The organism is Erythrobacter sp., assembly GCF_023653175.1.
Taxonomy (GTDB): domain Bacteria; phylum Pseudomonadota; class Alphaproteobacteria; order Sphingomonadales; family Sphingomonadaceae; genus Erythrobacter.
The window spans coordinates 1-53,876 of sequence record NZ_JAMNXL010000004.1; the positions used below are offsets into that span (position 1 = coordinate 1).

Genomic DNA, 53,876 nt, shown 5'->3' on the forward strand with positions numbered 1-53,876 from the left:
GATTGCGGCGGGCGGCAAGCGGTCGGGCACGCGGGCAACTTTGGTGTTGACCACGCCTCCCACCAGCCCCGAGCCGTAGAGCAGGGCCGAGGGCCCGCGCAGCACCTCGATCCGCTCGGCCACCAGCGGGTTGATCGCGACCGCGTGATCGGGGCTGGTGTTGGACACGTCGAGGCTCTGGATGCCATCGATCAAGAGCCGGGTGCGCTCGCCCTGAAGCCCGCGCAGCACCGGGCGCGAGACGCCGGGCCCGAAAGCGGTGGAGGAGACCCCGGGCAGGCTCGCCAGCGTCTCGCCCAGCGTGGCGCGGGCGGCGCGGGACAGATCATCACCTGACAGAACCGCGCCCGAGACCGGCGCGGTGACACGCGCGCGGCGGCGGGTGCCGGTGACGATGATCTCGGTGATCATTTCCGCGCCCGGGGCATCGGCGTCCATCCCGTCCTCGCCCTCCAGCATGGACATGAGGTCCATCGCATCGTCCGGCGGGGCCTCGCCGTCATCCATCATGACGGGGGCCGGCACCTCGGGCGCAGCCTGATCCTGGGCATAGGCCGGATCGGCGAGCGCCAGCGCGGCGCAACCGGCCAGAACTGCGAGAAATGCGGATGAAGCGCGCATGGATGCTTCCTGTTGGCTGTGGCCCGAGGTTGCCGCGCTCAGACAGGTTCGTGAGAATGGTTCGTCAGAAAGGGAAGGCACCGGGAAGACGCGCCGGGAAGGAGTGTGCCTTCCTTCCCGGCGCGAGGTGCAGGTCATGCAGGAGGGGGCAGCGCATGACCTGTGGGGACTGAATAGGTCGTCCCCCCTCAGTTGATGCGATAGACCACAGGGCAGTTCACGATGAAGCCCACGGCCCGGAAATCGCCGCCGTCGAGGCTCTTGATGAAGCCGCGGTGCGACATCTCGGCGGCCTGCAGCGCGCTCGTCATGCGGTAGCGGTAGCCCTTCTGGATCGCCTCCTCGGTCCACACAGCCGGGAACAGCCGCCACATCGGCGAATAGTCGAGGTTGATGGTCGGGATCCCGCCGAGGACATTGAGCGGGCCGCCTTCGCCCGACAGCGCGCTGACGAGGCCCTGGCGGTGCGGATTGTCCTTGCCGGTCGGGCCGTTGACCACCACGACGATCCGCTCGGCGCTTTCACCGGGCGAGGCGTCTTCGAGCGCGAAGGGCATGTCCTTCATCGCGGGCGTGAAGGTGGCGTTCTCGAGGCTGGCGACGAGCGGGTCGTTGGCTTCGGTCGAGAGGTACATGATCGGCTTGTCGAAGGTGAAGCCGAGGGTCATCTTGATCGTCACCGTGCCGTCACGCGGGCAGATCGCGGCGACCTTGTCGTGGACCTTGGTGTAATCGACCTTGCCGGCGCACATCGCGTTGAGCTCGGCCTCGCTCGCTTGGCTGATAACGGGCGCGTTGTAGATGATCGACTTGGCCGAGTTCTCGACATAGACCAGCGGGGTGTAATCGGCATCGCCGACCGAGCCGGGCTGGAAGGCCTTGGGCGGGAAAGGCGCATTGGCCGACCCCGGGGTGACGCTCAACGCGGGCTTGAAGTCCACGCTGCCGGCCGCGAAGCTGAAGGTCCCGTCCATCTCGATCCGCGCGCGGCGGGTGGCCTTGCCGGTCAACGCAAAGGCAAGCTTGGGCGAGTAGGCGAGCCCCTGCAGGTCCGAAATGTTCTCGTCGGTGGAATCCGTGAGAATGAACCACACCGGCGTGCCATTGGGCAGCTTGCCCCGGCGTAGCGGCAGGGTGGCAGTGCCCTTTTCAAGATCGATATGCGCCGACTTCATCAGGACCACCGGACCCAGCAGGCGCGGATCGACTTCCGAGGGCGAAGGCTGGGCGACGATGGTCTTGAGATCATTGGCGATCGAGGCGGGTGCCTCGCGGACCTCGTCGAGAGGCTTGCCTTCCTTGCCGCGCACAACAACGTCGGCGTGACCGACCGAAGGCAGAGCAAGGGCCAGCACTGCCCCCGCCGCCATCATCGCGTTTCTGAACTTGCGCATCACTTGCTCCTTGTGGTTCGGCAGAAAATGGCGCCTGCCGATCGCCGCAAGACCAGTGATGCGCTATGGCGCGCCGCGCTTCTTTCGCGATGGCCCGCGTTTTTCGGTTTCTCGCTGTCACGGGCAATTGACAGGCCAGACTGTCGCAAGCACGGGCAACACGGCGCAAGATTTCGAAAGCCGCCCGCACGATGCGGGGGGTAGGCCCGGCCATGAAAGGTATCCTTCGACTATGCCCTGGCTAAGGTGGATCGAGTGGTTTTCCGGGCGGCCCCGAGGGCTGCTTGCGCCGAATATGGCGATCACCCTCGTCACCTTGCGGATTGCGCCTGCGGCAATCACCGACGAGGTCAGCTTCTACCGCAGCGCCGAGTATGACGCCTTGCTGGAATGGGCAAAAATGGGCCGCTTCATCCTCGCCTTGGCCAGCACGGATCGTGACGAGCTGACCCTGCTGTGCATCCAGACGCCCGACGAGATGCGCGCCGCGGTCGCCGAACTGCCGCTGGTCGCGGCGGGTCTGGCAACGGTCGACATCCGGCCGGCCATGTCCTTGAGAATGGACGAGGACGACTACGGCGTCCTGCAATAAGTCACGGAATTTCCGCCATCCGTCTAACCCGTCTAACGGCGCGGCGGCGGTTTCGATATCTTGCGCTTTTGTCACGAGTCCACCCCGACGCCCTGTCAAAGTGTCACATGCAGACGTATGATTGCCGTGTCTCGGGGATCAGACACTTTTGCATCGCTAGAGATTGGAGCACGATGATGGCAATGGGCGAGGGATCGAGCTTTCACATCGGCATGGGTACCAAGGCCGGGTTTTTCCGCCACATCCACTGGTCGGATCAGCCCGATGTCACCCTGTTCGACACCGGCTCGCTCCCCATGGTCGCGATGCGCCACCACCGCACGCTGGTGGATGGCATGGTCGAGATCGTCGCCGATGCGCCCGAAACCGACGATTGGGACGCGCTGATCGTCAATCGCAACGGGTCGGGCAAGATGGGCATCGATTTCTGCGGCGCCTACAAGAGCCTCGCGCTGCACCGCGACCTGTGCCTCTTCCTTCCGGCGGGCGCCGATAGCCGCCTGCAGTTCGACGGACAGGCCGGTTCCTTCGTGCTCTATCTGCGCCCCGGCTTGATCGCCTCGCTGCTGGCAAGCGAGGGCAAGGGTGCCGATGCGCTCGCCCCCATCGTGGGCCGGCACCTGCCGCGCGTGGCGCATCTGCTGGGCCTTATCGAAAGCGAGCTGCGCCGCCCGAGCCTCGGATCGCGGCTGATGATCGACGGGCTGCTGCGCGCGATCGCAGGCCTCCTGGTCAGCAACGATTCGCTGCCCGCGGCCGAACCGGCAGAGCGGATCTACCTCTCTCCGCCCAAGCTCAAGCGGGTGCTCGATTTCATCGAGGCCAACCTGCAAGAGAGCATCGGGCTCGATGATCTCGCCCGCGCGGCGGGGCTGTCGGCGAACCACTTCCTGCGCGTCTTCAAGCTGGCGACGGGCGAGACGCCCTACCATTTCCTGCGCGCGCGGCGGCTTGAACGGGCGCGGCAATTGCTGGCCGACAATGCCATGCCGCTCGCCGAGCTCGCGCTCGAATGCGGCTTTGCCAATCAGGCCCATTTCACCGCCGCCTTCAGCCGCGAGGTCGGCATCTCGCCGGGCCGCTACCGCCGCGCGGTGCGCGCCTGATGACCCCGCGGGCGCCTTGTGTCGCCCGCTATTATCATCTCTAAATCATAGGGTTGAAGCGCTTCATGTGGCGATTGCGTCACAGCATCCCGGCTTCGATTGCGCAGCCTGCAACACGGCGCGCTTTCTGGAAAAAGCCCTCGCCTTTCTGACAAGATGGGCATGGCGGCAGGGCGCATTGATGGCTCCTCGGACAAATCCAAGGAGCCCCGATCAATGTTGCGCAATGTCCTCTCCCCCCGCCTGCTGCTCGCCACCGGAGTGGCCTGCACCTGCCTCGCCACTCCCGCGCTTTCCGCTGAAAGCGAGACGTCCGAGGCCGGCGGCGCGCCGCGTGCGCCGATCACGCTGACCACCACGAGCGTCGCCGCTGCCACCGATGCCGCCGTGCTCGATCCCGCAGCTGCACCGCAGGCGGTCAATCCGGTGGCGGTCGCTGCGGCTGCGGCCGCCGCTGCCGCGCAGGACGGTGATGACCTCGGCGGCTGGACACCGCTCGGCTCGGAAGGCTTCGGGCAGGAGCTGTTCGCCAAGTGGGTTCCCGTCCCCAACGGCGACAGCGGCGCGCCGCGCCAGGGCTGGCTCGGCACCGCCGACGGCTTCTTCACGCGCGAGGCCCACCTCGCCTACACCTATGTCGATGGCGATGGCTTCGACGCCCACCAGGGTCTCGCCCGCTTCCACCTGCCGTTTTCGCGCCGCCTGTGGGCGGGGCTGGAAGTGCCCTTCTACCAGGAGAGCGGCGGGGATTCGGATTTCGGCGACATCACGCTCAACACGCAAGTGATGCTGATCGAAAAGCGCAATATCTCACTGAACGCAGGCATCGGCTGGCGCCTGCCGACCGGCTCGGACAGTTTCGGCAACGGGGTGTTCGCCGCCCAGCCGCAGCTCAACCTGTTCACCGACGTGGGCGGCGGGTTCTCGTTCCGCGGCCGGGTGGCCTATGACTTCCCCGACAGCGGCGCGCCCGAAAGCTTTATCCTCAACGCGGCGATCGGCCAGACCTTCACCGATCACGACAAGGCGCCCCTCGGCGATTTCACCTGGTACGTGGCGAGCACCTGGCGCGAGTTCCAGGACGGCGGCCCGACCTTCATCTCGGTCACGCCCGGGGTGCGCACCCATCTTGGCGGCAACCTGTTCCTGCTGGCCGGGATCGAAATCCCGCTCAACGACACCTCGCAATTCTTCCGCGAGGCCTTCACCGTGCAGCTGGTGCAGGGCTTCTAGCCCCGCTCCCGCGGCGACCCGATTTCCCTCAGCGCATGATCTTGCGATAGGCGCTGGGAGAAATCCCCGTCAGCTGGCGGAAGCGGCTGGCGAATTGCGGGTGCGAGGCAAAGCCCGCTGCATCGCCCACCGCCTGCACCGGCAGGTGCGCCTCGTCGAGCAGCCGGCACGCCAGCGCGATCCGCGCGCGCAGGATATAGGCGTAAGGCGGCAGGCCCGTCGCCGCGCGAAAGCCCCGCGCGAAGTGGAAGCGGCTGTACCCGGCCAGCCCCGCCAGGTCATCAAGCGCGATCGGCTCGCGCAGGTTTTCACCGATATAGTCGCGCACCCGCGCGACGCTGGCGGGCGAGATGATGATCTTGTTGTCCTTCGCCGCACCCGCAGTCTGGCGTTCGAACAACCGATGCAGTGCCGCCTCAAGCTGATATTCCTGCTCCATCAGCCCCAGATCGTCGTATTCCGATGCACGCACCAGCGCGGTCAGCAGGCGACTGAGCAGCGGGTCGAACTTGCCGAAGGTCTCCTGAAGCTGGACCTTGGCAGGATCGCAATCGAACTGCTCGGCGATGGTCTGCGCGTAGTAACCGGGCTCGAGATAGATGTGGCCGAAGGCGATCGGCCCTTCGGTCATCCAGCTGTAGGAGCTGCCCGCCTCGATCGCCGAGAGAGCCCGGTCCTCCACCTCGCGCACCAGCGTCTCGGTGCGGCGGCGGCGGGTGATGCGCTTGGCTCCGCCCATGTGGACAACGAGGTAGTGATGATCGAGCGGCGGCTGCACCATGCGCCGCGCGCTCTTCTCCCAGCGCTGGATGATCGCGCCGTGGATCTGCCGCGGGGCGCTGGAGATGCTGCGCGCAGGCGTTGCCCAGTCACGCCAGGCGAGCGGGTGCAGCTTGCCCGGCTCTGGGAGAGGAGGATCAAAGGGGGCCATGTCGGCCCACGTTAGACATGATGGCGGGCCGCTTGTCCATCTGCGCTGGCGGGCGCAGAGAGCGGCGCATTGTCTGAAATACGCGCGAGGGTGCCGCTTTCCCCCGAAAACGTCGCCCGAACGCCAAGCCGTGCCCTGCGCTAGAACCCCATGGTGACGCCTGCGCCGGAGTAGGTCACCCGTCTGCCCACGCGCGCCGCGAAAACGTGACCTTGTTCGCGACCCTCGTGAACGATGACGGTGATCTCCCGCGTTCCGGCCATGCCGGGGAAGGCCCCCTCGCGGTTCGCAAGGGTCAGGGTGCGCGCGGTGTCGTCCCACGTGATGCCGACCCGGGCAAACGCGCCGCGCACATAGCCCATATCGGTGCCCTCGTCCTCGTAGAGCGTGAAGCGCCCGTCGGCTCCGGCGAAGATGTGGAGCGTGAGCGGGCCTTGCTGATCCTGCGCGGTCGATTGCACATCCGGCCCGGCAGGGATGATCGCGCCGGCGCGCACGAACAGCGGCAGCTCCTCGCGCGGGGCGGCGGCGGTGACGGTCCGGCCGCCCGTAATCCGCGCTCCGCTGTTGGCATCGAACCAGTCGCCCTGCGGCAGGTAGACTTGTCGCGAGCGCGCGCCGAACTGCGTCACCGGCGCCACCATCAGCGACGGGCCGAACAGATATTGGTCGTCGATCCCCCACACCTGCCGCTCACTCTCGAAGTCCATCACCAGCGGGCGCAGGATCGTCGCGTCGCTGAAGTGGGTCTCGGCCGCCAGCGTGTAGATATAGGGCAGCAGGCGGTAGCGCAGGCGGTGGTAGCGGGTGAGCCCCTCCAGCATCGCCGGATCGCCCTCGCTCACGAGGTAGGTCTCGCGGTGCGGGAACTCGCCGTGGCTGCGGAACAGCGGCGAGAATGCGCCGAACTGGAACCAGCGCAGATAGAGCTCCCGCCATTCGGCGAGGTGCGCAGGGTCCTGCTTGCTGAAGCGATCCTCCACGGCGAACCCGCCGATGTCGTGGGTCCAGTTGGGCACGCCCGCAAGGCTGAGGTTCAATCCGGCGCTGATCTGGTCGCGCAGGTCGTCCCACCGCGCGGCGACATCGCCCGACCAGAGCGCGGACGAAGTGCGCTGGATTCCGCCGAAGCCCGAGCGGGTGAGGATGAAGGGGCGGGTGTCCGGCTGTGCTTGCCGGAGCCCCTCGGCCACCCCTTCCGCGTGTACCAGCGGATAGGAATTGAAGATCGCCGCGCCTGGCACCCCGGTGGTGGGTGAGGTCATCTGGTAGGCGCGCTCCTCGACCGAGAGGTTCGAGTGCCAGTCGGGCTCGGTCGCGTCCATCCACCAGGCATCGAAGCCCTGCGGGAACAGCGCGTCCTTCACCTGCTGCCAGTAGAGCGCGCGGGCCTCGGGGTCGTAAGGATCGTAAAAGGTGTTGGCATAGCCTTTCCCCACCCAGTCACGCTGGCCTGCCTCCAAGGGACGTTCGTAGAGGAAGCCCTTCTCGCGCAGAGCTTTGCCATTGGCGGTGTCGGGATAGAACTTGGGCCAGACCGAGATCATCACCCGCCCGTCCATTGCCTTGACCGCATCGACCATCGCCTTGGGATCGGGAAAGCGTGCAGGATCGAAACAATGGCAGCCCCAGCTGTCCTCGGGCCAGTAGAACCAGTCCTGCACGATCGTGTCGATCGGGATCGCCCGCGCGCGGTATTCGCGCATCACGCCGACCACCTCGTCAGAGGTGGTGTAGCGCTGGCGCGATTGCCAGAAGCCATAGGCCCAGCGGGGCATCATCGGGGCCTTGCCGGTGAGGCGGCGGTATCCGGCGATGGCGGCGTCCATGGTGGGCGCAGGCACGACGTAGTAGTCGATCGCCTTGCCTGCCTCGCTGGCGAAGCTCACCGAGTGGCGATCCTCGGGCGGCAGGGGCGCGGCGTGTTCGAGCGCGATGTAGCCCTGATTGGGCTCCCACTCGATGCGCAAGCTGGCCGGCCTGCCCGCCTCCAGATCGAGCGCGAAGTTGTGATACCAGGGGTTCCAGTTCTGCCGCCAGCGCGAGAGCACCTCCTTCCCGTCGGCGAACACCTTCACATAGGACGAGGAGTAGAGCCGGAACTTGTGTTCGCCCGAGGCGGAGGGGGTGTATTGCCCGGTCCACACCACCCGCTGCGTCTCTGTCGCATTGCCCTGCGTGTTCTGCCCGGTGGTTGCCGCGACAGTGGCGGCCTTGGCCTCGGCGGGCCAGCGCGCCTGATCCTTGAGGTACTGGTAGTCGATGGTGCCCTCGCGGCGGTCGAGCACCAGCCGCTCGCCGAGGTAGTATTGCGCCCGCCAGTCGAGCGCCAGCCTCGCATAGGGCGCAGGGTCGCCGACGCGCGTGATCGAGGCATTGTCCCACAGGATGCCGTAGCCGCGGGTCGAGACCAGAAAGGGCACCGCAATCGCCATGTTGTGCTGGGCGAGCTCCACGTCCTCGCCGTTGTAGTCCATCTGGCGGTTCTGGTGCTGGCCGAGGCCGTAGAGCCCCTCGTCCGTGCCGCGGTTGAATTGGACGCGGGTGGCGAGCCACTCCTGGCCCTCGACCTCTACCGGCGTCAGGCGGCGCGCGGGGGCATATTCGTCGAGCATCACGGCTCCGGCAGGGTCGCGGATCGTGAGCCGTCCATCGGCAAGGTTCACTGCCGCCGAGGCCTGAGGCATGGTCAGGCTGGCGACCTCGCCCGCGCGGCGGAAGACGGGGGTGCCATCGGCCTCGGTCACGACCATCGCAGTCGGTCTACCTTCGGGGGGCTCCGCCCCGACCGTCACGCGGAACGTGCCGTCGCGGTGGGCGAGGACGCGCACCTGCTCGCCCGTGTCGGTGGTGACGATCATCCCGTGCGGCACCTCTCGCACTTCGCCTGCGAGGGCGGGAGCGGCGAGAGCCGCCAGCCATGTTACCGCTACCAATTTCCGGCCTGCCATCGCGTCAATCCCTACCGTGCCCCACGCTTTTCGCAGCGGGTGCGGGTGGCAGGCTAGTGCCGCAATGCGTCCAAGGCAACCGCGGGCCATTTCCAGAAAGCCTCGGCGCGCAGGTGCTGCTATGCTTCCCCGACGGTCAACGAGAAGAGGTGCGCAGCATGGTCAAGGCGAAATGGAACGGCGTCGTCATCGCCGAGAGCGACGAGACCGTGGTAGTCGAGGGCAATCACTACTTCCCGCGCGAGGCTGTCGATGCAGCGTATCTCGCCCCCAGCAGCACCCAGACGCGCTGCCCGTGGAAGGGCACGGCCTCCTACCACTCGCTGGTCGTGGACGGCAGCACCAACCCGGACGCAGCGTGGTACTATCCCGAGCCGCTCCCCGCCGCTGCCGAGATCAAGGACCGGATCGCCTTCTGGAAGGGTGTCGAGGTCGGTTAGCGCCCCTGCCTAGTTCGGCCAGTAGATGTATTCGTCGCCTTCGCGGTAGGGCTCGGCCAGCGTCCGATCGATAGATACCGGCGTGTCGAAAGTGCTCGCATAGAGCGGCGGCTTGCGGCCCCGTTCATGCGCGGCGATCAGCGCTTGCAGCTCGGCGCGCTTGGCGGGCTCGCTGGCGGCGAGGTTGCGCTGCTCGGTCGGGTCGGCGGCGAGGTTGTAGAGCCACGCCTTGCCCTGCTTGCCGTTGACCTGCAGCTTCCAGTCCCCGCTGCGCACGGCCTTGTAGTAGCCGCTCGACCAGAACAGCGGGGCATCGGCGCGCGGCTGGGCGCCCTTGCCGGTGAGCGTCGCCAGCAGGCTGCGCCCGTCGATCGCAAGCCCTTGTGGCAACGGCGCGCCCGCGACCGCAGCGAAGGTCGGCATCAGATCGACCTGCCCGACAGGCAGTGCGAGCTTCGATCCCGGTGCGATCGCGGCAGGCCAGCGCGCGAACAGCGGCACGCGAATCCCGCCTTCGAAGAAGCTGCCCTTGCCCCCTCGGAACGGCGCATTGAGCCCATCAAGCCCCACGTAACCCGGCGCGCCGTTGTCCGAGGAGATCACCACCAGCGTGTTCTCGGCCAGCCCCTCGGCCGCGAGCTTCGCCATGATCCGCCCGACGCTGCGATCGAGCGCACGGAGCATCGCGGCATAGACGCGCAAGCGGTGCGGGCCGATATCGCCCACCGCATCGTAATCGGCCTTGGTCGCCTGCAAGGGCGAATGCACACCCCATTGGGCAAGGTAGAGGAAGAACGCCCGGTTGCGGTTCGCCTCGATCACCTTGAGGCTCTCGTCAGTCCAATAGTCGGCGAGATAGCCGCCGGGCGCGAATTTCTCACCGCCATTATAGCTGGTGGCGTAATTCGCCGAGGCCCACAGGAAGCGGTCGATCGGATCGAAATCGATGCGCGCATTGACCGCGTCCGGGTGATCCTCGGGCAGATGTAGCAGCCCGTCCATGTTGAGGCTCTCGTCGAAGCCCTGAGCCTTGGGAAGGAACTCGGGCGCATTGCCGAGGTGCCACTTGCCGATATGCACGGTGTGATAGCCGCGTGCTTTCAGCACCTCGGCCACGGTCACTTCCTCCGGCGGCAGGCCCTGCGCCTCGAAAGGCGGCGCGCTGGCTTCGGCCTGGGCGTTGGTGAGGATCGGCGGGCGGCCCGGGTGCATCTGGTTCCAGACCATCGGCACGATCCGGGGGAAACCGGCAGGCGTCGGAGTGAATTCGAACCCCGTGCGCGTGGCATAGCGCCCCGTCATCAGCTGCGCGCGCGAAGGCGAGCAGGTGGCGTTGCCCGCATAGGCCTGGGTGAAGATCGCACCCTCTGCGGCAAGCTTGTCGATATTGGGGGTCTTGATCCGGCCCCCCGCCACTCCGCCGCCGAAGGTGCTGAGGTCGTTCATGCCGAGATCGTCGAACAGGATGAAGACGATGTTGGGCGGGCGCTCGGCGGGGCTCTGCGACGCCTCGGCGGGGCCTTGCTGCCATGGCACGGGGCGGTTCGCCGCGATCGGCTGCGCGCTCCTCCAGCGCACCAGCGCGAGCGCGAGGTCGGTGCGGAAGGTCCACGCGCTTGCCGTGGCCAACGCCAGGACAGCGAGCGTGCCGAGCGCCGCCTTGTGCCAGCGTTTCATCCAGCGTCCGCGCGCGTGCAGATGTTGAGCTGCCCCGCCAGCCCTGCATCGCGGTGTTTGGTGATCGCTTGGTATTCGGGCGATTGCACCATCGCCAGCATCGCCTTCCTCGACGGGTATTCGGCGATTGCCACCATGTCCCACAGCTCCTCGACCTCGCCGAGCAACAGGCCGGTCACCGTGCCGCTGAAGCGCACCTTGCCGCCGACCGCGGCGAGGCAAGCCTGCACGCCCGCGGCATAGCGGGCATAGGCTTCGCGCCCCGAAAGCTCGGGCTCGGAGCCGTCGGCATAGGCGGCCTTGTCGCGGAACTTGAGCAGATTGACCATGCACATCGCCTCGCCATCATCGGCAGCGAAGAAGACCATCGCCTGTTCGGGCGCGGGGTGGAGTTTGTTGGTGACGATCATTGCGGCGCTCCCTTGGCGGCGACATCGAGAATGGCGGCGACGAAGCCTGCGGGGTCGTCCTCCTGGATGAAGTGCCCGCCCTTGAGGGTCCGGTGCGCCTGGCCCGCGGTGCCGGGGACGCGGCCGACGAAACGGGTCTCGCCGGTGCGGGTAATCGGGTCGCCATCCGAAAAGGCGCAGAGGAACGGCTTGTCCCATGCTTCGAGCACGGCCCAAGCCGCCTTCTGGTCGGGCACCGCCTGATTGCCTTCGAAGGGCACGAAGCTCGGGAAGATCCTCGCGCCGGCCTTGTAGCTGGCATCGGGGAACGGCGCGTCATAGGCGGCGATCTCTTCCGGCGAGAGCGCGCGCTTGGTGCCCTTGGCGATGATCTTGCCGATCGGAAACACCGGACTCCACTTCGAGAACGCCCGCCAGATCGCAAAAGCGCGCGGCGCCGGGCCGCCTTCGGGCAGGCCGCCATTGGACAGCGCCACCGCGCGGAAGCGCTCGGGCGCGGCAGCAACCAATCTCAGGCCGATCAACGAGCCCCAGTCCTGACAGGCGAGCGTAATGTCGGTGAGGTCCAGCCCTTCGAGCCACTGGAGCATCCACGCGACGTGGGCGGCATAGGAATAGTCGGTCTTGGCGGCAGGCTTGTCGGACTTGCCGAAGCCGATGAGGTCGGGTGCGATCACGCGATATCCCGCCGCCACCACGGGGCCGATCATGTGGCGGTAGAGGTAGCACCAGGTCGGCTCGCCATGCATCATCAGCACGATCGGCGCATCGCGCGGGCCTTCGTCTATGTAGTGGACGCGCAAGCGGGCGCCACTCGGGCCGTCCTGCACCTCGGCATAATGGGGCGCGTAGGAGAAGTCCGCAATCGCGCTAAATGCCTGTTCTGGCGTGCGTAGGACTTTCACGGCTGCCTTTTCCCCCTATATATTGGCATACGGCATGCCATTTCCGGTCGCCCGCGTCAATCCTCCGGCCAGCGCGCCAGCGCGTCGTCGAGCATCCGCCGCACCACCGCCGCCGCCTCTTGCGGAGCGAGGTTCTGATCATGGCGCAGCAGTCGCCAGGTGTTGAAGCTGAGGATCACGTTGAGGCCCCGCGCCCCCTCGGCATCGGTGCGCACGGCCTCGGGCAGGTGCGCCGCCAGCGCCTCGGCCTCGAGCCGCAGCTGGCGGCGATAGCCCTCCATCAGGAAAGCGGATTCGAAGCGCCGGATATTGGCCGAGATGCGATAGGGCATGATCGTCTCGAAGATCGTCGCGCGGCGAGCGGCAATGTCGAACAGCCGCTCCTGCCACGTCGCCCCCTCGGGCGGGCGCATCAGGATCGGCAGAAGCTGCCCCTCGATCGCCTCGGCCATCTCGCGGTAGAGCGCGTCCATGTCGCGGAAATGGCGGAACACCGAGCGCAGGCCCACGCCTGCAACCTCGGCGACCTGTGCCGCGCTGGGGGCGACTTCGCCGCGCGCGACCAGATCGAGCATCGCCGCGACGATCCGGGCCCGGCTCGACCGGCTGCGCGCACGCCGCCCGTCGTCAGGGGCGGAAGATGCTTGCGTGATGTCAGGTACGACCATGGCGCGGCTACGGTATTATCTGGCACTAACCGTGTCAATTAAAGGCCATGAAGCCCCGAAACCGCTCAATCGAGGCTGGTACGGGGGAACAACAACTGGCTGACGAGTGGGGGACGAAACGGCGACCACGTGCCTTCGGCCTGCGCCAGCCGGTCGGCAAGCGCCAGCATCACCGATGGATTGACCCCGAGGCCGCAATGGCTGGCATAGACCTCGATATTCTCGGTCGGCGTCGCCGCCGGCTTCTGCACCGATCCGCGCCAGTGGACGATCCCGTCGGTCTTGGTGAAGATCGAGGTGGTCGGCACCGGCGGCGCTTCGGCCAGATCGCGGAAGCGCCCGCCCTGCATCGCCTCGGGCTCCTTGCCGTTCAGCATTTCGAACAGGCGCGCGGCGCTGGTGTGATTGCGGTCTTCCGAGATCGGGCTGCCGAGGCTGATCACCAGACGCACCCGGTCGGGATGCAGCTTGGCCAGCTCGCGCGCCAGCACTCCGCCCAGACTCCAGCCAACCAGCGAAACCTTGCGGCCCGTATCGTCATTGAGGCGCTGGAGCTGGGTTTCAAGACGCGCAATCAGCGCGTTGTCGACCCGGACATTGCGCCCGCTGTTCCAGCCATGCGCGTCGTAACCCAAATCCCGCAGCAAGCGCCGCATCGGACTTGTCGAAGTGTTGCTTGCCATGAAGCCGGGGAGCACCTGGACCGCGTGCCCATCACCCTTGGGCAAAGACGAAAGGAACGGGCGGCTCATGTAGAAGGCGCCGAGTTCGAACATCGCGCGCCCTTCGACGAGCGTCCAGAAGCGGTGCGGCGGGTGCGCTGCCGGCTGGAGCTGGGCGGGCAGAAGCGGGGCGGCGAGGGTTGCCGATGCGGCCATGTCTTTATCCTTGTTCGGTTGGGTCTTGCGGCCGGTCATGCAGGCTTGGCTTTTGCAGCGGCGCGCCTCTGCGCCGGTCTGGACTTGGGTGCCGGCTTTGCTTTGGGCGCGGGTTTCGCTTTGGGAGCAGGCGGCGCTTTGGGCGCAGGCGGCGCTTTGGTTGCAGGCTGCGCCTTGGGGGCGGATTTCACTTTGGGCGCAGGCTTCGGCGCGGCGGTTGCAGCCGCTGTAGCAGCAAGCAACTCCGAGAAACTATCCTCGATGCACTTCACGTAAAAATCGGGATCGGGGAGCAGCTCGCGGTCGGCGGTGAAGGCGATTGTGGCCTCGTCGCAATAGGATTGCACCACGTGGCCGAGGCCGAGGCCGTCGGTAAGGCACAGCAGCCCCATCATGCTCTCGAGCCGCGCGGCCGCAAAGTGGATCGGCACCGGCGGCCCCGGCACATTGGTCACCACCGTGGTAAACGGCGGCGCGACCCCGCGATTGGCGAGGCCCAGCCGCGTGTAGAGCTGCGCGCCCAGCGCCATGAACAGCGCAGGCGAGACCTTGCTCATCTCGGTCATGTTGCGCGCGCCGATGGCGTCGGACATGGCCTTGGAATTGGCGGTCTGCGAGAAAACGAAGGCGAGGCGCTCGGCCGGATCCTCGATATGCGTGCCCAAGGGCGCGATCATCGCGGCGACCTGATTGCCCATGTCGCCTTTCTCGCCGCTCGCGCGCACCGAGATCGGGGCCATGGCGGTCAGCGTCTTCTTGGGCAGATCGTCTTTCGCCAGCAGATACTTGCGCATCGCCCCGCCAATGATCGCGAGGAACACGTCATTGACCTTCGCGCCCTCGGCCAGCGCGCGGATCGCCTTGATCTCGGCCAGCTTGAAGCTGCGCCCCTCGACCACCCGGTGCGGGCTGATCGCGCGGTTGAAGCGCGATTTGGGCGCAATCATGTCGGCGCTGACAGTGAAGTCCTTGACCACCAGGCCCTTGATCGCCTTGGCAAGCCCCGGCGCGGCCTTGGCGGCAACTTCGAGCTGCTTCAAGGGATTGGTAACCGCATTGAAATAGCTTTTGCCGAGCAATTCTATGGGGTTGGGGATGCGCTCGGGCTTCCACGTGTCGGGCTGATTGGGCGGCGGATCGGTGGGGCGCAGGGTGTGCAGCGCCTCCATCAGGTCGATCCCGCTCATCCCGTCGATGGCGGCGTGGTGCACCTTGGTGACCATCGCGAAGCTGCCCGGGGTGACCCAGGGGACGTTATCCAGCCCCTCGACCACGGTGAACTCCCACGGGGGGCGGTCGAGATCGAGCGGGCGGGCAAAGATGCGCGCGGCCTGAATGCACAGCTGCCGCCAATCGCCCGGCTGCGGCAGGGCGACGTGGCGCACGTGGTATTCGAGATCGAAGTCGGGATCCTCTACCCAGTAGGGGTAATCGAGATCGAAGGGCACCCGCACCAGCCGCTGGCGCATCGTGCGGCTCAATTGCGCGCGCGCGCCGATGAATTGCAGGATGTCCTTGAAGCGCACGAAGCTGCCGGGCGCGGTCTCGGGGTTGTAGACGAGGATCGAGCCGATGTGCATCGGCGAACTGCGCGTTTCCAGCGCCACGAAGGACGCATCCATTCCCTGCAATTGGCGCAAGGTTCTCTCCCCATAGGCACCCCTTTGTGGGGTTTTGTTGCGCAAGAGGCTAACAGACGCAGGCGCGCGGTCAACTTGCCGCGTCCGTCAATCAGAGGGCGTCAAGCACCTTCGGGCAGCAGCGCGAGCAGGGCAAAGCTCGCCAGCCAGTGTTCGCCCATGTAGTCGCCCGCGACATGGGGCAGCGCGGCGGCAAGGTGGTCGCGGGCAAGGCATTGCAGCGGGTCGGCAGAGTCGGTGCGGCCGAGCGCGCTGGCAATTTCGCGCAGGCACCATGCGCGGCTGAGGTTGAGGCCGTCGAGATGGGCGATCTTGCCGTCCGAACGGTCGGAGACAGTGACGGGGCGGCATTCGCGCTCCAGCCAGCCATTGTTCTCCACCAGATGCTTGAACCACGCCTCGAAGGCGAGCGGGTGCCAGACCTCCGCCATCAGCAGCGCGGCGGTGAGGACGGGGGAGAGAAATTCGTCGCCCCCCGGCTCCCATCCGTCATAATCGCGGCGGTGCGCGAAGGTGCGGATCGCCCAGTCGTCGATCAGCACCACCAGTTCCGAATCGCGATACAACGCCCAGCGCCGCGCCAGTACCAGCGCGAAGGCGGTGTTGAAGTGGGTGCCGGTGGTGATCGGGTAGGTGAGGATGGCGAGGTAATCCCGCAGCCGCGCGGCAAAGGCCCTTGCCAGCGGCCTCAGCCGCTCCTCCCATGGGTGATCATCGTGATGCATGGCCTCCTCGTGGAGATACAGAAGCCAGGCCCAGCCATAGGGCCGCTCGAACCCGCGTGCCGAGGGGCGTTCGAGGTAGGCGAGTTCCACCGCCAGCTTTTCTTCGGTGAAGGTTGCCTGCGCCAGCGCCGTGATCTCGGCCGCTTCCGGCATGGCGGGGTAGAGCCGCCGCAGCGTCAGCAGCGTCCACCAGCCGTGGACGCAGGAATGCCAGTCGAAGCTGCCGAAGAACACCGGGTGGGCCTCCTGCGGCAGGCGCAGGTCTTCAGGGCCGGTGAAGACGTGGTCGTCCTTGTAGGGGAAGGCCCGCGCCACATGGCCCAGCGCGACGCGGGAGAAGCGGCGGGCGGTGTCCTCGGTCAGTTCCACAGCAGGAAGGCTCCCACGTAGATGATGATGACGTTGCACACCCACAGGGGCACGGCCGTGCCGACCTGCTGGCGGATCACCGCGTTCTGGTCTTTCAGTTCGAGCAGCGCGGCCGGCACGATGTTGAAGTTCGCCGCCATCGGCGTGAGCAGCGTGCCGCAGAAGCCGGCCAGCATGCCGACCGCGCCGATCACCGCCGGATCGCCGCCATAGGTCTCGATCAGCAGCGGAATGCCGATCGCGGTCGCCATAACCGGGAAGGCGGCAAAGGCATTGCCCATGATCATCGTGAACAGCGCCATGCCGGCGGCGAAGACGACCACGGTGAGGAACACGCTGCCCTCGGGGATCACCCCGCGCGCGCCCCCGCCGATGATGTCGCCCACTCCGGCCAATGCGAAAATCGCCCCCAGCGCCGCGAGCATCTGCGGCAGGATCGCCGCCCAGCCGATGGAGTCGATCAGCCGCCGCCCTTCCTCGGCCGGGGCCATCAGCGGGGGGCGGAGCCACGCACAAGCGCCCGCCAGCGCGGCGACGACGCCGATGCCGAACAGGATCAGCGTCTCGCGCCGCGCCTCGAACAGCCCGGTCTCGCCCAGCGGGGTATAATTGTAGAGCAGCGTCCCCGCGACCGCCGTCAGCGGCACGACCAGCGCGGGGAGGAACAGGCGGTTGCCGAGCCGCGCCGCGTGTGCCTCGCGCGCCTGCGGCGAGGTGGTCGGCGGATCGCTGCGCTTGAGGCCGCCCAGCCCTGCAATCGCCACCATCGCCAGCACCAGCCCGCCGTTCGCCAAATCCGAGAGGTGGCTGCCGAGCAGGAAACTCACCGCCAGCAGCGCCCAGAAGGCGGCATTGCCCCAGCGCCCGTCCTTCGCCGACAGCGCCGCCCACACAGCGAAGGCCGCACCTGCAAAAAGATAGAGCCATTCGTAGGTAATCACTTGGCACCCCTCCCCAGCCGCCGGTCGAAGGCGAGCACGCGCCACGAGTGGATCGCGAAAGCGAACAGCGCGGTCGGGATCGCCCAGACCGACAGTTCCAGCGGCGTGAGCGGATAGCCCGCCGCCTCGAACACGCCCTGAATCAGCAGGATCGAGGCGATGGCGAAGAAGATGTCCTCGCCGAAGAACAGCCCGACATTGTCGGTCGCGGCGGCCATCGCCTTGACCTCGTCACGCGCGTCTCCGGACAAGTCGCCGTGGGTCTTCACCGCCGCCGCCTCGGCCATCGGCGCGACCAGCGGGCGGACGGCTTGCGGGTGGCCGCCGATGTCCTTCATTCCCAGCGCCGAGGCGATCTGGCGGAAGGCGAGATAGGCGACCAGCAGCCTGCCCATCGTCGCCCCGCGCATCCCCTCGATAAGGCTGCGGGCGCGTTGCTGGAGGCCGTAACGCTCCAAGAGGCCGATCACCGGCAGGATGATCCAGGTGACCGAGATATAGCGGTTGTCGTTGAAGGCCTTGCCCAGCGCCTCGATCACCGCGACGAGATCGAGCCCGGCCAGCACCCCGGTCGCCAGCGCGGCGCTCACCACCACCAGCAGCGGGTTGAAGCGAAGGGCAAAGCCGAGAACGACGATGGCGATGCCCGCCAGCGGCCAGTAGTTCATGTGTCTCCCTCTCCGAAACCCCCGCCCCCGGGCGTCAGGATCACGATTGTGTCGCCCGGTTGCATTTCGGCCGATCCGGTCGCGCCCAATTCCTCGCGGGTGCCGTCGGCGCGTTCGATCCAATTGCGCCCAGCTAGCGCATCGCGTCCGCCCGCCAGCCCTCGCGGAGCCACCTTGCGGCGGTTCGCCAGCATATTGGCGCGCATCGGTTCGAGGAAAGTGACGCGCCGCACCACCCCGTCGCCGCCGCGCTGCCGCCCCTCGCCCCCGGAGCCGCGGCGGATGCCGAACTCATCCAGCCGCACCGGCAGTCGGGTTTCGAGGATTTCGGGATCGGTGAGGCGGCTGTTGGTCATATGGGTCTGCACCGCGCTGGTGCCGGGATGATCCGGCCCCGCGCCCGAGCCGCCGCAGATCGTCTCGTAATATTGGTGGCACTCGTTGCCGAAGGTGAAGTTGTTCATCGTGCCCTGCGAGGGCGCGAGCCTTCGGCAAGCGGCGAACAGCGCATCGGTGACGACCTGCGAGGTCTCGACATTCCCCGCCACCACCGCCGCGCCGGGACGTGGGTTCAGCATCGAGCCTTCGGGCACGATCAGCGTCACCGGCCTGAGGCACCCGTCATTCATCGGGATGGCATCGTCGATCAGCGTGCGCAGCACATAGAGCGCGGCGGCGCGGGTGATGGAGCGGGGAGCGTTGAAGTTGTCAGGCAATTGGTCGCTGGTTCCGGTGAAGTCGAACACCGCCGAGCGGCTCTCGCGATCAATGCGGATCGCCACCTTCACCGCCGCGCCATTGTCCATCGGATAGGCGAAGCTTCCGCCCTCCAACCCGCCGAGCAGCCGCCGCACGCTTTCCTCGGCATTGGCGAGGACATGGCCCATATAGGCGGCGAGCACCTCGGCCCCGTGCTCGCGCGCTGCGCCCGCAAGCAACTCCGCCCCGCGCGTGCAGGCGGCAAGCTGGGCGCGCAGGTCGGAGAGGTTGCGGTCGGGATTGCGCGCGGGATAATCCGCCGCCGCCAGCACGGCGCGCAACTCGGCCTCCTGAAAGCGGCCTGCGTCGACCATCAGCTGGTTGTCGATCAGCACGCCTTCCTCGGCGATGGTGCGGCTTTCGGGGGGCATGGAGCCGGGCGCGATGCCGCCGATATCCGCATGATGACCGCGCGCGGCGACGAAGGCGTCGGGCTCCCCGCCCTCCACGCCGTAAAAAACCGGCACGATCACCGTGATGTCGGGCAGGTGCGTCCCACCGCGATAGGGATCGTTGAGGACATAGGCATCGCCGCACCGGAACCCGCGTCCGTCGCGGCCTCCGCCTCTGGCCTCAATGACGCGCGCAATGCTGTCGCCCATGCTCCCCAGATGCACCGGAATATGCGGCGCATTGGCGATCAGCGCGCCTTGCCGGTCAAACAGCGCGCAGGAGAAATCGAGCCGCTCCTTGATGTTCACCGAGGTCGCGGTGGATTGCAGCACCACGCCCATTTCCTCGGCGATCGCCATGAAGAGGTTGTTGAAGATCTCGAGCCGCACCGGATCGGCCGCGGTGCCCGCTGCGCGTGTTCGGGCGAGCGGGGCGGTGCGGGTGAGGATCAGGCTGCCCTCGTGCGCCAGCTGCGCCTGCCAGCCTTCCTCGACCACGGTGGTCGAGCCGGGGTCGATGATCAGGTGCGGCCCGGCAACGGCATCGCCTTTCGTCATCGCGGTGCGCGCCATCACCGGCCAATCGCTGGGCAGAAGCGCGGCCGCTTGGGCCGTCGTTTCGGGAATGCCGACCGTCGCCGCAATCCCGCCCGCCTGCCCCAGCGCCTCGACGCTCAGCGCCTCGACGATGATCGCTGCGTCAGGATCGGAATAGCCGAAGCGCTGGCGGTGGAGTGCGCGGAAAGCGGCGTCCATCGTCGCGGGCGCGTCGCAGGGGATCGCCAGCAGGCTGTCGCTCCCGGCAAAGCGCAGGCGGGCGGCAGGTGCGAGGCGGATCGCTTCGGGGGCGATGCCCTGCGCCAGCAGATCGGCCCGCGCCTTCGCTGCCAATGCGGCGAGTTCACCTGCGAAACTCTCGCCCAGCGGGCGCATCAGGGTGACCTCGCGGATCGCCTTTACGGGTGCGAGGCCGATGCCATAGGCCGAGAGCATCCCGGCGAGCGGGTGCACCAGCACCGTCTCCATCCCCAGCGCGTCCGCAACCCGGCAGGCATGTTGCCCGCCCGCCCCGCCGAAGCAGGCCAGCGCATAGGTCGTCACATCATGCCCGCGCGCCACCGAAATTTTTCGAATGGCCGCTGCCATGTTGTGGACCGCGATGGCGAGGAAGCCCTCGGCGATTTCCTCCAGCGGGCGCGGTTCGGGCAAGGCTGCCGCGACCTCCTCGAGCCGCGCGCGGGCCGCCTCGGGGTCGAGCGGCAGGTCGCCTTCAGGGCCGAACACGGCGGGGAAGAACGCGGGGTCGATCCGCCCCAAGAACAGGTTGCAGTCGGTCACCGTCAGCGGGCCGCCCTTGCGGTAGCAGGCGGGGCCAGGGTCCGCGCCCGCGCTCTCCGGGCCGACGCGGAAGCGCGCGCCATCGAAGCGGCAGATCGAGCCGCCGCCAGCCGCCACCGTGTGGATCTGCATCATCGGCGCGGCGACCCTGACGCCCGCCACCACGCTGTCGCCGGTCAGCTCGACCTCGCCCGCGTAATGCGCGACATCGGTGCTGGTGCCGCCCATGTCGAAGCCGATCAGACGAGTTTGGCCGAGCGGCTCGCAGGCCGCGACCATCCCGACCACGCCCCCCGCCGGCCCCGAGAGTATCGCATCCTTCCCCCGGAACGCGCCCACCTCGGCCAGCCCGCCGTTCGATTGCATGAAGGCAAGGCGCCCTGTCGGCGGCAAGCTCGCGGCGAGCCGGTCGGTGTAGCGGCGCAGCACGGGCGAGAGATAGGCGTCGACCACGGTCGTGTCCCCGCGCGGGATCAGCCGAATCAGCGGGGCGACCTCGTGGCTGACACTGACCTGCGCGAACCCCTGCCCGCGCGCGATCTGCGCGAGGCGCGCTTCGTGGTCGCGGTGCTGCCAGCCATGCATCAGCACTATGGCGAGCGCGTCGAAGCCCTCATCACGAAGCCGAGTGAAGGCGGCGCGAGCGGCGTCCTCATCGAGCGGGCGCAACACCGTTCCGTCCACCGCGACGCGCTCCTCGATCTCCACCACCCGCGCAGGCAGCTGTTCGGGCAGCACGATATGGCGCGCGAAGATGTGCGGGCGCGCCTGCGTGCCGATCCTGAGGGCATCGGCAAAGCCGCACGTGATCGCCAGCGCGAGCCGTTCGCCCTTGCGTTCAAGCAAGGCATTGGTGGCGACCGTGGTGCCGATCCTGAGCTCCGCAATCGGCCCCTCACCATGCTCTGCCATCAGCCGCCGCACCGCCTCGCTCGCGGCGTCGGCATAGTGGCTGGGGTTCTCGGAGAGCAGCTTGGCGGTCACCAGCCGGCCATCGGGCGTGGTGGCGACGACATCGGTGAAGGTCCCGCCGCGATCGACCGCGAAGCGCCAGGCTGGAGGATAGAGCGCACTCATGCGGCTCCTGTGTTGTCCAGCGCGCGCGACAAAGCAACCGCGCGAATGGCGCTATTGCGCCGCCTTCCAGTCGCGCCGCAGCTTCTTGGCGAGGCTCCACTTGTGCACCTCGGTCGGCCCGTCATAGATGCGGAAGGCGCGGATTTCGCGGAACATCGTCTCGACGATGGTCTTGTCGGTGACGCCGGTGCCGCCCATCACCTGCACGCACTTGTCCGCCACCCGCATCAGCGCCTCGGACACGGCGACCTTGGTCATCGAGCTTTCGGCCGTGCCCAGCGATCCGGTGTCGAGTACGCCCGCGCACCAGTCGATCATCAGCTCGCATTGCTGCAAGTCGATCATGTTCTCGGCGAGCATGAAGCCCACGCCCTCGTGGTCGATCAGCGGTTTGCCGAAGGCCATGCGGCGGTTGGCATAGTCGACCGCGATCTCCTGCGCGCGGATGCACCCGCCGAGCCAGCGCATGCAATGCGAGAGGCGCGCCGGGGAGAGACGGATCTGCGCATATTTGAACCCCTCGCCCGCATCGCCCAGCATCTGGTCGGCGGGCACCCGCAGGTCGTCGATGGTGATCTCGGCATGGCTGCCTGGCATCGAGCTGTCGATGGTGTTGGGCACGCCCGTGATCTGAATGGCAGGATCGGGCAGGTCGACCAGGAACATGCAGGCCCCACCGTGGCTGTCCGGATCCTCGGACTTTGCCATCACGATCCCGACCTTCGCGCCTTCTGCCCCGGTAATGAAGCACTTCTTGCCGTTGATGACCCAGTGATTGCCGTCCTTGCGGCAGGTGGTGATCATCATCGAGGGGTCCGCGCCTGCGCCGTTCAATTCGGCCGGCTCGGTCATGAAGAAGGCCGAGCGCGCATGGCCCGAGACCAGCGGCGTCAGGAAGCGCTCCTTCAAGTCGGGGCTGCCGACCCTGCCGATGAGATACATGTTGCCCTCGTCGGGGGCCTGGGTGTTGCAGGCCAGCATCCCCAGCGGCGTCAGGCCGGACTTGATGAGGATCACCGCGGTCTCGCGCTGGTTGAAATGGCTGCCGTCGGGGCGGATATGCGGGGTCAGCACCCCCGCGGCGCGGGCGAGTTCGCGCATTTCCATGACGAGTTCGTCGGTCGGCGCACCGTGATGGTCGCGGCGCGGGTCCTGTTCGTAGGCGAAGATTGTCCCGCGCACGAAGGCCTCTACCCGCGCAGCCATTTCCAGCGCTTCGTTGCTGATCGTCATGGCGCGATACTCCCCTCTTGCCTTGTTGCGGTGTCCCATGCGGGCTGGCGAGCACCATGCCAAGGCCGGGGGCCATGCGCGCCTAGTGAATTGGGGGCGGAAGGCCCGCTCCGGCCCCGCCGTCAGACTGCGCCTACCAACTCCACATCGTCCCGTCCTCCAGCCGGGCGACCGGCAGATAGGCGGGCTTGTAGGGGTATTTGGCGGCCAGTGCCTCGTCGATGTCGACGCCGTGGCCGGGGGCCTCGCCGCAATACATCATGCCCGCTTCGAAGCGGTAGTCATGGGGGAAGACCGCGTCGGTTTCTGCGGTGTGGCGCATGTATTCCTGAATGCCGAAATTGGGCACCCAGGTATCGAAGTGCAGCGCGCAGCCCATCGTCACGGGCGACAGGTCGGTCGCTCCGTGGCAGCCGGTGCGCACCTGATAGAGGCTGGCGAGATCGGCGATGCGGCGCAGGTGCGTCAGCCCCCCTGCCCCCACCACGGTGCAACGGATATAGTCGATCAGCTGGTTCTGGATCAGATCCTTGCAGTCCCAGATGGTATTGAAGATTTCCCCCACGGCCAGCGGCGTGGTGGTGTGCTGGCGCACCAGCCTGAAGGCTTCCTGATTTTCGGCAGGGGTGCAATCTTCCAGCCAGAACAGCTGATAGGGCTCCAGCATCTTGCCAAGGCTTGCCGCCTCCTGCGGGGTGTAGCGATGGTGCCCGTCGTGCAGCAGGTGGTGATCGAAGCCGTAGGTCTTGCGCAGTGCCTCGAACAGTTTGGGCACATAGTTCAGCGCCTTCCTCGTATCCCAGCCGGTCTCGGAGGGAAGGCTGGCATCGGCCGGTTCGTAGTAAAGCTTGCCGCGCCCCACGCCGTAAGCACCCTTGATCCCCGGCACGCCGGTCTGGGCGCGGATCGCCTTGTAGCCCATGTCGATATAATGCCCGACCGCTTCGACCGTTGCCGCGATATCGCTGCCGTTGGCGTGGCCATAGACCATCACCGCATCGCGACTGCGCCCGCCGAGCAATTGGTAGAGCGGCATCCCCGCCAGCTTGGCCTTGATATCCCACAGCGCCATGTCGACCGCCGCGATCGCGCGCATCGTCACCGGGCCGCGCCGCCAATAGGCGCCCTTGTAGAGATACTGCCAGATATCCTCAATCGCCTGCGGGTCCTTCCCGATCAGGCAAGGGATCACGTGGTCTTCCAGATAGGACACCACCGAAAGTTCGCGCCCGTTCAGCGTCGCATCCCCGATCCCGTAGACGCCGTGATCGGTGACGATCTTGAGCGTCACGAAATTCCGGCCCGGGCAGGTCACGATCACCTTGGCAGCTGCAATCTTCATCCGCGCGCTCCTTGCTACGGCAATGCCGCGAAGTGATAGCCGATCTGCCCGCAATACCAATGCAGAAACCGGTGTCATAGCGCACGCCTGCGTGGCAATGATCAGCCACGAATCAATCCCGGAGCCGATGATGACGCCTGCCCTCAACCTCCACCCGGACCGCCTGCTGCCGGTCGATCCGGCAACGCGCGACATCGCTCGGTCGCTCTATCGGGCCGTCAAGGACCTGCCGATCATCAGCCCGCACGGGCACACCGATCCGGCCTGGTTCGCCACCGACGCCCCGTTCGAGAATGCCACTGCGCTGCTGCTCCAGCCCGATCACTATGTTTTCCGGATGCTCTACAGCCAGGGCATCCCCTTGGAGGCGCTGGGGATCGCGCCGGTCGGCGGCAGCGCCGCCCCCGGGATCGACCCGCGCGAAGCATGGCGAATCCTTGCCGCCAATTACCACCTGTTCCGCGGCACGCCGTCGCGCATGTGGCTCGATTGGGTGTTTGCCGAGGCCTTCAGGCTCGAGGTGCAGCTCAACGCCGCGACGGCCGACCTCTATTACGACCACATCACCGCCGCGCTCGCCACCCCCGCCTTCGCCCCGCGCGCGCTGTTCGAGCGCTACGGGATCGAGGTGCTCACCACCACCGAGAGCCCGCTCGACACGCTCGAACACCATCATGCGATCGCAACCTCGGGCTGGCAGGGCCGCGTGCTGACCGCCTATCGCCCCGACCCGGTGGTGGACCCCGAGTTCGAGGGGTTCCGCGACAATCTCGCCGCCTTCGCCGTGCTGACAGGGAAGGACACGTTCAGCTGGGATGGATACCTCGCCGCGCACCGCCAGCGCCGCGCCTTCTTCGCCGCGCATGGCGCGACTTCGAGCGATCACGGCCATCCGACCGCGCTCACCGCCGACCTTGCCCCGCACGCGGCCGAGGCGCTGTTTGCCCGCGTGATCCGCGCGGACGTATCGGCGACTGACGCCGAGCTGTTCCGCGCCCAGATGCTCACCGAGATGGCCGGGATGAGCGCCGAGGACGGCCTCGTCATGCAGATCCACCCCGGGGCCTTTCGCAACCACAACCCGGCGATCTTCGCGCGCTTCGGGCGCGACAAGGGCGCGGACATGCCGAGCCGCACCGATTACGTCCACGCGCTGCGCCCCCTGCTGGCGAAGCACGGCAACAATCCGGCGCTGACGATCATCGTCTTCACCCTGGACGAGAGCGTCTATGCCCGCGAGCTTGCCCCGCTCGCCGGGCATTATCCGGCGCTGAAGCTCGGCCCGGCATGGTGGTTCCACGACAGCCCCGAAGGCATGCGCCGCTTCCGCCACGCGACGACCGAGACGGCGGGCTTCTACAACACGGTCGGCTTCAACGACGATACCCGCGCCTTCCTGTCGATCCCCGCGCGCCACGACGTCGCGCGGCGGATCGACTGCGGGTTCCTCGCCGAGCTGGTCGCCGAGCACCGGATGGAGGATTGGGAGGCGGCCGAGCTGGCGCAGGACCTCACCTATAACCTCGCCAAGGCGGCTTACCGGCTGTGAGACTGTCGCAGGCTACGCTTGGCGGGCTGGCGGCGCATGTCGCTCGCCCGGACTACGACTGGCAGGCGCAGCGCGCCGGGATCTTTCATTTCGGCATCGGCGCTTTCACCCGCGCGCATCAGGCCGCCTTTACCGATGCGGCGATGGCCGCAGGCGACCGCGACTGGCGGATCACCGGGGTCTCGCTGCGCTCGGGCGATGTGGCAGCGCAGCTTGGTCCGCAAGACGGGCTCTACACCCTGACCGAACGCGCGGGCGACACGGCGCGCACCCGGCTGATCGGGGCAATCGACCGGGTGATCGTCGCGCAGCAAGACCCGCAAGCCGTGATCGCCGCCATCGCGCACGCGGACACCCGGATCGCGAGCTTCACCGTGACCGAGAAAGGCTATGTCCGCGCCGCAGACGGTTCGCTCGATTGGAGTGACCCCGCATTGGCGGCGGAGCTTGCCGGTGGCGGCGCACCGCGCACCATCTATGGCTACCTTGCCGCAGGCCTCGCGCGGCGGCGGGATGCGGGGCTGCCGGGCCTCACCCTGCTGTGCTGCGACAACCTTGCCGACAACGGCCGCCAGCTCTCCGCGCTGATGACCGCCTATCTGGAGCGTACCGACCCGGCGCTGGCCGACTGGTTCGCGCGCGAATGCCGCTGCCCTTCGACCATGGTCGACCGGATCGTGCCGGCCATGACCGACGCGACCCGCGCCTGGGTGGCAGGGCAGATCGGCATGGCTGATGAAGGCGCGATCCTCACCGAGACCTTCACCCAGTGGGTGATCGAGGACGATTTCGCCGGCCCGCGCCCGCGCTGGGAGGCGGTGGGCGCGCAATTCGTCGGCGACGTGCGCGCTTTCGAGGCGGCCAAGTTGCGGATGCTCAACGGCGCGCATTCCGCGCTCGCCTATCTCGGGCTCGAGCGCGGGCATGATTTCGTGCATCAGGCGGTGGCCGACCCGGTGATCCGGCCCCTTGTGGAGACTATCATGCGCGAGGAGGCCGCCGCCACGCTCGATCCCGCCAGCGGCATTGATGCCGCCGCCTATGCAGGCCAGCTGCTGACACGCTTTGCCGACAGCGCGCTCGATCACCGGCTGATGCAGATCGCGATGGACGGATCGCAGAAGATCCCGCAGCGCTGGCTGGAGCCGCTGGCGATCAACCAGCAGGCGGGCAGGATGTGCCCGGCAACGCTCGAAGCGCTCGCCGCGTGGTGCCGCCATGTGCGTGGGGCTGCCCGTCCGGTCGATGATCCGAGGGCGGAGCAGCTCGCCGCGCTGTGGCAGGCGCAGGGTGCGGCGGGCATTGGGGCCGCGCTGTTCGGCCAAGGCGGACTGTTCGCCGCGACATGGGTCGCATCCCCTGCCGACCTGGCCTTTCTCGACCGGCGCCTCGCCTGAAACAGGCGGGGCGGATGGTGGCAGGTGGTCAGTTGGAGCGCCCGGAGGGGCCGCTCCGCCCCGCCCGGCTCGCCTTGTGAGCGGTGCAATTGCCATGACACGCACCGCGAGCGCGAAAAGGAGGGCTGATCGCATAGCAGAGGAGGCTATTGATGGCCGCCACCTGGCGTGTTTATTGGCTGGGCAATCGGCGATACCATGGACTCACGCCGAATTTTTCGTCGGCTTCTTCCGCCATTCGGCAACTTCAGCAGCGTGAAACGACGGTATGAATGTAATTGTCCGTATTGCCACTGATGATGACCTGTCTGCGATTGCGGCGATCATCGAACGCGCCGTTGACCGCCTGCAGGGCGACTATCTTTCGCGATCGGAGATCGAGGCAAGCCGGCGGTTCATGGGGGTCGACACGCAGCTCGTGCGCGATGCGACCTATTTTTGCGCTGTGGTCGATGACCGAATTGCCGGATGCGGCGGGTGGAGCTGGCGGCGGACGCTGTTTGGCGGGGATGACGCGGGCGACCTCATCGATCCCGCGCCGCTTGATCCGGCCTGCGAGCCTGCGCGGATCAGGGCGATGTACACCCATCCCGACTATGTCCGGCGCGGGATCGGCATGGCGATCCTCACCGCCGCCGAGGACGCGGCGCGCGCTGCCGGTTTCCGCGAGATCGACCTGATGAGCACGCTGGCGGGCGAACCGCTCTACCGCCGCTGCGGCTATCACCCCATCGCAGAGCGGGTCCATTATGCCGATGTGCCGCTGATCCCGATGCGCAAGCGGCTGTAAGAGGCTGCGCAATCAAAAGACGCGGGGTCAGCCAATGCCGACCCCGCGCCCGTGATGGTGCGGCTCAGAAGCTTGCGGTGACCCGCGCGTACCAGAACCCGCCAAGCCAGCCGATCGGGGAATTGTCGTTGTAGATCGACCCGTTCGCCGCCCCGCCGGTTCCGGCGAAGATGTTGCGGGTCTCACGTTCGGGCAGGGTGTCGAACAGGTTTTGTGCCCCGACCGCGATGCGGTATTTTTCAGCGAAGGTCACGCCCACTTCGATGTCGAAAGCCACCTGCGCGTCGAACGTCTTGGTGAAGGGTACCGGGTAGAGCGCCTGCGCCTCGGCCTGCGTATTGATGCCGCCTGCGGTCGGCGTAGGGCCGATGCCGCTGGTGATCGGATCGAAGTAGCTGGTGAAGCTGCCGTAGTAGTTCACCCGCGCGAGCGCATCGAAGATCCCTTGCGTGTAGTTGGTGGAAAGCACCGCACGCCAGCGCGGCACCGATTCCTCGATATTGCCGACGCGCACGTCATCAACCGGCTGGAAGTTCGACAGCACCCGCCCGCTCGCCAGCGTGCCGTTGATGACCTTGCGGTCGGTCACCTCGGTCGTGTTGTAGTTCACCGCCAGGCTCGTGGCGAACCGCCCGAAATCGGTATCGGCATCATGCGAGACAACCACGTCGAACCCTTGCGTGCGGGTGTCGAAGGCATTGGTGAAGTACCGCACCGCGCCAAGCTCCGCGGCTTCGGCGACGCCCTGCGCGAGCAGGAATTGCGCGTCGGTCTGGCCGTTCGGGTTGACCACGTTGGGGTTGATCTGGCCGGACAGGCCGATCCGGTCGGTGACCTTGATGTTGTAGTAATCGATCGTGATATCGAAGCCGCCGCCGGGCTGGACGACCAACCCGCCCGAGAAACTGACCGAATTTTCCGGCGTGAGCGGTTCGGCGAGATAGAACTGGCCAATCTCGCTATCGGGGCGCGCCACAAGGGTGCCGAGCGGCGTCGTCGAACCGAAGGGGAAGCCGGTGGTCAGGTTCTGCGTGAATTGCTGGCCGGGCGTCGGCGCGCGGAAGCCGGTCGAGGCCGTGCCGCGCAGCGCGATGGCATCGGTGATTTCATAGCGCACGGAGAACTTGCCGTTGAAGGTGTCCCCGAAGTCGTCGAAATAGTCATAGCGCGCAGCGATACCCACATCGAGCCCGGCGACCGGCGTCGCTTCGACGTCGACGTAGCCCGAATAGTTGTTTCGCCCGCCCTCGATCACCGAGGCCGGTCCGAAGCCTTGGAAACCGTTGGAGCCCGGCAGGGCGACCTGCGTGCGCACGAAGGTCGGGGCCGAGGCGCCCGGGGTCGAACACGGCACAGGTGCGGCGTTGAGGGTGCACTGGAACAGGCGCTGCGAGGCATAGGGGCCGATCTGCCAAGAGGGCGTGTCGCCCAGCCCGACCTCGAAGGCCTCACGCCGCACTTCCACACCCCAGGCAATGAACAGCGGCTCGGCAAAGCCGATTTCGACTTCGGTGTTGAAGTCACCGTTGAAGTTGAATTCGCGCTGGGCGAACTTGCCCATGTAGAATTCGGTCGGCGTGTTGGGCCCGAGCGAGGCGTTGATCGTGTCGCTCATGAAATAGCGCACCTGGTTGACGCCGTACATCAACGAGAAGTCGTAATTGATGCCCGACGTTTCGCCCTTGAAACCACCGACGATGCCGATGTCTTCGTTGGTCTGTTCGAAGAAGGGGATGAAGCCGTTGCTCAATTCCGGGAAGCGATTGTCGTTGAAGATGTCGAAGGTCGCCCCGTTGAGATCCCACTGCGGGCGACCCTGCGCGTCGAAACCGATCTGGGTGAGATAGTTGATGGGCACGGCGCGGCCGGTGGAACCGGTGCCGGGGCGGCCGGGGATCGGCAGGTGGGTGACGGTACGCGGCGAGCGGTAGTTGAAGTCGTTGCCCTGGCGCTGCCAGCCGTAATTGGCGAAGGCGTAGAAGAGCGTGTCGCCCGCCGGGATCTCGGTGTTGATGGTGGCACGATAAGCGCGGTTTTCAGGCCCGCCGAGGCGGTTGCCGGTCGGCCGGTCGGGGGTGATGCCGAGCACCGCGAGCGGCGCGATCGCGGGACGTTCGACCGAACGGTCGAAAACGTTCTGGTCGATGAACTCGAAGGTTGTGTTGAAGAACCCGCCATCGTCACCAAGCTCGGCTCCGTAGAAGGCGGTGAGCTGCGTGTCCTGGCCATCGCCCTGATAGGACTGGCCGTAGCGTGCGGTGACCTCGTAGCCGGTGTCGCGGCGCAGGCCGATGTTGATCACGCCGGCGATCGCGTCCGAACCATATTGCGCGGCCGCGCCATCGCGCAGCACTTCGACCCGGCCGACAGCGGCGCTGGAAATCTGCGAGAGATCCGCGCCCTGTGCCCCGGCGTTCAGCGCGCCGCCCTGAAGCTGCACCAGCGCCGAGCGGTGCACGCGCTTGCCGTTGAGCAGCACGAGAATCTGGTCGGACGGCAGACCGCGCAGCGTCGGCGGACGGATGAATGCCGACGCATCGCCGAGCAGGTTGCGCTGCTGGTTGAACGAGGGAACCAGCGTTTGCAAAATCGTTTGCAGCTGCGGCGCTGGCTGTGCCTTGAAGTCATCGGCAGAGAAGACATCGACCGGCGCCGAGCTTTCCAGCACGGTACGGTCCGTCCGGCGTGTGCCGGTGACAACAATCGCCTGCTCGGAAGGGCTTGCCGCCGCGTCCGATTCGGACGCTTGCTGCTGGGCCAAAACAGGCGATGCGGGGACGAAGTACGACGCAAGGAGAAGGTAACGAAGACGCATGAAGAGGGCCCCTTTTCTTTATTATTGCACCGCAACAATAACACGGGACGGTCTCCAAGCTGCAATAAATTGAGGGTTCTTGGGTGGTTAAATGACGTAGTATTTCTGATTTGTGCCCCAATTTGACGGAATGTTTCTCTTGAGTGCAGCCTTCAAGAACATTTATACCAATTTTAGATAATATTAGTACATTCTGCGCTGCCTTTGCGCCTTTTTGTATCGCGGGCAACTTGTGCGGCGCAACAAATCGCTTGGCGAATCCGGCAGTCGGACTATCACTGCCGACCGTGATCGATCTGTATGAACTTCTATTCGCCGTCCCGGCCTTGTTGCTGGCGGGCGCTGCTGCGGGCTTTGCAGGCGGCCTGTTCGGAATCGGCGGCGGCTTTATTGTCGTACCCGCGCTGATCTTCCTACTGCCGCTCTTGGGTGTCGTGCCGCAGGAGATTGCGCATGTGGCGGTCGGCACCTCGCTGGCTTCGATCATCTTCACATCGCTGCGTTCCACACAAAGCCATGCCAGACGCGATGCGGTCGATTTCGACCTGCTGCGCAGCTGGGCCTTGTGGGTGGTGCTGGGGACGGCGGTCGGCACGCTGGTGGCTGGCATGATTTCGAGCCGCCAGTTGGCGCTGATCTTCGGCATGGGTGTGCTGGGCTTTGCGGTCTATTTCCTGCTGCCCGCGCGCAAAGGGGAACCCCTGTTTTCCGGCCTCCCCACCGGGCTGCCACGCGCCGGCATTGCCAGTGCGCTGGGGGCCTTTTCGACCTTGCTGGGGATTGGCGGCGGCACCGTGACCACCGTAACGATGACGGTGTGCGGTGCCCCGATCCACCGGGCCATCGGCACAGCGGCCGGGATGGGCGCGATCATCGCCCTGCCGTCCACCATCGGCTTCATGGTCATCGGCTTTGGCGCAGAGGGCATCGGCTGGGGATCGCTGGGCTATGTCAACCTGCCCGCCGCTGCTGCCCTGATCGCGACATCGGTGCTGTTCGCGCCGCACGGCGTGACTGCCGCCCACCATCTTCCCGCCGCCGTCTTGCGCGCGTTCTTTGGCCTGTATCTCGCATTTATCGGACTGGTGATGATCACCCGCTTTTGATGGTTTCAATGCACAACACAAGGAATAGCCCCATGCCGACAACACGCCGTTCATTTCTCGCAGGAGCCGGGGTCGCCGGCGGCCTGAGCGCCCTTCCGCTTTCGGGCCTCAGCGCGGCCACCGCAGCTGCCGCCGAACCCGATTTCGGGCCGAAGATCGGTCAAGCTTTGCTGAGCCGCAACGAAAACCCCTATGGCCCCGCACCGAGCGCTCTGCGGGCCATCAGCGAAACGGCCAAGATGGGCTGCTATTACAATGATCGCGGCCATGCCAAGCTGACAGCGATGATTGCCGAGCGCTTCGGGGTCTCCGCGACCCAGGTCGTCATCGGCGAAGGTTCAACCGAAGTGCTGTGCGCTGCCGCGCTGGCGTGGGGGCGCAAGGGCGCAATTCTGTGCCCCGATCTGTTCTGGGATACGACCGTCCTTTATGGCGAGCGCCAGGGCGTGAAGGCGATCCGCGTGCCGATGTCAGCGGATATGGGCGTTGATCTGACTGCGATGGCAGCGGCGGTCGATGACCGGATTGCGATGGTGCAGATCTGCAACCCCAACAACCCAACCGGCATCCTGATCCCGCCGAGCGATCTCAAGGCCTTCGTCACCAAGACCGCCCCCAAGGCCACCGTCCTGGTGGACGAGGCCTATAACGAGCTGACCGACCGGCCCGAAGACAACTCGATGATCGATCTGGTGCGCGCAGGGGCCGATGTGATCGTGTGCCGCACCTTCTCCAAAATTTACGGGATGGCGGGCCTGCGGGTCGGCTATGCCATCACCAGCGAGAAAAACGCGGCTCTGATCCGCTCGCACCAGATGAGCTTTGGCGGCAATCTTGGCGGCCTTGCTGCGGCCATTGCCAGCTTCAATGACACGCCCTTCCTCGAACAATCGCGCGCAGCGGTGCTGGAAGGGCGGCAGATGATCGTCGATGCGGTCAGCAAGGCCGGCCTGAAAGCGCTGCCATCGCAGACCAACTTCGTGTTCGTGATGGTTCCCGACGCCAATGCCTTGCGCGACGCCATGGCGGCACGCGGAATTGCGATCCGCGGGGCCTATGGCAGCCTCAACGGCTATTCGCGGGTCAGCACCGGCAAGCTCGAAGATGTCGCGCGCTATGCCGCGGCCTTGCCCGAACTCTCCGCGAAATTGTGGGCTTAGTCCCGTTCACGGCGAATCTGGCGGCATTCTGGAACGCGTTGGAACAAGGGCTGGGCCGGTTGACCGGATGCCCTCGGACGGGAAATCACTCCGGTATACTTGCGGATTGAAGTAACGGTTCTGGTGTCGGCCTGCGCCTGACTCGCAGCGCCGGGGGGCGGGGCTGCCAGATATCGCCCATGCATTCGGACAGGTTCGGGGGGCTTTAGAGGTGAACTTTGGGCCACCCCGAACCTGCCTCCTGTTTGCGTTTCGGCTCGCCCGCCTGTTGGTATCGCGAATGTCCGCCCTGGGGTCGCTTGCAGAAGGTCGGCTTTTGGGAAACTAATCGGCGAGCGGCCATCAGAAGCCAGTGTCCGGCAACGTCAGCTGCCGCCCCAGAGACGGTCGTTCACTATCACTGCATTGACCGTCTGGTTCCCCCACAGGCTGACATTTGGCTTTGCTCGAGTGGAGATTAGGGTCGAGCGGTAGTTTTTCCGCATCACCGCGGCAGAAGCAATGGGCTGCGTAGCTCGGCCCATAGGGCTCTCGAAGGGACGCTAGACCATCTGCCATGAGCGTAACCATGGAAGACCGCAGGCGGTTGCCAGTCGAATGAGCTTGCAGCCCATTAACATGCATTGGCGCGCCTACGCTTGAGATCTGTAGGATCTGAGCCGTGCAAATGGCCGATCATGGGATGAGTCGTTCTGCGAGTTGGCCGTTCGCGCAAGGCGAAATGGCCGCGCGCATCCGTGATCATGATTGGGGGGCCACCTCATTAGGGTCAGCTGACTGCTGGCCGCAATCGCTGCGCACGGCTGTGGACCTGATGCTCGACCTGCCCGCTGCGGCGATGATCCTTTGGGGACCGGAGCACGTCCAGATCTATAATGATGCCTATATCGCCATCGCTCGTGACCGGCACCCTGGCCTGCTCGGCTGCCCCGTCGCAACAGGTTGGGCGGACGCCTACGACCCGGTGATCGCGCCGCTTCTGGAAAGTGCTCTCGCCGGACGGGCGACCAGGCTGACCGACTTCGTGGCGTCTCTCGCTGGACCGGACGGGCCAGAGGATCGGGTGTTCGACTCCGACTGGTCGCCGTTGCGCGACGAAACCGGAGCGGTCGCGGGCGCGCTCGAGATATTGGTCGAGGTAACCAGCCGGCACAAGGCCGAGGCTGTGCAGCGGGACAGCCAGGTCCGTCAGGCGTTCCTGCTGAAGCTCTCCGACGCTGTCCGGCCGCTCGTGGCTCCTGTCGAAATACAGGCCGAGACCACGCGCCTGCTGCGCGAGCATCTGAATGCGGGCTGGGCCTACTACGTTGATTGGGATCTGGACGGTAAGCACGGTCTGGTGCTCCGCGACAGCGTGAGAGAGGGGCTTCCTTCGTTTGCCGGCGCCCATGATGTGTCTGACGCGCGAGGCTTCCTCGAACTCCTGACCGGCGGCGCGACGCGGACGGTGAGCGATTTCGCCAACTACGAACAGCTGCCCCGGCGTATCCGCCAGAGATTTGGCGGCTTGGGTCTTCGGTCGATGATGATGGCGCCCCTCGTCAAGCAGGGCCGTCTGATCGCCACCTTGTTCGTCGGCGACACGCAGATCCGGGAATGGTCCGAAAGCGAAGCGTCACTTCTCGTCGAAGTCGCCGAGCGCACCTGGGCCGCAATCGAGCGCGGGCGCGCCGAGGCGGCTGTGCGCCAGAGCGAACAGCAACTGCGAGACGTCCTCGATTCGATGTCGGAGGGTTTCGCGCTCTTCGATCCCGACTTCACCATCCGCGATGTCAATGCGGAGACGGTCCGGCTCGACGGGCGCGGGCGCGAGGCACTGATCGGGCGCAACCATTGGGAGGTCTTCCCGGGCACCGAGCACTCGCCGCTCGGGGAACTCTACAAGCAGGTCATGCGCGACCGCGTGCCGCGGGACATCGAGTACGCACACGAGTGGCCCGACGGCAAAACGACGTGGGTGGAAGCGCGGGTTTACCCGACCACGCACGGCCGGATCGCCTGTCAATGGCAGGACATCACCAGCCGCAGGCAAGCCAGAACGGCGCTGCACGATAGCGAGGAGCGCTTCCGCTCCCTTTTCGCGTCGTCACCCACATCGTTCCTGATCCTCGATATCGACGCGCCGTTCTTTACCATAATCGACGTAAACGACGCCTATCTGGCCGCCACCATGCGGACGCGGGACGACCTGATCGGACGCAGTCTGTTCGAAGCATTCCCCGACAATCCGGATGAATCCGACCCCGTCGGCGTGCGCACTCTGCGCGGCTCACTCGAAACCGTGCTGGCCACGCGCCGGGCAGACACCTTGCCCGATCTGAAATACGACGTCGCGCGGCCCGACGGATCATTCGAGCAACGGTGGTGGAGCCCCATCAACGCGCCGCTGCTCAGCGCGACTGGGGAGGTGACGGCCATCATCCACCACGTCAAGAACGTGACCGAACAATATCGCGCCCAAGAGGCACTGCGCCAGAGCGAAGAGCAGTTCCGCCGCTCCGTCCTTGACGCGCCAATTCCGGTCATCATGCACGCCGAGGATGGCGAGGTTTTGCAGATCAGCCGGTCTTGGACGGAGTTGACCGGCTATACGATCGAGGACAGCGAAGTAATCCAGGGCTGGCTAACCCGGGCCTATGGCTACGGCGGCGAAAGCGTGCGCGACGCGATGAAGGAGCCTTTTGCGCCGCAGGAGGCCGAGCGGCCGATACGCGGTGTCGTGTTCCCAATTACCACCAGGCAGGGCGAGCAGAGGCATTGGTCGTTCAGTGCCTCGTCACCGGGCACGCTGGGCGACGGGCGGCGGTTCGTGATCGGCATGGCCGAAGACATAACCGAACGCTCGCAAGCCGAGGCGGCTCTGGTCGAGAGCGAAGCACTGTTCCGGACCCTGACAGAGGCGATCGAGGACGTCTTCTATGTCCGCGATCTGGACGCTGAACGGCTGGATTACCTGAGCCCTGCCTATGAAGCGGTCTGGGGCCGGCCCGTGGCGCGGCTTATGGACGATCTGACCCGCTTCATTGACGCCATCCACCCCGACGACCGGGCCGCCGTCCGAGCCGATCTGGCGCGGCAGGCGCGGGGCGAGGCCGTACATTCGGAGTACCGCATCATTCGCCCTGACGGCGAGGTGCGCTGGATTTTGGACCGCTGCTTCCCCATGCCCGATGGAGGCCGCCGATTATCGGCGGGCGTCGCCTCAGACATTACCGAGCGCAAGATGGTTGAATCAGCCCTGCGCTCCAGTGAGGAACGGCTGCGCCTCGTGGTCGAGGGCGCACGCGACTACGCCATCTTCACCATCGATCCGGAGGGACGCGTCGTCGACTGGTATAGCGGGGCCGAACGGGTGTTCGGCTATTCGGCCGACGAGATTCGAGGGTATGGTGCAGAGTGCCTGTATACGCCCGAGGATCGCGCGCGCGGTGAGGACAGCAAGGAGCTTGCCCAAGCCTGCGAGACCGGCAGCGCGCCGAACATCCGCTGGCATCCGCGCAAGGACGGAGGCCGCGTCTTCATTGAGGGCCACATCGTTGCACTGCGCGCCTCGGACGGCACGCTGAGGGGCTATCTCAAGATCGGACAGGATGTCACCGAGGCCAAGCGGGTGCAGCGGGCTTTGACCGAGAGCGAGGAACGGCTGCGCACGCTTACCGAAGGGATCCCGCAGCTCGTCTGGCGATCGGGCAAAGAGGGCCACTGGACTTGGTCAAGTCCGCAATGGCAGGCGTTTACGGGCCAAAACCTCAAAGCAAGCCTTGACCTTGGTTGGCTCGACGCTCTGCACCCCGATGATCGTGATGCTGCCATGCGGGCGTGGCGCAAAGCCGTGCCGGCCGACGGGGTCGACGTGGAATACAGGGTGCGCCGGAACACCGACGGTGCCTACATCTGGCACCATACGCGCGCAGTGCCGGTGCGCGACCGGGATGGCCGGATCGCCGAGTGGCTGGGCACGACAACCGACGTTCAGGAACTCAAGGAGATGCAGGAGCGCCAGGCCGTGCTCGTCGCTGAACTCCAGCACCGGACGCAAAATCTGATGGCCGTGGTGCGCTCGATTTCGGAGAAGATCGCGCGTTCAAGCACCGACCTTGCAGATTTCCGTACCCGTTTCCGCGAGCGGCTCGAAGCACTGTCACGCGTGCAGGGTCTGCTATCCCGGCTGCAGGAGCACGATCGGGTAACCTTCGACAAGCTGGTCCAGACCGAACTGGCAGCCATGGGCTCAAGCGACCGAATAACGCTTGAGGGACCATCCGGCATTCGCCTGCGGTCATCGTCCGTGCAGACGCTGGCGCTGGTCTTGCACGAACTTGCGACCAATGCCGTAAAGTATGGCGCGCTCGGACAAGCAGATGCGCGTCTTGCCGTTACGTGGTGGCTCGTCCCGTCCCATGAGAGCGGCAGGCCGTGGCTGCACATCGACTGGCGCGAGAGTGGTGTCGTCATGCCGACCGCCGCTGAGTTCTCCGCGCGCGGAACCGGTCAGGGCCGCGAGCTGATCGAGAATGCCCCGGCATACCAGCTCGGCGGCACGACATCATTCGCGCTCGGACCGGACGGTGTACACTGCACCATGGCGGTTCCTGTTTCCTTCGACACCGTGAAAGAGAAACATGATTGATCGTACACTTCGCGACTGCCGCATTCTGGTCGTCGAGGACGAATACTTGCTGGCTGACGAGCTCCAAACCGACCTTGCAGATGCCGCAGCGATTGTTATCGGCCCTCTCGGCACGCTCGATCAGGCGTTTGAATTGATAAAGGCCGGAGGAAAGATCGACGGCGCAATTCTTGACGTCAACCTGTGCGGTGAGTTGGTCTATCCGGCCGCGGATCTGCTTTTGGAGCGAGCGGTGCCATTCGTGTTCGCGACAGGCTATGACGATTCTGTAATTCCGAGCCGGTTCGCGGGGGTTGCTCGCTGCCCTAAGCCCGTGAACATCAGGCAAATCACGCAGGCACTCGGGCGCGATGCGGACAAATAAGCGCTCCGCCGACGTTGAGCGACATGCATCTGTCGATACCAGCTGCATTTAATTTCGAAGATCGCTGAAGCTCGGCCCACCTTTATCGTGTCCTGTGCACTGCTCAGCCAAGCAGGCGCTATTGCACCTGCTTGACCGTCAGCCCCGTCCACTTCGCCGCAAATGCCCAGAGATCGGCAGTTTCGGCGATGACTTTGTCGGTTGGCTTGCCCGAGCCATGGCCTGCGAGCGTCTCGATACGGACGAGGCGGGGACGCGCGCCGATGTCGACGGCCTGCAAGGCCCCCGCGTATTAGAAGGTATAGCCGGGCACGACCCGGTCGTCAGTGTCCGCAGTGGTCGCTAGGATCGCCGGGTAGCGCTGTCCCGCCCGGATGTTGTGATAGGGCGAATAGGCATAGAGATTGCGGAAATCGGCCTCCTTGGAAGGGGCGCCGTAATCGACCACCCAAAAGCGTCCGGACGTGAACCTGTCGAAGCGCAGCATGTCCATGACGCCGAGCGCCGGCAGGGCGGCTGCGAACAGGTCCGGACGCTGATTCGTGACCGCGCCGACCAGCAGTCCGCCATTGGAACCGCCCTGGATCGCCAGCTGGTCCTGGCCCGTGATGCCCTCGGCGATCAGGAATTCGCCCGCGGCAATGAAATCATCAAAGCCGTTCTGCTTGTTGCCCAGCCGGTGAAAATAGACCTCATGGTTGAGGTAGGACGCCTGGAATTGCTGTCCTGCGGCAGGCTTCGGAAACCGGGAGTAATAAAACCCCGCGCCATCCTTGGCCCAGGCGACAACAGGGAAGCGGTCGCCTGTGATGCCCACTCGACAGTGTCGTCCAGAACCACGCCATTGTCCACATCGAGCACCTTGAGAGTGCGCCAGTCGGAGCCGCCGTCCTGAATGCTGTAGAGCATCCTTTTGCCGTCAGGGCTCGGCTCCCATTCGGCAAGCGCCGTCGCCCCGTCGCCCGACCACTGGTTGGGATCGATCAGCACACGGCTCTCGCCTGCGAGGCTGTCGCGCACGTACAGCACAGACTGGTTCTGCAACCCCGAATTGCGCCGGTAGAAATACCGCCCGCCCGCGCTCTGCGGCACCCCGACCCGCTCGAAATCGTACAGGGCCTTGAGATGCGAGGAGAAGATCGCACGGCCCGGCAGGGTTTCGAGATAGGCATCCGTCTTTCGAACGGCGCATGCTCCTGGCCATGCGGGCACGAGTTAAGAACCCTGCCGTGCGATCGGACCAGTAGTCTAACACCAGTAATGGCACTGAGTGCCATTCGGGTGCTCACCCTTCCGGATATCGGGCAATGCGCTGCCGGGCTTTTGCACCGGAGCGCGATCTTGGATCAAAAATGCTGCACGGAACCGTTTATGTGATCGACGATGACGCCGAGCTGCGCTCGTCGATGTTCGCCCTGTTACGTGCCTACAATGCCGAGGTGCGGGTGTTTAGGCAGGCGGAAGATTTTCTTGATGTGCTTTCGTCGCTCGAGCCCGGCTGTGTGATCGTCGACATCTGCATGCAGCCGATGTCGGGGCTCGACCTGATCCGCGAAATGAACCGGAGGGATTGCTTCTGGCCGATCGCGGCGATCACCGGGCACGGCGACATTCCGACCGCGGTCGAGGCGGTGAAGCTTGGGGCGATCGAGTTTCTGCAGAAGCCGTGGGCCGAGAGCGAACTAGTCGAGATATTGCAGGAAGGCTTTCGCCTGTTGCCCGAACGGATCGATCGTTCTCGCCAGGCCCGCGCTGCTCGCAAAGTCTTGTCGAAGCTCAGCCGGAGAGAGCGAGAAGTCTTTGACGGCGTGGCCAACGGCAGGACGACCAAGGAGATTGCTATGGCTCTGAAGCTCAGCCCGAGAACCGTCGAATCCTACCGGGTGCAGGTCATGGCCAAGACAGGAGCGGAGCGGGTGCAGGATCTATGGGCCCTGCACGCCATGCTGCCGAGCAAGACGTGACCATTGTCTTGCCTGGCACGCGCGGAGAGTGGATCCAGCGACAGGATTGGTCCGATCATGCATTTGGCCCGCTGGACCAATGGCCGATCGCCCTGCGGCTGCTGCTTGCATCGATTTTCCGGTCCAACTCCCCAAAGCTTCTGTTTTGGGGCGACGACCATGTCGCTTTCTACAACGATGCCTTTGCTGCCTTGTCTGCGGATCTCGGGATCGCCGAGCTTGGCCAGCCGTTCTGCCGGTTCGGCAAGGACATCTGGCAGCCGCTCGAACACCCCCTCGAACGGGCGATGCTCGGCGCGAGCTTCCAATCAGCACGGGTCCGGTTCGATGGGGCCGACGATCAGCTTCGCCGCTGTCTCCACCTGAGCCTGACCCCGATGTTCGATCCGGATGAACGCCCTGCCGGGGTGCTTGTCGACGCGCAGAATTGCGCGCATGCCGGGCACACGACCGACGGGATGCTGCTGGAGCACAGCAGTCTTCAGGTTCTGCTTGCTGAAGCGCCAATCTTTGTCGCCTACGGGACGGGTTCGGATTTCAAGATCGAATTCGCGAACAAGGCGTTTCAGGAATTGTTCGGAACCGCGCAGGACGAAGCGCCTACGCCGCCCGGCTCCCCGCCCGTTCCGGAATGGGACCAGTTCCAGCAAACCATCCAGCGCTGCTATTCGTCCGAGATCGCCTGCTCGGTCGAACGAGCAAAGTTCGAAAGCCGGGAGCCGCAAGGCAGCGCCGCAACCCACCGCTACGCCGATTTTCACTGTAATCCGATCAAGGGCGCAGACGGGAAAATCGCCGGTGTGCTTTGCACTGGCATCGACGTCACGGAGAAGGTTCTCGCGCAGAAAGAAAGCGACCGTCTCAGGCATCAGGTGCTTCACGCATCACGCATCAATGCGATGGGCACGATGGCGATGACGCTGGCCCATGAACTGAACCAGCCGCTGGCGGCGGCAATCAATTTTGCCGGGGCTTCCAGAAAGCTGATCGCGTCTGAGGAAGCAGAAACACGCGCGCGCGGTGAGGCCATGCTTGGTCGCACGATCGACCAAGTCTACCGCGCGGGCGAAATCATCAGGCGAATGCGTTCCATCATCCGCTCGGGAGCGGCGAACCGTCAGCCAATATGCGTGGACGAAGCTGCAATCCACGCATGGCAATTGTTGGCGACCGAAACCGCCGACTTCACCTTCGACAGCGATATTGCCGAGGATGCACGGCTGGTTCTGGCTGACGCTATCCAGCTCGAGCAGATCCTGATCAATTTGTTTCGCAATGCGATTGCTGCGTCCCAGGACGCAGTGTGCAAGCGGATCGAACTGAGTGCGCAAAGGGCCGGTTCAGGCACAATCCGCCTGCGGGTCCGCGATTATGGCTGCGGCCTTCCGGAAACGGCGGCGGATGATTTCCTGTCCACCGACGACTCGAGGAACCCGGAAGGACTTGGTGTCGGCTTGTTGCTCGCACGCACCCTGGCGAGCGCCAATGGGGGGAGCTTGCATGCCTTCAACGCCAAAGACGCAGGTGCCGTCTTCGACATCACGTTGGAGGCCGCAGATTGAAATGCAGCGCCTGACATCACCCGTCGGGCCGCATCGGATGGAGTCGGCTTAAAATGCTATGGCGCTGGATATATGTGAGCCAATCGATGATCGGGGCTGAAACAGCGGACGCGGTCGTGGCGCGTATTCTCAAAGGATCGGCGGTGAACAACGCCGCTCTGGGCGTGACCGGTGCGCTGGTCATGGGCAGGGGACGATTTGCGCAATTCCTTGAGGGCAGCGAGGAGAGCATCCTGCATCTGAAAGGGCGCATTTCCGTCGATCGCAGGCACGCACAGGCAACCACCATCGAATTCGGAGGGGGGTACCAGGCCCGCCAATTTGCGGACTGGTCGCTGGCCTACGCCGGGCCCAGCAATTTCTTCGCCCAGATCCTTGGCCGCGTGCAGCTCGGCCAAAGCCAGCAAAAGCCGTCCGTGCGGGACGATATACTGATGGTGTTTTCCGAGTTCGCCGCGACACCGCAGCCCGGTAGCGAAGCGCCGACGCCGGCCAAGGGAGCGCATCGAACCCCGCGCGCGTCTGACGAGGCAAGAGAATTGCGCAATTAAGGGAGGCGCGAGTGAATGTATATGTCGTTGACGACGACGCGGAACTCCGGGAATCGCTGGCCAGCTATCTTGGCGGATGCGGCTATGCCGTACAGATGTTCGCAAGCGGGGCGGCATTTCTGTCTGTGGCCGAGGACCTGACGCCGGGGTGCATAGTGCTAGATCTCCGGATGCCCGATCTGGACGGTCTGGCGCTCCAGCGGGCGCTCTGCGAGATGCAGAGCGGCCATCAGATCGTCCTTCTGAGCGGTTACGGCGAGGTCCAACAGGCGGTCCGCGCCATCCGCGCAGGCGCGATCGATTTCCTCACCAAGCCTTGCCCGCCCGAGCAAGTGCTGGGCGCGGTCGAACATGCGCGGGCCAACCTTGCGCAGGTCAGACAGCGGGAGGATGCGAAGATTCTTCTCAAACGCCTGACGGAACGAGAGCAGGCGATCCTCCACGCCTCGGCCGGCGGCAAGGCGAGCAAACAGGTGGCGCATGAGTTGAGCCTGAGCATTCGGACGATTGAAGCGCACCGATCGCGCATCATCCACAAGCTGGGAGCGCAGAACTTCGCCGGCGCTCTATTGATCGCACAGGGTTGCGATAGCTGAGGCAGAGGCCAGCCGGGTCGCCTGCGCATCGCAGACCGGACACCGCGGCAGTTTCTCCACCAAATCGCTGGCAACGACGGCAACCTGCGCTCGGTGCTGGTGGCATCAGGTGATATACGGGCAAAGACGGGTGATCGTGGAACTACGCTCTTAACCTTCAAGATCCTGCAACAAGAAATGCGCGATCCTTGGCATGCAGATAACGCAGTGCCGAGGGGGCAAATCTTTGAATATCGATCTGCCATTTCGTCTCGCTTGGTGCGTTCCGGGCGAAATCGTCAATTCGGCAACCAACAGCATGGCTGATGCCGCTGCGACCAACCTGGCCGGGTCCGGTTTGGATGCCGAGCTGTCGCAAACGCCGTTCGACCAGGATTCCGCGACTGCGGATTACGTGGTCACCGGCAATGTCCGTGCCTCGACCGTGGCCCGCATGGCGGCTTCGGCTGCCGGAAATGGTGTGGTTGCAGGCGGAGCGGTCTCTTCGAGCAGTCTGTCGGTCAATGGCAACAACATGAGCTTTGTGCCGTTGCCTCAGCCGTAAGCCTGATGGGCAAACCCCCGCGTCTTTCGGGGCGCGTGGGGCCTTTCGTGGTCTCAGCGGCTTTGTGAGGACAATGGCGGAGCCCTGTCACGAACCGGTGGCTGCACCGGAGCAAAGTTCAAACGATCTTTCTGCTCGCCGAGGCAGAAAGGATGAGGGGAAATCAGCATGCAACTGCCTGAACTTGCATCGTCCACGGCACCGGGCGACAGCTTCGTCCTGATCGCGCCGGAGCGCCGCGCCGACAGCCGGGTGCAGACCGTGTTCCGCGTCGCCCGGGTCATCACCGGCGCAGACGAAGGCCTTGTCCGGATCAGGAACATATCCGATCAGGGCGCGCGCCTGCGTATGATGATGCCTGCAACCTTGTCGGACCGTCTCACGCTGGAATTTGCTGACGGTGTGGAATTGCGCGGGCAGGTCGTCTGGCGGCAGGGTGACGAATTCGGTTTGCGCTTCGACCATCCCATCAGTTGCACGCACTTGCTCGCGACTCTGGCGGCAGGGACGCAATGCGGTAGCACGCGTCCCGTGCGCCTTCCGTTGCTGGTCTCCGCCCTGATCCGCAGCGAACGCGGCCTGCGGTGCGCCAAGATTGTCGACATATCGCTGCGCGGGCTCAAGCTGGTGCATGACGGCAGCCTTACAAGAGGACTGAACGTCAAGGTGAGTCTGCCCTCCGGGCTCGACCGGCACGGCATCGTGCGATGGACGCGCGAGGAACGTGCCGGCGTGATGCTGCTCGATCCCCTGAACGTCGAGGCGCTGGGATCGATGCAACGGCTGATGGGCGGCTACGAGGCAACGGTGTGCCTGCCGCAGGCGGCAGACCAAAGGTCCCAGACATGAACATGGCGCTCCAGAATTTTGTCCCGTCGCGCGCCTTTGCCTGCCTGACCGGGACTGAAAACGGGCGGGTGCAGCGGCACAACGCAATTGCCAACTACGCCATCCTCGACAGCGCGCCCGAGCCTCATTTCGACGATATAGTCAGGCTGGTCGCACAGATCACCGGCGCGCAAACGGCAGCGATCAGTTTTATCGACGACACCAGGCAATGGTTCAAGGCCAAGTGGGGCATCGCCTCGCAAGAAACCCCGCTTTCGGTCTCGTTCTGCGTCCACACGATCGATGAAGGTGCGCCGCTGGTCGTGAAAGATGCAACGGCCGATCCCAGGTTCGCGGGCAATCCGCTGGTCACCGGTTCGCCGCATATCCGCTTCTATGCCGGGATGCGGATCCTTGCGGGAGACGGCACACCCATCGCCGCCTTGTGCGTGTTCGACTCCGAGCCGCGTCCGCAGGGTCTCACTCCTCTGGAAGAGACAACCTTGCGCACGCTGGCCGGACAGGTCGAGGCGCTGCTCGAACTGCGCCGACTGGTGCTCGAACGCGAAGCGCAGGTGGTTGCGCAATCACGGCTCAGCGAGCGGCTTCGTCATGTCGCCGAGCATGACGACCTGACCGGTCTGCCCCGGCGGAATCTGTTCAATCGCCATTTGATCGAAACGATCGAGGAAGCCCGGCAACGCGGCACCCGGGCGGCGCTGCTGTTCGTGGATGTCGATCACTTCAAGCAGATCAACGATTCGCTCGGCCATGATGCGGGTGACGCGTTGCTGTGCGGGTTTGCGCAAAGGCTGAGCAACATCCTGCGCCACACGGACACCGCCGCGCGACTCGGCGGGGACGAATTCGGCGTAATCCTCAATGGTATCGAGCGCGAGGAGCAGGTGGCCGATGTCGTCGCCTCGCTGGATCGGCGGCTTCACGAACCGATCCGGCATCGCGGGCGGCTGATCAACTGCAAGGCCAGTATCGGAGTCGCGATCTATCCCGATCATGCCAGCGATCCCGATGGCTTGATGAAATGCGCCGATCTCGCTTTGGCCGAAGCGAAACTGTCTCGCGGCCGGGCCGAAACGTTCACTCGGCGATTGATGGAAGAATTCGACCTCGAAACCGAAATGCTAGCGGTGGCGAGAGAAGGCCTCGAGGCGGGCCAACTCGTTGCGCACTACCAGCCGAAGATTGACCTGAATACCGGCGCGCTCGTCGGTTTCGAAGCCCTCGTGCGGTGTCAGACCAGCGAGCACGTCACGATCATGCCGGACAGTTTCGCAGAAGCGTTCGACGATCGCGAATTGGCGGTTGCAATCAGTCGCCAGATGATTTCGTCGGTGCTCGACGATATCCGCATATGGGTGGATCGGGGCCTCGAATTCGGCCACGTGGCGATCAACACTGGTGCCGCCGACTTCCGTAGCAACACCTTTGCCGAAATGCTGCTGGACGAAATCGAGGCGCGGGGTCTCGCGCCGGAGATGATTGAACTGGAAGTGACCGAAAGGGTTTTTCTGGGCCGCGGAGCGCAACATGTCGACCGTGCACTTTCCGTGCTCAGCAAGGCCGGAGTCCGGATCGCGCTCGACGACTTTGGGACCGGTTTCGCCTCGCTCACACATCTCAAGCAGTTCCGCGTGGACGTGCTCAAGATCGACCGCTCATTCGTCAGCGGGATCGGCAAGAATTTCGACGACACGACGATCGTCCAGGCGCTGATCGGGCTTGGCAGCAGCCTTGGCATTACAACCGTTGCAGAGGGCATAGAGACCGCAGCCCAGGCCGAGTTCGTGAAGTCCCACGGCTGCGACATCGGACAGGGCTTCTACTTCGGCAAAGCGCAGCCGCGCGAATTCGTGCCCTCTATGATCGACCAATTCGTTGGGTCTTCGAAAGCGCGGCCGACGCCGGGTGGGGCTGCCACCTAACACGTTTGCCCTTGCCGCAATTTGGCCCGGATCGTCCGATGATTCCAAGTCGACGTCCACTTCGGGTTTGGGTCCTGCATGCCGGATTTCAGGAGCGGGGCCAAAAGAGCCGCCATCTACGCCGGCAGGTATCGTCCTGGCCGCTTTCGGCAGTACCAGTCATTCGGGATGCCGTTTGGGAACGGCCGCTTTATGCCAAGACCTTCCGGCAGGGTCATAGGCGGGTGCGGATGCTCGTGCGATATCCGCAGCGCCCTGCCCGAGCTGGCCAATCGCTCCATGGCTATTCCCCTGCCCCTGCTAGATGGTAGGGTAACCTATGTTGTCGGACATCGAAATCTCGCGCGCCGCCGCGATCCGCCCGATTCAGGATATCGCCGAGCGTGCCGGGATCCCTGCTGATGCGATCGAACCCTACGGGCACCACAAGGCGAAGATCGTTACGGACCGGCTCAATCCGGACCATGCAGCGGGCAAACTGATCCTCGTTACCGCAATCAACCCGACCCCGGCAGGTGAGGGCAAGACCACCACCTCTGTCGGCCTGGCGGACGCGTTGAGCAGGATCGGCAAGCGGACCGTGCTGTGTCTGCGTGAACCGTCGCTTGGCCCCTGCTTCGGGACCAAGGGCGGGGCCGCCGGGGGCGGCTATGCGCAGGTCGTGCCGATGGAGGACATCAACCTGCACTTCACGGGTGATTTTCACGCGATCACCAGCGCCCACAATCTGCTAGCGGCGATGATCGACAATCACATCTATTGGGGCAACGCGCTCGAGATCGATGTTCGCCGGGTCGTCTGGCCGCGCGTGCTGGACATGAACGACCGGGCGTTGCGGGACATCGCGCAGTCGCTTGGCGGCGCCGCTAACGGGTTTCCCCGGCAATCGGGATTCGAGATCACCGTCGCCTCGGAGGTGATGGCAATCCTGTGTCTTACCGATGGTTTGGAGGATCTGGAGGCGCGGCTCAGCCGGATCGTGGTTGGCTACACGCGCGAAAGGCGCGCCGTGACCGCGCGCGACCTCAAAGCCGACGGCGCCATGGCCGTGCTGCTGGCGCAGGCGATCAAGCCCAATCTGGTCCAGACGCTCGAGGGCACCCCCGCGCTTGTTCATGGCGGCCCCTTTGCCAATATCGCGCATGGCTGCAATTCGGTGATCGCGACGCGGAACGGGCTCAGGCTCGCGGACTATGTCGTGACCGAAGCCGGGTTCGGCGCGGATCTGGGCGCGGAAAAATTCTTCGACATCAAATGCCGCCAGTCCGGGCTGCGCCCTGATGCCGTGGTCATCGTGGCGACCGTCCGGGCGCTCAAGATGAATGGCGGCGTCGCCAAGAGCGACCTTGCCCGCCCAGACGTGGAAGCGGTCCGGCGCGGGGCGATCAACCTCGTCCGCCATATCGAGAATGTCCGACAATTCGGCGTGCCGGCGGTGGTGGCGATCAACCGGTTCCACTCCGATGGCGATGAGGAGCTGGCCGCAGTTTCAGCGATTGCCGAAGCACACGGGACAGAGGCGATAATTTGTACGCATTGGTCCGACGGCGGCGCTGGCGCGGAGCAGCTGGCCCGGCGCGTGGTCGAGGTCGCCGATGCTCCGTCGCAATTTGCCCCGCTGTATGGTGATGCCATGCCGTTGTTCGAAAAGATCAACACGGTCGCAACGCGCATCTACCGCGCCGAGACAGCAGCGGCTTCCCCTGAAGTGCATGCGCAACTCGCGCGGTGGGAGGAAGCAGGTTACGGGCATCTCCCGGTATGCATTGCCAAGACGCAGTACAGCTTTTCGACCGACCCTGCGTTGCTCGGGGCACCGACCGGGCACATCGTGTCCGTCCGCGATGTCCGGCTGGCGGCAGGAGCAGGCTTCGTCGTCGCAATCTGTGGTGAGATCAGGACGATGCCCGGCCTGCCGCGGGTGCCGGCGGCCGAGTCGATCCGCGTTGACACCGATGGACGGATCCAGGGTTTGTTTTGAGCCGCGCATTGGCCACGCCGTGTGCTGGTGAACACAAGCCATGCTGCGTTCCCGGCCCGGAACTTGTGCGGCGGATAACGGCCCGGTCTTTCCTATCTGGCAATTGCTGAGGAGGCTCTCTGCGATCCCCAACTCTGCCGAAGCGGACCTTCGCGATAAGTCCTATTTGCGACAGCTTTGTCCCGGAAGTTTTGGGCAACTCTCGGCCCAAGTGCAATTCTTTAAGATCTGGGACCATTTAAGTCCGGCCCTGCCAAGAGCTGCCTGAAATGTAATTCTCGGCGGAGCGTTGGAAATAGGTGACACCTGAAATTCGATGGACAGGGTTGTCCATCGATTTAAAGCCACTGAACCGTTCCGGATCGCTCCTCGGGGGTCTGATTTTCCCGATCATTGGCCGTTGTAGCGATTGTCTGAAAGGCGTGTTATTGTGTCGCTCGGATCGGGCCTGACTTGGTCTCTGCCAAGCGGGAGACCTGCCTGTGGCGAGCAATGCAGCAAATGCGCATATGCCACCAGGCGAAGCACTTGATTCAGGTGCAGTGGGGCAACGCCTTGGCGCCCTCTTCAAGATAGACCATGCGCCAGCGTTGGTGACCCGCAAGTTAAGCGTGGCACAAATGGCAATTACAGAGATCCGTTCCGACGACCCGCTGCTCGGGCCCATTGACCCGGTGCCGACCGAGGACGCTTACCTCGTCAGCTTGATGTTGAGAAACCTCGACAATCACGAAGTCTGGGAGAACAGACGTCCGTGCCCCCGGCACTCGATCGGGATCGGCGAATTCCATTTGCGGGACCTGAAGATCGAGCAATCGGCTCTTGTCGAACAGCCGCACCACTCGTTGCAATTCTATCTGCCGCGCGCGGCGCTTGACGCCATCGCCGACGAAAACGAAGCCCGCCCGGTCGGTGAGCTGTCCTACCGGCCGGGCGTTCCATTCAGCGATCCCGTCGTGCGGAGCCTCGGGATGTGTTTGGGTAAAGTGTTCGAGCGCCCGCAAGAGGCAAACCGACTGTTTCTCGATCATATCGCCTTTGCGCTGGGCACCCACCTTGCTCAGTCCTACGGTGAGATGGAACCCTGTTCCAGATTGCACAGGGGCGGGCTGGCAGCATGGCAGGAGCGGCGAGCGACGGAATATCTTGGCGCCAACCTCGGCAGCGGGTCTTCGCTCAAGGAGATCGCGGCGCAGTGCGGGCTTTCGATCAGCCATTTCTCGAGGGCGTTCAAGGCCACCTTCGGCATCGCGCCGCACCAGTGGCTCATCCGGCGGCGGATCGAAGTCGCCAAGGCCTTGCTCAAGTCGCCGTCCCTGTCGCTGGCCAGGGTCGCTCTCGAATGCGGCTTTGCTGACCAGAGCCATTTCACGCGGGTGTTCACCCGGATTGTCGGCATGGGTCCGGGGGCCTGGCGACGCAATTACGGCATAGGTGTTGCGGTAGGCCGGCAATAGGCGGGCAGCCGATCGAACCGGTTTGCGCTCTCGGGCAGATCCCGGGCCTGTCCGGGCCGGAGGCCGCGGGTTTGTGGTGCCTTCGTCCAATCCGCGCTTGAATTGGTCAATCCCGAGCACGGCCCGCGCGCTATCGAGATGGACGTCGCGGACCCCTTGCGCCGGGCAGGGACTGAGCGATGCGGCCGAGGTGAGCCATGTCAACGAACTGCAGCATCAACCCCGCCACCACACGCAGGCAATTGTTCGCCGCAGCAGCCGCCATCTCCGGCGCGAGCCTGCTCCCCGCATCGGCGCGGGCCGCTCCATCGGGCGGCGCGGCACAGGCCACCCAGCACCGCCCTCAGCAGAAAGGACCGGCGATGAACACCCTCGTCACCAAGGATGGCACCGAGATCTTTTTCAAGGATTGGGGCCAGGGTCCGCCGATCATGTTCCATCATGGCTGGCCGCTCAGCGCGGATGACTGGGATGCCCAGATGATGTTCTTCCTCGAACGGGGATTTCGCGTGATCGCCCATGATCGGCGCGGCCACGGGCGATCCACCCAGACCGTGACAGGCAACGAGATGGATACCTATGCCGACGACCTTGCGGAACTGATCACGGCGCTCGGCCTCAAGGATGTCGTGCATGTGGGTCATTCAACGGGCGGCGGCGAAGTCGTGCGCTTCCTTGCCCGGCACGGGACGAGCCGTGCGTCCAAAGCCGTGATCATTGGTGCCATTCCCCCGGTCATGCTGCAATCCGCGGCCAATCCGGGGGGGCTGCCCATGTCCGTGTTCGATGGGTTTCGCAGCGCATTCCTCGCCAATCGGGCGCAGTTTTATCACGATATCGCGGCGGGCCCGTTTTACGGGTTCAACCGCGCGGGCGCAGACGTCTCCCCTGCGTTGATCGACAATTGGTGGCGTCAGGGCATGATGGGCGGCGCCAAGGCCCATTATGACTGCATCTCGGTGTTCTCCGAGACGGACTTCACCGACGACCTGCGCAAGGCCGACATTCCGCTACTCGTGATGCACGGCGACGACGACCAGATCGTGCCGATCGCAAACTCCGCGTTGCTGTCGTCGAAACTGGCTCCGAGGGCGACACTGAAAGTCTACTCCGGCCTGCCGCACGGCATGGCGACGACGCACCCCCAGATCGTCAATCAGGACCTGCTCGCTTTCATCCGAAGTGAGCGGATGACCGCAGATGAGACCGCCGCATAGGGCAAGCATAGCCAGTCCACGCACCGTGATGAGTGCTGTTCCGGAGAATGAAAATGACCGTGAATGTCCTTCAAGAGCGTGGAGCAAAACCCATGGCGGCTCATGTTCCTGTGGTGATCCATCACCGCACCATGCAGATCGATGGAATCGGCATATTCTATCGCGAGGCGGGCCCCGCAGATGCGCCAGTCGTGCTCTTGCTGCACGGCTTTCCGACATCGTCCCACATGTTCCGCAATCTCATCCCGCACCTCGCCGACCGGTATCACGTGATCGCTCCCGATTATCCGGGCTATGGGCAAAGCGACACTCCGGATCGGTCGAGCTTTGACTATACATTCGACAACTTTGCCAAGCTCATCGGTACCTTGCTGGACCAGCTCGGCATCGCCAAATTCGCCATGTACGTCATGGATTATGGCGCACCCGTTGGCTGGCGGCTTGCCTTGGCCGACCCGGGACGGATCACCGGCCTGATCGTCCAGAACGGCAACGCCTATGACGAAGGGCTCAAAGAGTTCTGGGACCCGATAAAGGCCTACTGGAACGAGGGTTCGGACGACACCCGGCAGGCGCTGACCAGTTTGTTGACGATCGAAACCACCATTTTCCAATATACCGACGGTGTCTCCGACAGAACGCGCGTGGCGCCCGACAGCTGGATCCATGATCAGGCCCTGCTCGATCGGCCGGGGAACGCCGATATTCAGCTTGATCTGTTCTACGATTATCGGACAAACCTGCCACTATACCCTGCCGTCCAGGCCTGGTTGCGCGAGCATTCGCCGCCCACCCTTATCGTGTGGGGCAAGAACGATTTCATTTTCCCCGCAGATGGCGCGCATCCGTACAAGCGCGACCTGCCCGAGGTCGAGTTCCACCTCCTCGACACAGGCCACTTCGCGCTCGAGGACCAGCTCGACACGATGGTCCCGTTGATCCGCGATTTCCTTGCCCGAAAGATCGCGTCCGTCTGAGCCCGGCAATCACACAAGAACAGGGGAGCCAAGCATGGACAGGTTGCAGGGAAAAGTGGCTGTCGTCACCGGCTCGAACAGCGGCATCGGCCTCGCGGCTGCCAAACTGTTCGCGGCGGAAGGCGCGTTTGTCTTCATGACAGGTCGCCGCCAGACGGAACTCGACGCGGCGGTGACCGCAATTGGCGGCAACGTGATCGGCGTCCAGAGCGACATTGCCAGGCTCGACGATCTTGATCGGTTGTTCGCTGTGGTGAAGGAGGCCAAAGGGCGTATCGACATCCTGTTCGCCAACGCGGGCGGCGGAGAGTTTCTGCCGCTGTCTGACATCACCGAAGAGCACTACGAAAGCACCTTCGCGACCAACGTCAAGGGAACCTTGTTCACTGTACAAAAGGCACTCCCGCTGATGCGCGATGGCGGCTCGATAATCCTGACTGGCTCTACGGCCTCCATCAAGGGCACACCCGCTTTCAGTATCTATGCAGCCAGCAAAGCGGCGATCCGCAGCTTCGCGCGCAACTGGATCCTCGACCTCAAGGGTTCTGGCATCAGGGTCAATGTTCTCGCACCCGGCTCAACCTCGACCCCTGGTTGGCATGGCCTTGCACCTACGCCAGAAGCGAACCGCGAGATGATCGAAGCGGTGGAGTCCGCGACCCCGCTGGGCCGTCTCGGCGCTCCGGAAGAGATCGCTGCCGCTGCCCTGTTTCTGGCATCGGACGAAGGCAGCTTCGTCAATGGCATTGAGCTATTTGTCGACGGAGGTATGGCGCAAGTCTGAGCATGCCACGTGATATTGAAGGACGCGTGTGGTTGTCGCGCCTTCTGCGTCCTCCCCGCTCAGAAGCGTCCGATGGGGCGTCGTGAAGCGAACCGTCAGCAGAGCGCCCTCATTCCAGTCTTTGTGGCAGTCGTCGCCGCTTTTCGAAAGTGGTCACATGCCGCGCCGCAGCAATGGCGGCGTTGTTTCTGCGTGGGGTAGCGCATACCCTCTATCCCTTGGACAATCATGGCCGAGGTGGATGAGGTAGACATGGTCTCACCTGCACTCGCGCTGCTCAAACCGAGTGGTCCGGAATGCTGGTGCGGCTGTCGGAACTAAGCTCCGGTTCAAACGCGGGCGGCGGCGCAGATCCTGCTCGGCCTGGCCATGATCGAGCACTCGGGTGCCACCTGAATTTCGCGGTAAAGACTGCGCTTTTGCTGCATGTGCCCGCAAGCTCCCTAGCGAATTTTAAATTCCCGAATTCATGGTAAATTACATAAAGAATATAACTTCAAAAACATGATATATAAATTGAGATAAGGCGGCAGCATTTTTTATTAATATTTGAAATATTTGTATATATAGACTAATCCACTTTGTTTCAGCCCAGTTCAGTTTATCGATTAACACTCGCATTATTATCGATGTGAGGAAAAGTATGGTTGACATTCTGACGACTGGTCGCGAGCGAGCATCAGGCACAAACATCGGCGCGCTCCGCACGGGGGCGGCAAGCGGGGCAATCGCTTTTGTGATCCTCGCTCTGCCGTCCGCAGCACTGGCCCAGAACGAATGCGGCGCGGCGCCTGTGGGCGGCGGAACCGTGACCTGCGATAGCGGCGGCAATCCCTACCAGAACGGTGTCACCTACTTCGAGCCCGTCGATGATCTGACGATCGTGCTCGAAGACGGGGTCGTTATCGATACGTCGGACAGAGAAAATGCCGGCCTTGTCGCCGTGGGCCGTGGCGATACCGCCATAACGGTTCTGGGCGGCACGAACACCTCGATCACGACCAGCGCTCAGGGTGCCTTCGGCGTGCTTGGCGTAACCACCTCTGGCGAACTGCGCCTGACCCTTGATAGCATTACCGTGACAGGCCCCCTCGTCGCCGGCATCGTTGCCCTATCCGACAGCGGCAAGATAACGGTCAATGTAAACACCATAGCGATGTCGGGCGATGACGCCGATGGCATTTCTGCCTTCTCGAACTTCAACGACGTCTCCATCAGTGCAGGGACAATCTCCACAACCGGTGCAGGCGGAGCGGGGATCGCAGCGCAGAGCGACGGGGGCGACATTACGATCAATGCTGAGACGATAACCACTGCCGGCGGTCTGAGTGACCCATTCGGCACGAGCGCTTACGGGATCATGGGAATCAC

40 protein-coding genes and 2 pseudogenes are annotated in these 53,876 nt (G+C 64.8%); 24 read left to right on the forward strand and 18 right to left on the reverse strand.

Annotated features, from left to right (window positions below; all coding sequences use genetic code 11):
• Both NBV68_RS00905 and NBV68_RS00910 read right to left on the reverse strand, forming a co-directional pair.
• Positions 1-459: TonB-dependent receptor plug domain-containing protein (locus NBV68_RS00905; protein ID WP_296306522.1), on the reverse strand; the 459-nt coding region annotated here is incomplete at its 3' end.
• A gap of 350 nt (positions 460-809) precedes the next feature.
• Positions 810-2,015 carry a hypothetical protein gene (locus NBV68_RS00910; protein WP_296306477.1) on the reverse strand — a complete coding sequence of 402 codons (1,206 nt, stop codon included), beginning with the start codon at positions 2,013-2,015 and terminating at the stop codon, positions 810-812.
• A gap of 295 nt (positions 2,016-2,310) precedes the next feature.
• On the opposite strand from NBV68_RS00910, the gene NBV68_RS00915 reads away from it, so the two are divergent.
• The 3 genes from NBV68_RS00915 to NBV68_RS00925 all read left to right on the forward strand — a co-directional run bounded on the left by NBV68_RS00915 (position 2,311) and on the right by NBV68_RS00925 (position 4,946).
• Positions 2,311-2,607, forward strand: coding sequence for a hypothetical protein (locus tag NBV68_RS00915; RefSeq protein WP_296306478.1), 297 nt, complete (start codon positions 2,311-2,313; stop codon positions 2,605-2,607).
• Positions 2,608-2,780: 173 nt separating this feature from the next.
• The gene (locus tag NBV68_RS00920) at positions 2,781-3,713 is read left to right on the forward strand and encodes an AraC family transcriptional regulator (RefSeq protein WP_296306479.1); all 933 of its coding nucleotides are present in this window, start codon (positions 2,781-2,783) and stop codon (positions 3,711-3,713) included.
• Between the two features lie 216 nt (positions 3,714-3,929).
• On the forward strand, positions 3,930-4,946 hold the full coding sequence (locus NBV68_RS00925; RefSeq protein ID WP_296306481.1) for a hypothetical protein: 1,017 nt from the start codon (positions 3,930-3,932) through the stop codon (positions 4,944-4,946).
• Positions 4,947-4,974: 28 nt separating this feature from the next.
• On the opposite strand, the gene NBV68_RS00930 is transcribed toward NBV68_RS00925, so the two are convergent.
• Entirely contained in the window at positions 4,975-5,877 is a 903-nt protein-coding gene (locus NBV68_RS00930) for an AraC family transcriptional regulator (RefSeq protein WP_296306483.1), read from the reverse strand.
• Between the two features lie 140 nt (positions 5,878-6,017).
• On the reverse strand, positions 6,018-8,828 hold the full coding sequence (locus NBV68_RS00935; protein WP_296306484.1) for a TIM-barrel domain-containing protein: 2,811 nt from the start codon (positions 8,826-8,828) through the stop codon (positions 6,018-6,020).
• A gap of 158 nt (positions 8,829-8,986) precedes the next feature.
• Between NBV68_RS00935 and NBV68_RS00940 the strand changes: the two genes are divergently transcribed.
• Complete coding sequence (locus NBV68_RS00940) at positions 8,987-9,268, forward strand: DUF427 domain-containing protein (RefSeq protein WP_296306486.1); 282 nt, start codon at positions 8,987-8,989, stop codon at positions 9,266-9,268.
• Positions 9,269-9,277: 9 nt separating this feature from the next.
• On the opposite strand, the gene NBV68_RS00945 is transcribed toward NBV68_RS00940, so the two are convergent.
• The 12 genes from NBV68_RS00945 to manD form a co-directional block, all read right to left on the reverse strand.
• On the reverse strand, positions 9,278-10,945 hold the full coding sequence (locus tag NBV68_RS00945; RefSeq protein WP_296306488.1) for a sulfatase: 1,668 nt from the start codon (positions 10,943-10,945) through the stop codon (positions 9,278-9,280).
• Positions 10,942-11,355, reverse strand: a complete 414-nt coding sequence (locus NBV68_RS00950) for a DUF1330 domain-containing protein (RefSeq protein WP_296306489.1) — start codon at positions 11,353-11,355, stop codon at positions 10,942-10,944. The genes NBV68_RS00945 and NBV68_RS00950 overlap by 4 nt, the downstream gene beginning before the upstream one ends.
• A complete protein-coding gene (locus NBV68_RS00955) occupies positions 11,352-12,260 on the reverse strand; it encodes a haloalkane dehalogenase (RefSeq protein WP_296306491.1) in 909 nt (302 codons plus the stop codon). The genes NBV68_RS00950 and NBV68_RS00955 overlap by 4 nt, the downstream gene beginning before the upstream one ends.
• Positions 12,261-12,316: 56 nt before the next feature.
• Positions 12,317-12,928 carry a TetR/AcrR family transcriptional regulator gene (locus tag NBV68_RS00960; protein ID WP_296306493.1) on the reverse strand — a complete coding sequence of 204 codons (612 nt, stop codon included), beginning with the start codon at positions 12,926-12,928 and terminating at the stop codon, positions 12,317-12,319.
• 65 nt (positions 12,929-12,993) lie between these two features.
• Entirely contained in the window at positions 12,994-13,806 is an 813-nt protein-coding gene (locus NBV68_RS00965) for an alpha/beta fold hydrolase (RefSeq protein WP_296306494.1), read from the reverse strand.
• A gap of 35 nt (positions 13,807-13,841) precedes the next feature.
• Positions 13,842-15,428: a wax ester/triacylglycerol synthase family O-acyltransferase gene (locus NBV68_RS00970; RefSeq protein ID WP_296306495.1), complete on the reverse strand. Its 1,587-nt coding sequence runs from the start codon at positions 15,426-15,428 to the stop codon at positions 13,842-13,844.
• Positions 15,429-15,547: 119 nt separating this feature from the next.
• A complete protein-coding gene (locus tag NBV68_RS00975) occupies positions 15,548-16,540 on the reverse strand; it encodes a DUF2891 domain-containing protein (RefSeq protein ID WP_296306497.1) in 993 nt (330 codons plus the stop codon).
• Positions 16,531-17,481, reverse strand: coding sequence for a DUF979 domain-containing protein (locus NBV68_RS00980; protein ID WP_296306499.1), 951 nt, complete (start codon positions 17,479-17,481; stop codon positions 16,531-16,533). The genes NBV68_RS00975 and NBV68_RS00980 overlap by 10 nt, the downstream gene beginning before the upstream one ends.
• Positions 17,478-18,149: a DUF969 domain-containing protein gene (locus tag NBV68_RS00985; protein WP_296306501.1), complete on the reverse strand. Its 672-nt coding sequence runs from the start codon at positions 18,147-18,149 to the stop codon at positions 17,478-17,480. The genes NBV68_RS00980 and NBV68_RS00985 overlap by 4 nt, the downstream gene beginning before the upstream one ends.
• The gene (locus tag NBV68_RS00990; protein WP_296306502.1) at positions 18,146-21,715 is read right to left on the reverse strand and encodes a hydantoinase B/oxoprolinase family protein; all 3,570 of its coding nucleotides are present in this window, start codon (positions 21,713-21,715) and stop codon (positions 18,146-18,148) included. The genes NBV68_RS00985 and NBV68_RS00990 overlap by 4 nt, the downstream gene beginning before the upstream one ends.
• Positions 21,716-21,766: 51 nt before the next feature.
• Positions 21,767-22,948: an acyl-CoA dehydrogenase family protein gene (locus NBV68_RS00995; RefSeq protein WP_296306504.1), complete on the reverse strand. Its 1,182-nt coding sequence runs from the start codon at positions 22,946-22,948 to the stop codon at positions 21,767-21,769.
• Positions 22,949-23,081: 133 nt separating this feature from the next.
• Complete coding sequence (gene manD, locus NBV68_RS01000) at positions 23,082-24,290, reverse strand: D-mannonate dehydratase ManD (RefSeq protein WP_296306505.1); 1,209 nt, start codon at positions 24,288-24,290, stop codon at positions 23,082-23,084.
• Positions 24,291-24,420: 130 nt separating this feature from the next.
• On the opposite strand from manD, the gene uxaC reads away from it, so the two are divergent.
• The 3 genes from uxaC to NBV68_RS01015 all read left to right on the forward strand — a co-directional run bounded on the left by uxaC (position 24,421) and on the right by NBV68_RS01015 (position 28,026).
• Complete coding sequence (gene uxaC / locus NBV68_RS01005; protein ID WP_296306523.1) at positions 24,421-25,839, forward strand: glucuronate isomerase; 1,419 nt, start codon at positions 24,421-24,423, stop codon at positions 25,837-25,839.
• Positions 25,836-27,236 carry a mannitol dehydrogenase family protein gene (locus NBV68_RS01010; protein WP_296306506.1) on the forward strand — a complete coding sequence of 467 codons (1,401 nt, stop codon included), beginning with the start codon at positions 25,836-25,838 and terminating at the stop codon, positions 27,234-27,236. The genes uxaC and NBV68_RS01010 overlap by 4 nt, the downstream gene beginning before the upstream one ends.
• 268 nt (positions 27,237-27,504) lie before the next feature.
• A complete protein-coding gene (locus NBV68_RS01015; protein ID WP_296306507.1) occupies positions 27,505-28,026 on the forward strand; it encodes a GNAT family N-acetyltransferase in 522 nt (173 codons plus the stop codon).
• 64 nt (positions 28,027-28,090) lie between these two features.
• Here the strand turns inward: NBV68_RS01015 and NBV68_RS01020 are convergent, their stop codons facing one another.
• Entirely contained in the window at positions 28,091-30,841 is a 2,751-nt protein-coding gene (locus NBV68_RS01020) for a TonB-dependent receptor (RefSeq protein WP_296306508.1), read from the reverse strand.
• A 143-nt stretch (positions 30,842-30,984) separates the two neighbouring features.
• On the opposite strand from NBV68_RS01020, the gene NBV68_RS01025 reads away from it, so the two are divergent.
• The 4 genes from NBV68_RS01025 (at position 30,985) to NBV68_RS01040 (ending at position 38,101) form a co-directional block, all read left to right on the forward strand.
• Complete coding sequence (locus NBV68_RS01025) at positions 30,985-31,947, forward strand: sulfite exporter TauE/SafE family protein (RefSeq protein ID WP_366067227.1); 963 nt, start codon at positions 30,985-30,987, stop codon at positions 31,945-31,947.
• A gap of 32 nt (positions 31,948-31,979) precedes the next feature.
• Positions 31,980-33,107, forward strand: a complete 1,128-nt coding sequence (locus NBV68_RS01030; protein WP_296306509.1) for a histidinol-phosphate transaminase — start codon at positions 31,980-31,982, stop codon at positions 33,105-33,107.
• A 667-nt stretch (positions 33,108-33,774) separates the two neighbouring features.
• Positions 33,775-37,737, forward strand: a complete 3,963-nt coding sequence (locus NBV68_RS01035; protein ID WP_296306525.1) for a PAS domain S-box protein — start codon at positions 33,775-33,777, stop codon at positions 37,735-37,737.
• On the forward strand, positions 37,730-38,101 hold the full coding sequence (locus NBV68_RS01040; RefSeq protein ID WP_296306510.1) for a response regulator: 372 nt from the start codon (positions 37,730-37,732) through the stop codon (positions 38,099-38,101). The genes NBV68_RS01035 and NBV68_RS01040 overlap by 8 nt, the downstream gene beginning before the upstream one ends.
• A gap of 118 nt (positions 38,102-38,219) precedes the next feature.
• On the opposite strand, the pseudogene NBV68_RS01045 reads toward NBV68_RS01040, so the two are convergent.
• Positions 38,220-39,277, reverse strand: a pseudogene (locus NBV68_RS01045) (prolyl oligopeptidase family serine peptidase); the annotation flags it as partial.
• A gap of 197 nt (positions 39,278-39,474) precedes the next feature.
• Here NBV68_RS01045 and NBV68_RS01050 point away from each other — a divergent pair.
• The 13 genes and pseudogenes from NBV68_RS01050 to NBV68_RS01110 all read left to right on the forward strand — a co-directional run.
• Positions 39,475-40,065: a response regulator gene (locus tag NBV68_RS01050; RefSeq protein ID WP_296306511.1), complete on the forward strand. Its 591-nt coding sequence runs from the start codon at positions 39,475-39,477 to the stop codon at positions 40,063-40,065.
• The gene (locus NBV68_RS01055; RefSeq protein ID WP_296306512.1) at positions 40,062-41,627 is read left to right on the forward strand and encodes an ATP-binding protein; all 1,566 of its coding nucleotides are present in this window, start codon (positions 40,062-40,064) and stop codon (positions 41,625-41,627) included. Before NBV68_RS01050 ends, NBV68_RS01055 begins: the two co-directional genes overlap by 4 nt.
• Before the next feature lie 53 nt (positions 41,628-41,680).
• Positions 41,681-42,178: a BLUF domain-containing protein gene (locus NBV68_RS01060; RefSeq protein ID WP_296306514.1), complete on the forward strand. Its 498-nt coding sequence runs from the start codon at positions 41,681-41,683 to the stop codon at positions 42,176-42,178.
• Positions 42,179-42,189: 11 nt separating this feature from the next.
• Entirely contained in the window at positions 42,190-42,774 is a 585-nt protein-coding gene (locus tag NBV68_RS01065) for a response regulator (RefSeq protein ID WP_296306515.1), read from the forward strand.
• A 226-nt stretch (positions 42,775-43,000) separates the two neighbouring features.
• The gene (locus NBV68_RS01070; RefSeq protein ID WP_296306516.1) at positions 43,001-43,318 is read left to right on the forward strand and encodes a hypothetical protein; all 318 of its coding nucleotides are present in this window, start codon (positions 43,001-43,003) and stop codon (positions 43,316-43,318) included.
• A gap of 168 nt (positions 43,319-43,486) precedes the next feature.
• Positions 43,487-44,167, forward strand: coding sequence for a PilZ domain-containing protein (locus tag NBV68_RS01075; protein ID WP_296306517.1), 681 nt, complete (start codon positions 43,487-43,489; stop codon positions 44,165-44,167).
• Positions 44,164-46,089 carry a sensor domain-containing phosphodiesterase gene (locus tag NBV68_RS01080; RefSeq protein ID WP_296306518.1) on the forward strand — a complete coding sequence of 642 codons (1,926 nt, stop codon included), beginning with the start codon at positions 44,164-44,166 and terminating at the stop codon, positions 46,087-46,089. The genes NBV68_RS01075 and NBV68_RS01080 overlap by 4 nt, the downstream gene beginning before the upstream one ends.
• Positions 46,090-46,408: 319 nt before the next feature.
• The gene (locus NBV68_RS01085) at positions 46,409-48,070 is read left to right on the forward strand and encodes a formate--tetrahydrofolate ligase (protein ID WP_296306519.1); all 1,662 of its coding nucleotides are present in this window, start codon (positions 46,409-46,411) and stop codon (positions 48,068-48,070) included.
• 620 nt (positions 48,071-48,690) lie between these two features.
• Positions 48,691-49,527 carry an AraC family transcriptional regulator gene (locus NBV68_RS01090; RefSeq protein ID WP_296306520.1) on the forward strand — a complete coding sequence of 279 codons (837 nt, stop codon included), beginning with the start codon at positions 48,691-48,693 and terminating at the stop codon, positions 49,525-49,527.
• A gap of 362 nt (positions 49,528-49,889) precedes the next feature.
• A complete protein-coding gene (locus NBV68_RS01095; RefSeq protein WP_296306526.1) occupies positions 49,890-50,744 on the forward strand; it encodes an alpha/beta hydrolase in 855 nt (284 codons plus the stop codon).
• A gap of 92 nt (positions 50,745-50,836) precedes the next feature.
• Positions 50,837-51,721: an alpha/beta hydrolase gene (locus NBV68_RS01100; protein WP_296306527.1), complete on the forward strand. Its 885-nt coding sequence runs from the start codon at positions 50,837-50,839 to the stop codon at positions 51,719-51,721.
• A gap of 34 nt (positions 51,722-51,755) precedes the next feature.
• Complete coding sequence (locus NBV68_RS01105) at positions 51,756-52,505, forward strand: SDR family oxidoreductase (protein WP_296306521.1); 750 nt, start codon at positions 51,756-51,758, stop codon at positions 52,503-52,505.
• Between the two features lie 643 nt (positions 52,506-53,148).
• Positions 53,149-53,876 (forward strand): annotated as a pseudogene (locus NBV68_RS01110) (hypothetical protein); the annotation flags it as partial.

Excerpts from the sequence above, each read along its gene's own strand:
- NBV68_RS01015 (WP_296306507.1), top strand. The coding sequence starts at position 27,505 with ATGAATGTAATTGTCCGTATTGCCACTGATGATGACCTGTCTGCGATT.
- NBV68_RS01040 (WP_296306510.1), top strand. The coding sequence starts at position 37,730 with ATGATTGATCGTACACTTCGCGACTGCCGCATTCTGGTCGTCGAGGAC.
- NBV68_RS01080 (WP_296306518.1), top strand. The coding sequence starts at position 44,164 with ATGAACATGGCGCTCCAGAATTTTGTCCCGTCGCGCGCCTTTGCCTGC.
- NBV68_RS01035 (WP_296306525.1), top strand. The coding sequence starts at position 33,775 with ATGGCCGATCATGGGATGAGTCGTTCTGCGAGTTGGCCGTTCGCGCAA.
- NBV68_RS01095 (WP_296306526.1), top strand. The coding sequence starts at position 49,890 with ATGAACACCCTCGTCACCAAGGATGGCACCGAGATCTTTTTCAAGGAT.
- NBV68_RS00935 (WP_296306484.1), bottom strand. The coding sequence starts at position 8,828 with ATGGCAGGCCGGAAATTGGTAGCGGTAACATGGCTGGCGGCTCTCGCC.
- NBV68_RS00965 (WP_296306494.1), bottom strand. The coding sequence starts at position 13,806 with ATGGCCGCATCGGCAACCCTCGCCGCCCCGCTTCTGCCCGCCCAGCTC.
- NBV68_RS00945 (WP_296306488.1), bottom strand. The coding sequence starts at position 10,945 with ATGAAACGCTGGCACAAGGCGGCGCTCGGCACGCTCGCTGTCCTGGCG.
- NBV68_RS01100 (WP_296306527.1), top strand. The coding sequence starts at position 50,837 with ATGGCGGCTCATGTTCCTGTGGTGATCCATCACCGCACCATGCAGATC.
- NBV68_RS01085 (WP_296306519.1), top strand. The coding sequence starts at position 46,409 with ATGTTGTCGGACATCGAAATCTCGCGCGCCGCCGCGATCCGCCCGATT.
- manD (WP_296306505.1), bottom strand. The coding sequence starts at position 24,290 with ATGAAGATTGCAGCTGCCAAGGTGATCGTGACCTGCCCGGGCCGGAAT.
- NBV68_RS00995 (WP_296306504.1), bottom strand. The coding sequence starts at position 22,948 with ATGACGATCAGCAACGAAGCGCTGGAAATGGCTGCGCGGGTAGAGGCC.
- NBV68_RS00940 (WP_296306486.1), top strand. The coding sequence starts at position 8,987 with ATGGTCAAGGCGAAATGGAACGGCGTCGTCATCGCCGAGAGCGACGAG.
- NBV68_RS00925 (WP_296306481.1), top strand. The coding sequence starts at position 3,930 with ATGTTGCGCAATGTCCTCTCCCCCCGCCTGCTGCTCGCCACCGGAGTG.
- NBV68_RS01090 (WP_296306520.1), top strand. The coding sequence starts at position 48,691 with ATGGCAATTACAGAGATCCGTTCCGACGACCCGCTGCTCGGGCCCATT.
- NBV68_RS01020 (WP_296306508.1), bottom strand. The coding sequence starts at position 30,841 with ATGCGTCTTCGTTACCTTCTCCTTGCGTCGTACTTCGTCCCCGCATCG.
- uxaC (WP_296306523.1), top strand. The coding sequence starts at position 24,421 with ATGACGCCTGCCCTCAACCTCCACCCGGACCGCCTGCTGCCGGTCGAT.
- NBV68_RS00920 (WP_296306479.1), top strand. The coding sequence starts at position 2,781 with ATGATGGCAATGGGCGAGGGATCGAGCTTTCACATCGGCATGGGTACC.
- NBV68_RS01030 (WP_296306509.1), top strand. The coding sequence starts at position 31,980 with ATGCCGACAACACGCCGTTCATTTCTCGCAGGAGCCGGGGTCGCCGGC.
- NBV68_RS01105 (WP_296306521.1), top strand. The coding sequence starts at position 51,756 with ATGGACAGGTTGCAGGGAAAAGTGGCTGTCGTCACCGGCTCGAACAGC.
- NBV68_RS00960 (WP_296306493.1), bottom strand. The coding sequence starts at position 12,928 with ATGGTCGTACCTGACATCACGCAAGCATCTTCCGCCCCTGACGACGGG.
- NBV68_RS00970 (WP_296306495.1), bottom strand. The coding sequence starts at position 15,428 with ATGGATGCGTCCTTCGTGGCGCTGGAAACGCGCAGTTCGCCGATGCAC.
- NBV68_RS00915 (WP_296306478.1), top strand. The coding sequence starts at position 2,311 with ATGGCGATCACCCTCGTCACCTTGCGGATTGCGCCTGCGGCAATCACC.
- NBV68_RS00910 (WP_296306477.1), bottom strand. The coding sequence starts at position 2,015 with ATGCGCAAGTTCAGAAACGCGATGATGGCGGCGGGGGCAGTGCTGGCC.
- NBV68_RS00985 (WP_296306501.1), bottom strand. The coding sequence starts at position 18,149 with ATGAACTACTGGCCGCTGGCGGGCATCGCCATCGTCGTTCTCGGCTTT.
- NBV68_RS01075 (WP_296306517.1), top strand. The coding sequence starts at position 43,487 with ATGCAACTGCCTGAACTTGCATCGTCCACGGCACCGGGCGACAGCTTC.
- NBV68_RS00930 (WP_296306483.1), bottom strand. The coding sequence starts at position 5,877 with ATGGCCCCCTTTGATCCTCCTCTCCCAGAGCCGGGCAAGCTGCACCCG.
- NBV68_RS00950 (WP_296306489.1), bottom strand. The coding sequence starts at position 11,355 with ATGATCGTCACCAACAAACTCCACCCCGCGCCCGAACAGGCGATGGTC.
- NBV68_RS01060 (WP_296306514.1), top strand. The coding sequence starts at position 41,681 with ATGCTATGGCGCTGGATATATGTGAGCCAATCGATGATCGGGGCTGAA.
- NBV68_RS00990 (WP_296306502.1), bottom strand. The coding sequence starts at position 21,715 with ATGAGTGCGCTCTATCCTCCAGCCTGGCGCTTCGCGGTCGATCGCGGC.